Here is a 49,637-nt window from a genome sequence, read left to right as displayed (position 1 = left end):
CCTCGCCCCCTTCGGACCCGAGACAGGAGCACCACCCCATGAGCCGCATCCCCGACCGCGTCGCGTTCGCCTCGCTCGACACTCACCGCCTGATCGTCACCGTGCCGAACGAGGGACCGGCCGACGTGGCGTGCAACCTCCCCCGCCCCGTGGCCGCCGACATCCTGCGACAGCTCGCCAACTCCCTTGAGAGCCCCGCCGGCGCGTGCGACACCGCGTACGCGACCGGCGCGCCGTGCCCCCTTCATGACGCCCCTGTCCCGCCGCGCCCGACCGGCCTCGACGACCTGCTCGCCGCCGTCGCCGACCAGCTGCCCGACGACGCTCCCGACCTCGCCGCCGCCGGCCTCGCCGCCATGACCACGCCCGAGCAGCGCGACCAGGCGCAGCGCCCCACGACGGATTGGGTCGCCGACGTACGAAGCGCCCTCGCGTTCAACGCCGAGGCCAGTCACCCCGTCGTAATCACGCTGCGCGACGTGCTGCTCGACGACGCTCACCGCACGCCCGAGCAGGCCCTCGCCGCCGCCCTGGTCCTGCTCGCCGCCCACACGCGCGAGCTGTCCGACCTCGCCCGCCGCGACACCGACGAGTACCGCGACGAGCACGGCGTGAACCGCGGCACGCGCGGCCTGCTCACCGGTATGCAGCACACGCGGAAGCTGCTCGACCGCCACGCGATCGGCCTCGACGCCCAGGTCACCGAGTGAGCGGCACAGCATGGGCGATCGTCGTCGCCCTGGTCGTCGCGTCCGGCGCGCCCCTCGGTTGGTGGGCGTGCCGGCGCGACCCCGGCCCCCTCGCCCGCCCTCGCCCGCGCATGGTCCGCGGGCAGGGGTGGCGCTACTACGCCCACCGCGCCGGATTGCTGCTGTCCCCGAGCCTGCTCTATCTCGACGTGCCGTTCGGGACCGCTCGACAGCGCCGCCGCCGCGCCGACCGCGCCCTCGCCCGCCTCGCCCGCGAGGGCCGCGCCTGCCCCCAGAGCTGCACCACATGCCGAGCGCTCACCGAACGCGCCAAGGAGAACGACCGATGACCAGCACCGCGCCGCGCAGCCGCCGGCACTCCCGCACCAAGGGACGCGACCACGAGCGCAGCGACCGCCGCGCCGGCCTCGACATCCTGCTCGCCCGCCTCGACCGCGGAACCCTCTCCCGCACCGAGGCCGCCCTACTGCGCGAGTACGTCAACGAGGAGCAGCGCACCGCCGACGAGTCACGCAAGGCGAACGCCGGCTCGACGCGCGCCCTCGCCCGCAACCGTGCCGCCGCCGAGGCCGCCATCGTCGAGGCCGAGCAGCGCGCCCGGCAGGCCGAGGCCGAGCGCGACGAGTTGCACGCCGCCCTAGGACTGGCCCCCGGTCAGCTGCACAGTGCCGCGGTGAGCGCCATTCACGGCAGGGGCGCCAACATCCGGGAACTCGCGACCCGCGTCGAGCAGGCCGAGGAGATAGCGCGCGCCGCGCACCAGTGCAGCAACGAGGCCGAGCGCCACCGCGCCGCCGCCGAGCGCACCCTCGACCGCGTGCGCGACCTCGCGCACCGGATGCGCGCCGGTTCCCCCATGGGCGCCGCCGCCATCTACGCCGAGCGCATCGAGCAGGCCCTCGACGACGACGCCGACGCTCTCAACGCCGGACAGATCGCCATGCACGCAGCGTTCGCCGAGGCCGCCGAATCGACCGAGGTACGCCTCGCCGAGCAGCAGCGCGACCACGACATCGCCCTCGCCACGGCCGAGCAGCGCATACGCCGTCTGGAGAAGGACGCCCGCGACAACGGGGCCGACGCCCGAGCCGAGCACAAGCGCGCCAAGGCCGCCGAGCAGCGCCTCGACGCCGTCCGCGCCGCACTGCCCGACGAGCCTCGCCCGCGCCTAGGACTGCCAACCGACCTCGCGTACGCCAACGGACGCCACGACCTCGCCGAGCGCGTGCGGTACGTCATCGACCAGGCCGCGACGTGACCGAGGAGCAGCCGGCCACGCCGCCGGCCGTCGACCCCGAGCAGCTGCGCGAGGCCGTCGAGCAGCTGGGCACAGCACTGCGCGCATGGGTCGAGGCGATCACCCCCGCCGTGCGCGCCGCCGCCCAGGCCCTCGCCAAGGCCGCGGAGGCCGCCCGGAACGCCTGCCCGGACGACTACGCCCTCGCCCCGCCGCCGCACCGCCCGCGCGACCGCCCCGCGTGGCAGTCACCCCACGGCCCCGCCCGCCCCGCACACCGCAGATAGCCCAGGAGCAGCGCACATGACGACCGCCCTCGCCCCCACCGTTCCGCCGATGGCCCGCCGCGCCGCCGTCGACCTCGCCGCCGTACGCGAGCAGTGGGGCGACCTGCTCGCCGCCATCGGCCGCCGTCCGGCCGCGACGTGGCCGCCCCGCGAGTGCACAGGCTTTCTCGACCAGCTCGCCGCCGACGACCGCGGCGAGGACGACGAGCAGCCCGTCGAGGCCGTTGTCGGTCGTCTCCCGCTCACCATCCGCGAGCACCCCGCGCCGCTCAACCTCGACGCCCTCGACGCCGCCCTCGCCGTCGAGCGGGACCTATTCGACCTCGCCGACCAAGTCGCCGAGTACGTGCAGCGCCCCATACGGCCCGCCCGCGACAGCCGGGGCCGGTTCATCGCCGACCAGGCCGACGCCGCCGACCCCGCACGGTGGCACTACCAGGCGCAGACCTCGACCGGTTCGCGCGCGTTCGGTCTGCACTGGGCCGCCGTATGGCTTGAGGGGCGCGCCCTCGACGAGATGAGCGGCGACCTGTTCGAGCCGGTCCCCGCCCGCGTGCTCGACCACCTCGCGGCGACCGCCCGCACCGCGCGCCGCACCGTCGAGCGGGCCCTCGGCCGCGACGGACGTACGACCGCCCTCGACGTACCGTGCCCGTTCTGTGGCGGGCAGCTCGCCGGCCACACCCGCCCCGGCGGCGAGCCGGTCGTCACCTGCTCGACGGGCGAGGCGTGCGGGGCGCCGGTCCTGCTCGACGAGCGGCACCGCCGGGCGTGGCGGGGCGCCGACCTGGTCGGCTTGTGGGTTGCCCTCGACGCGCGCCGCCGGGACGCCGAGGAGTAACCGGGGGCACGGCCAACTAGCCACGGGGGTACCGGAGTTGGTCCGGTACCCCCTCTCTCACCCCCAGGCAGTGAACCTAGTACACGAATGCTTGTGTACTCAGTACGTCGTGCGCTATGTTGGCAATCCGCCGGACGCCACCCGGCGGCGCCGGACGCCACCCGGCGCACCGAATCGCCATAGGGAGCAACCCCCAATGAGCACCATCACCATTCCCGGCGCCCTCGCCGGCCACCTCACCACCCAGACCATTGCCGACGCCGACACCGTCGCCGCCCTCGACGGCGCGCGCCGCGGACGTGGCCGAACCCTGGTGATCGAGCCGACCAGCACGCGCGTTCTGCACGTCATCAGCGCGTACGCCGAGGCGCTTCTCGAAAACCGCAGCATGTACACCGTCGCCCAGGCGCGCGCCGCCCGCCTGTGGATTCAGCGCGCCGGCCACTCCGCCCCCGCGCCCGCCGCCGCCGAGCAGGCCCCGGCCCCCGTCCGCGACGAGCCGTCGGATTGGTGGACGATCATGGACCCGGTTACCGGCGAGGAGATCGCCCGCGTCCACGGCGAGACGTACCAGGAGATGACCCCGCGCGCCGAGGCACTGCCCGAGGTCCGCGCCGTCATCCGTCGGCACAAGGGATTCAGCCGCCGCCGCCTGTACGTGTCCGAACTGACGCCCGAGCAGCGCGCCCAGCAGGCCGAGGCCGCCGTCGAGCAGGCGGCGCCGGCGAACGCGTTCGAGCAGGGCGCCGCCGGCCTGCTCGCCGACCGCGTCGACCTCGCCGAAACCGTCATCTGCCCGACGTGCCACGTCGCCAAGGGCGCCCGTTGCCTCACCCGCGCCGGCAAGCCCGCCCGCGAGACGCACGGCCGCCGAGTCGAGGCGCTGGAGCAGGCCGCCGGTATCACGGCGCACCGCGCCACCGCCCGCCGTGAGGCACAGGCCCGCGGCTACACCTCGCACGGCCACAACCACAAGGCCGAGGCCGCCCTACTGGCCGCCTACGCCGCCCGAATCAGCAACCGCGCCACGCTCGACGACGACCAGGCCCTCGCCGCCGAGGCCCGCCTCGATCAGGTCGAGGCGGAGGCCGACGAGCAGTTCGGCCGCGCCGCCCGCGCCGCCGACGCCGTCGAGTACGCCGAGCAGGTCGAGCAGGTCGAGGCCCGCGTCGAGACCGTCGAGGACGCCGAAGCCCTGTACGCCGCCCAGCTAATCACCGAGGCCGACGCCACCGACGGAACATGGCGGGGCGCATGGATCGGCGAGCACCAGGCCGCCGACGCCCTGTTCATCGTTGACCAGGCCGAGGAACAAGGCGCCCTGTTCGACCGCGCCCAGTAGCCACCCGACCGGCCCGCCCTCGACCGAGGGCGGGCCCCGTCCCGACCGACAGGAGCAGCATGGACACCAACGAGCAGCCCGACGAGCAGGGCGACGAGCCCACCGTCGCGCACTACACCCGAGCGGACGCGAGCAAGTTCCCCACCACGCCGGCCGGCCAAGAGGCATCCATCGAGGGCATGGTCGCCGCCATGGGTGGCACCGAGGCGACCCGCATTCACAACCGCCGGATGCTCGCCCAGCAGCGCGCCCAGGAAGAGGCCGAGGGTACGGCTATGGGCAGGTTTCAGCGGCACCTACTCGCCGAGTTCGAGCGGTTCGAGGCGGAGCGCGAGGCCGAGCGGCGCCAGTACGAAGCCGCGCAGGGGACGGCCCTCGACATGCTCGCCGCAGCGTTCCGCCGGGCGAGGTCGACCGAGGAGCGCCACGACCTTGCCGAGCAGGTCGGTTCGTCCCTGCCGCTCGCCGAGGCCGGCGTCATCCGTCGCGTGGCGAAGGCCCTTGAAGCCGCCATGCCGGGTGTTGTGGTCGATGCCAGGGTCGACGGATGGACCGCGAAGGAGATCGCCGCGGAACTCGATCTCACGCCGTCCTACGTCTACCGGATGTTGCGCGAATACCCGTGGGAAGCTGCCTGGTCCCTGTACGTCATGCCGGACGGATGGACATCCGACGACGACGAACCGTGGGAGCGCGTGACCGGCGGGACCGAGGAGAGCGCCGGCGAGACGGCCGACGAGGTCGCCCGCCGCATTCTCGACGAACGCCTCGACCCGAAGCTCGCGACGAAGCGCGTGCGCGTGGCCGTGTGGCGCGCCGGCGACGGCGACGACCTGCTCGAAGCCCGCGGCGACGCCGAGCACGAGCCGACCGAGTAAGACCCGACAACCAACGCGGGCCCGCCGGCACGCCACATGCCGAACGGGCCCGACTCATCACGATGGGAGCAACCCCCACCATGACTACCGCCAAGCGTACGCAGCGCCGCGCCCAGCCGATCGCCGGCACCCGCCCTACGGTCCGCCTCGACGAGCAGTTCGCCCGAGACCTCGCCATCCTGATGCAGACAGGCGACGACCTGACGACCGCCATGCGGACCGCCGTCGGCATCGTTGCCGACATGTACCGGACCGCATGGCACCACGGGTCGACGCCCGTCGGCACCGCGCCGACGCTCAAGGCGTACAAGTTCGTCGAGGCGCCCCCCGTACCCGGACCGCCGACCCTCCCGACCGTCACGCACGACGGCCCCACGTGGACGCCGAGCAGCAGGCAGACCAGCGCTGATGACGCCCGTCGGCAGCAGTGGCCGAGCCGGCCGCCGCAGCAGCAGCCGGCCGGCCGCACGTTCGCCCGCCCGTAGCCGACGCGCGAGCAGCAGCACCGCGCCCCGCCCGCCGGATCGTCGGCAGGCGGGGCGCCGCCGTCAGCAGCCGCGCCGACCGGTCGCGCCGCCCCTCGCGCGCGCGTGATCGTTTCGACTTGCGCCGTTATGCGTTCGTGACCTAAAGTTGGCGCTGTCTTCGGCGTGCCCGGAAACGGACGCCCTTCCCGAACGCCCCGTCGCTCCCCACCAGCGGCGGGGCGTTCGCACGTCCAGGGGGGTGAGCCATGGGCCGCCCCATCGACGACGACGACCGCGAGCAGGTGCGCACCCTTCACGCGCAGGGCAAGAGTCGGAACCACATCGCGAAGGCGATCCGCCGGTCGCCCTCGACCGTTTCCAAGATCGCCAAGGACTTTGAGCCCCCTCTCGTGTTCGACCGCGCCGCCGAGGTCGCCGTCGCCACCGAGGTACGCCGGGCCGACCTCGCGTCGCGCCGTACCGCCCTCGCCGTCGCGCTACAAGACGACGCCGAGCAGCTGCGGGCGCAGCTGTGGGAGCCGTGCACCATCGGGGCGTTCGGCGGAAAAGAGAACGTCTGGAACGACACCAGACTCGACCGGCCCACCTTCCAGGATCAACGCGCCATCCTCGCGGCGACCGGCACGGCGATTGAGAAGTCGCTCAAGCTCGCGCCGGTCGAGGGCGGCGAGGGCGTCGAGCAGGTCAAAAGCATGTTGGGAGCCCTCGGCGACGCTCTCACGCGCGCAGCCGGCGACGACGACGCCGACGACGGGGGCGCCGACGGGGGGTGAGCGTGCTCGACCTCGACCGCCTGCCCCTCTCCCGCAAGCAGCTGCGCAGCATCGGACAGGCCACCCGCCGCATCAACATTTGGCACGGCAGCGTCAGGAGCGGGAAGACCATCGCGAGCCTGCTCGCGTTCGTGATCGCCGTCGCCACGGCGGGCCCGTCCGGCCTGATCATCATCTGTGGCCGGTCGCTCCAGACCATCGAACGGAACTGCCTCGAACCCCTACAGGACGCAGCGTTGTTCGGGCCCCTCGCCCGACACATCGTGCACACCCGCGGGGCGACAACAGCGACGATCCTCGGCCGCACCGTCCACCTGATCGGCGCCGCGGACGCCCGCGCCGAGGGCCGCCTACGTGGCCTGACGGCGCAGCTCGCGTACGTGGACGAGGGCACTCTCTTGCCCGAGGGGTTTTTCACGCAGCTGCTCGCGCGCCTCTCGGTGCCCGGCGCGCGCCTGTACCTGACCACGAACCCCGACAGCCCGCGCCACTGGCTCAAGACCGGCTATCTCGACCGCGCCGGCGAACTCAACCTCGCTCAGTGGCATTTCAAGCTGTCCGACAACCCGTCGCTGAGTGCCGAGTACGTCGCGAGCCTCGCCGCCGAGTACGTCGGCCTATGGCGCCGGCGGATGATCGACGGCGCATGGGTGGTCGCCGAGGGCGCCATCTATGACATGTGGGACGAGGGGCGCCACGTCGTCGCCCAGCTGCCGGACATGCGCCGGTATTGGCTTGGGTGCGACTACGGCACCACGAACCCGTTCTCGGCGATCCTGCTCGGCGAGGGCGTCGACAACCGGCTGTATGCCGCCGCCGAGTGGCGCCACGACTCCCGCGCCGCACACCGGTCCATGACCGACGCGCAGTACAGCGCCGCCGTCCGGACGTGGCTCGACGGCCTCGACATCACGCCCGAGTGGACGTTCATCGACCCGAGCGCCGCCTCTTTCTCAACGCAGATGTGGCAGGACGGACACCCCGGATTGGCCCGCGCCTCGAACGAGGTCGCCGACGGCATCCGCAGCGTGTCGAGCCTGCTCGCCGCCGACCGCCTGCTCGTACACGAGTCGTGCGAGGGGCTGCTCGCCGAGTTGCCCGGATACAGCTGGAACCCCAAGGCCACCGAGCGCGGAGAAGACGCCCCACTCAAGGTCGACGACCACTCAGCCGACGCACTGCGCTACGCCGTCCACTCGACGGCGCACGAGTGGCGGCATCTGCTCACCGCACCGAAGGAGGTCGCCGCCCCATGATCGGACCGTTCACCCTGCCCGTGCTGTTCACCGTCGGCGAGCACACCGTCGAGGTAGGCGAACTCACCCTCGCCCCCGGCGAGCAGCTGCGCCCCGCCCTCGCCGCCATGTTCCGCGAGGCCGCCGACGCGATCGAGGTCGGCGAGGAAGGGGGCGACGATGGCACTCCCTGACCAGGGCGCAGCGTGGCCGCCGCCGGCATGGGCCCCGCTGTACGACGCGATGCGCATCGACGACGCGTGGTACAGCGGCGACCGGCAGCGCCTCGCGCGGGTCTACACGAACCACAAGCGGCCGACCGAGCGCCGCCGGCTGTGGGGGCGGAAGTCGTTCGAGCACCGGGTCGACCGGCGCGACAACCGGCTACACGTCCCCCTCGCCGGCGACATCGCGAGCACCAGCGCCGACCTGCTGTTCGCCGACATGCCGACGATCAAAGTCGAGGACACGACCACACAGGACCGCCTCGACGTGCTGCTCGACGAGGGCCGCGCGCAACAGGTGTTCCTAGGCGCCGCCGAGCAGGCCGCCGCCCTGTCCGGGGTGTTCCTCCGGGTGGCATGGGACCGCGACCTAGCCGCGCGCCCGCTGCTCACCGTCATGCAGCCCGACGGCGCCGTACCCGAGTTCCGTTTCGGGATGCTGCGCGCGGTGAACTTCTGGCGCGAGCTGGACGGCTCGACCGAGTCGACCGTTTGGCGGCACTTCGAGCGCCACGAACCGGGCCGCATCGTGCACGCCTTGTACGAGGGGAGCGGCGACCGCGTCGGCCGCCGGGTGCCGCTCACCGAGCACCCCGACACGGCCGACCTGGTCAACTCGCTCGACCTCGACGGCGAGGGCGACAGCATCGCGACCGGCATCCGGGACCTGACCGCCGCGTACGTACCCAACATGTTGCCCAACAGGTTGCACCGCGGTTCCCCGATCGGCCGCAGCGACTACGCCGCGCCGATCTACGACATGTTCGACGGCCTCGACGAGGTGTGGACATCGTGGATGCGCGACATCCGCCTCGCCCGCGCGCGGCTGATCATCCCGGACGGGTACATGCGCAACGAGGGGGCCGGCCGCGGGGCGTCTTTCGACGACGACCGCGAGGTCTGGCACAGCCTCAAGATGCCGCCCAACGAGGGCGCCGGCATCACGCTGAATCAGTTCGATATCAGGGTCGAGGAGCACCGCGGGACCGCGGAGGCGATCATGCGACAGGCCGCCCAGGCCGCCGGCTACTCGCCCCAGTCGTTCGGCCTTGACGGCGAGGGACAGCCGGTCACCGCGACCGAGGTCGACAGCAAGACCCAACGGAGCATGGTCACCCGGCGGAAGAAGGCCGGTTACTGGAAACACGCCGTCGCCGACATGGCCCACGTCCTGTTGCAGCTCGACGCGAGCCTGTTCGGGAGCAAGATCAAGCCCGAGCGACCGCGTGTGGAGTTCGGCGACGGCGTCGCCGAGAGCGAGCAGGCGACCGCGACCACGCTCGACCTGCTCGCCCGCGCGGGCGCAGTGTCGACCGCAACCAAGGTGAAGATCCTCAATCCGACGTGGGACGACACCGCGGTCAAGGCCGAGGTAACGGCGATCCTCGCCGAGACCGGAGCAGCCGCGCCGGACCCCGTCGGCAACTTCCCCTTGGCCGCGTGACCGACGGGGGGTGAGTCGGTGCCCATCCATCCGGGCATGGTCGAACCCCTCGCCGAGCGCACCCGCGACCTGTACGCGGGGGCCGAGGAACGCCTACTCGGCATCGTCGCCCGGCAGCTCGCCGCCGGCCTCGACGCCCCAGGGTGGGCCGAGCGGAAGCTCGCCGCTATCCAGCAGCTACGCCGCGCCTCACAGGCCGTAGTCAATGAGCTGGGCAAGGCCGTGACCCTTGAGGTTTTCGACGCGGTCGCCGAGGCGTACAACGAGGGGCACCGCGCCGCGGTCGCCGAGATCGGCGCACTGTCCGACGACGCGCGGGCCCTGGTCGACGACGTGACCCCGAACGCGCAGTCGGTCGACCGGCTCGCACAGGAAACGGTCGACCTGGTCACCTCGACCCACCGCTCGATTCTGCGCGCCGTGGTCGACCGCTTCCGGGCGATCGTCGCCGAGGTCACCGCCACGCCCCTACTGGGCACCGGCACCCGCCGGCAGGCCGCACAGGACGCCATGCGCCGGTTTGCCGACGAGGGCATACGGTCATTCGTCGACCGCGCCGGCCGCCGATGGCAGCTCACCAGTTACGCGGAAATGGCCGTACGCACCAGCGTTGCCCGCGCCGCGACGGAAGCGCACATGCGGACCCTGTCCGACGCCGGTATCGACCTGGTGTACGTGTCCGACGCGCCGCGCGAGTGCCCGCTCTGCCGGCCGTGGGAGGGTCGCGTACTGGCCATCGACGGCCCGACCGGCGAGCGCACGGTCGAGGTCGAGCACGCCATCAACGACGGGCACATGATCCCCGTACGGGTCGCCGGAACGCTCGACGAGGCGCGCCTCGCGGGATTCCAGCACCCGAACTGTAGGCACTCCGTATCCGCCTACACCCCAGGTCTGACAACGATCGAGCAGGCCACCAGCGACCCCGGCGGATACGAAGCCGGGCAGCGACAGCGGGCGATCGAGCGGAACATCAGGAAGCACAAGAAGCGCGAGGCCGCCGCCCTCACGCCCGCGGAGCAGCGCGCCGCACGGCTCAAGGTCCGGCAGTGGCAAGGCGCCATGCGCGACCACCTCGCCGCCCACCCCGACCTACGGCGCAACCGCGCCCGCGAGCAGGAAGGCGCGAGCAACCTCCCGCCCGAGCAGCGCACCCGCAAGCCGGGAGCGCCCAAGCCGCCCGGCCCGCCCACGCCCGAGCAGGTCGAGGCCGCTCGCGTGTGGTCGGGCGATGACCAGGCCGTACGCGAGATGAGCGACGACCAGCTCGCCGCCGCCATGCGCTCGAACCTGCTCGACGACCGCGCCCGCGCGAGGATCGAGGCCGAGGCCGACCGCCGCGACCTCGACGACCTGCTCGGCCGCATAGCGCCAGGCGGCACCCTCGCCGACGACCTGACCGGATTCGGCGACCAGGAACTCGCCCGCGCCTTCCCCCACCTCGACGACGGCGACGCACTGCGCGTCATGGCCGAGATGGACCGGCGCGACCTCGCGGGTCGCCTGCCGGGGGTGTCCCCTGACCTGGTCGGCCTGTCCGACCACGACCTCGCCGCCCGCGCGCGGGGCGCCGATTCGGGCGCGCTCGCCCTGCTCGGCGCCGAGGCCGCCCGCCGGGACCTGCTCGCCCGCCTGTTCCCCGGCGGGCAGCTGCTCGGCGACCTGTCCGACGTGGGCGACGACGAACTCGCCTGGTGCATGTCGTACGCGACCAACGAGGAACTACTCAGGATCGCCGCGGAGATGGACCGGCGCGACGCCGTCGACATGCCGCAGCCGGCGGATACCGGCGACGCGGTCGAGGACCTGCTCGCCGACCGGAACGCGCTCGCCGACGCCCTCGCCCCCGCCCCGAACCCCGAGGGATGGGGCGCCCTCGCCGACGACGCCGTATGGGCCGCCGCCGTGGGCGATGACCAGGCCGGCACGGCGCCGGCCGAGGAGGACGGAGACGAGCCGCGGATCACCCGCCGGCAGGCGAGGGAGCTATACGACGAGTACGTATACCTCCAGTTCCTCAAGGCCGAAGAGGACTGCCGCGGCTACCTGCTCAACAAGAAGGGGCAGGCCGCCGGCTGGTCGCCGCAATCACTGTTCCGCGGGCCCGCGCGCATCGCCTACGCGAACGCGAGCGACGAACTCAAGGAGTGGTGGGCCGCCAACGGTCGCAAGACGCAAGCCGAGTTCGTCCAGGAGGCGACCGGCAAGCCGCAGCGATGGGCGACCGCCGCACGGTTCAATGAGTCCAAGGAGCAGCAGCGACGGTAGGGGGGCGGCATGGGCACGCGCGAGGAGATCGCCGAGGCGATCCTCAAGGGCCGGACGGCGGGCGAGAGCGACCAGGAGTCGCCGCCCTGTCCGTACCCGCGTGACTCGATCCTCCGCACGGCATGGGTCCAGGGCTACGCGCCCGCCCGCCGCGCGCGCGAGAGCGCCCGTACCGAGTAGCACACACCACCGACAGCACGACCGAGGGGCCCGCCTGGTGCGGGCCCCTTTTGCATGTCCGAACGCGCCCGCCAGGAGCGGGCCCGAACGCACCAGGAGTGCACCCCATGAGCAAGCGCACCCTTGCCCGCCCGCGCCTCGACGGCGCCGGCTGGTCCCACCCGTACGCCCGACACCCGTTCTCGCCGGTCCTGTACGCCGACGGCGGAGGCACGGGGGGCGGCGACGGCGGACAGGGCGCCGGCGGCACCGGAACCGGGGCCGGGGCCGGGGCCGGCCAGCAGGGCGAACCGGCAGGCGAGCCGGGCGGGCAGGTCCCGCCCCAGCAGAAGCCCGCCGCACCCCCGCAGCAGCCGGCCGAGGGCGACGAAACGACCCTTCCCCCGTGGGCACAGAAGGCACTCAGCGACGCCCGCGCCGAGGCCGGTAAGACGCGCGTGACGGCGAAGCAGAAGGCCGCCGACGACGCCCGGACCGAGATCGCCCAGCAGATCGGGAAGGCCCTCGGCCTGGTCCAGGACGACGGCCCGCCGGACCCGGCGAAGCTGACCGAGCAGGTCGCCGACCTCTCCGGACAGCTGCGCGCCGCCCGCTCGGAACTCGCCGCGTACCGCGCCGCCGGGACCGAGGGCGCCAACGCCTCGCGCCTGCTCAACTCCCGTTCCTTCGTGGAAAAGCTCGCCGCCCTCGACCCCACGGCCGACGGGTTCGCCGACCAGCTCAAGAAGGCGATTACCGACGAGGTCGCCACCGACCCCGACCTCTACCGCGCCGCGCCCGCCGGGCCCGCGCGAGGCGGCGCCGAGTTCCACGGCGCACCGGCAGGCGACCGCAAGCCCGCCACCCTCACCGACGCAATCGCCGCCCGTCTGGGCGGCTGAGACCCCAGGAGTAACCGCACATGGCCGTGACCCTCGCTCAGGCGAAGCTCAACACACAGGACGACCTCGACCTCATGGTCATCGACGAGTTCCGCAAGTCGTCGTGGCTGCTCGACAACATGATCTTCGAGGACGTGGTCAATCCGGCGGGGGGCGGCGCGACCCTCACCTACGGATACACCCGGCTGATCACTCAGCCGACCGCCGGTTTCCGCGCGATCAACAGCGAGTACGAGAAGACCGAGGTTACGCGCCAGCGGTACACCACGGATCTCAAGGTTCTGGGCGGCGCGTTCCAGATCGACCGCGTCCTCGCGAACATGGGCCCCGCCGCATCCGGTGAGGTCAGCCTCCAGATGGAGCAGAAGATCAAGGCGGCGAACGCCACCTTCAGTGACGCCGTGATCAACGGCGATTCGGCCGTCGACGAGGACTCGTTCGACGGCCTCGACAAGGCCCTCGCGGGATCGAGCACCGAACTGACCCTCGGCACCGCGACCGGCTACGACTGGTCGGCCGTCAACTCCCAGGTGACCGGCGTTGCCGCGCTCAAGCACCTGCGCCGGCTCTACGCCAAGCTCGACGGCGCCCCGACCGCTCTCCTGATGAACGAGGACGCCCTCGCGGCGCTGGAGACCATCGGCGACTTCGTGTCGCAGCTGGGCACCCTCGACGCGTTCGGCCGCACGATCACCACGTGGCGCGGCGTGCCGCTGGTCGACCTCGGCACCAAGGCGGGCAGCAACGACCCCGTGATCCCGACCGATGCCACCGCGGGAACCACGGACATCTACGCCGTCCGCATCGGCCGCGACGGATTCCACGGCATCAGCACCACGGGCGGCGCCCTGGTCCGTCAGTGGCTCCCGGATTTCTCCACGTCCGGTGCCGTCAAGACGGGCGAAGTCGAGATGGGCCCGGTGGGCGTCGCTCTCAAGGCGACCAAGGCCGCCGCCGTTCTGCGCGGCGTGAAGGTGGCGTGACCCATGGCGACCCTTCACAGCCCCGTTGAGGGGTTCACCGGCGACGGGCCCGCCGGTCTCCGGTTCCGCAACGGCAAGGCCACCACGGACGACCCGGCGGTCATCGCGTACGCGCGCCGCCGGGGGTACGGCGTGGACAAGTCCGCGCCCGAGCAGCCCGAGCCGGCCGAGCCGGCCGACCCGCGCGAGGTCGAGGTCGAGCAGGTCGGCACCGCGCTGCGCGATGCCGCGGTCGACCCGCGGCCGAGCGACACGGGCGCACCGTCCGGGGCGGGCGAGGTCAACCCGCACGGGCCCGAGTCCGTCGCCCCCGGCATCGCGACCGAGCCGGTCGAGGCACCGAAGCGCAAGCGCCCCGCACCGCGCCGCAAGGCCGAGCAGGGCACGACCGACGGGGGGTGACCGGTGGGCCGCGTCTACGCCACCCCCGAGCAGTTGGCCGCGTGGACCGGCACCCCGGCCCCGCCGGGCGCCGAGCGGATGCTCGCGCGGGCGTCCGAGGACATCGACGACGCCCTACTCACCAGCGTCTACGAGGTCGACGCCGGCGGTCTGCCGACCGATCCGGCCGTCGCGTCCGTCCTCGCCGACGCCGTCTGTGCCCAGGTCGAGTACCAGCTCGCCACGGGCGACGACGGCACCGGAGCCGGCGGGAAGTGGGGAAGCGTCTCCATCGGCCCTGTCTCGCTCGGCGACCGGCGAGACACCCCCCAGGCCGCGGGCGACGTGGACCTCGCGCCGCGCGCACACCGCGCACTCAACCGCGCTGGACTGCTGCCGGGGGTCATCTGGTGAACGTCCCCCGCTACCTGCTACGCCACCGGATCACCATCGAGCCGTATCTCGGCGACAGCGCGTACGGCCAGAAGTTCGGGCCGCCGGTCGAGGACGTGCCCGCCCTGGTCGCAGAAACGATCCGACTTGTCCGCGACCGCGAGGGCCGCGAGGTCACGAGCACCGCGCAGATCATCGCCGAGCCCGGCCTCGACTGCCCGGCCGAGTCACGGATCACCCTGCCCGACGGCCGGATCACCAAGGCGATAGCCGTCGCCCACCACACCGCGCCGGGCCTACCGGTGCCGCAGTGCACGGAGGTGAGCGCCGAATGACCCAGCGTTCCCGCCTCAGATGGAACGGGGCCGCCGCCATGCGCGGCACCCGTTCCGGGGCCGTACGAGGTCTGCGGATCGCCGCCGAGCACGTCCTCGCCGAGTCGCGGAAAGTCGTCCCGATCGAAGAGGCGACCCTCGAACGGTCCGGGGTCGCCACGGTCGACGAGACCCGCCTCACGGCCGCCGTTTCCTACGACACCCCGTACGCCGTCCGGCAGCACGAGGAGTTGGGTTACCGGCACGACGCGGGGCGTACGGCGAAGTACCTCGAACGCCCCCTCACAGAGCAGGTCGACACCGTCGCCGAGATCATCGCGACGCAGCTGCGGAGGTCGCTCCGTGGCTGACCTCGACCCGCTCGACGGCGTCGCCCAGCTGCTCGCCGCGCGCGGCCTGGTCGCCTACGACCCCGACGGCACGACCGGTGACCTGTTCATCGAGACGATGCCGCCCGCGCCCGATGCCGCAGTCGCCCTGTGGCTGTACGACGGCGAGGCCCCCGACACCCGCAACGCCTACGACCGGCCCCGGTTGCAGGTCCGCGTACGCGGCGGGCCCGACCCGCGCGTATCGCGCCGCCGCTGCTGGCGGATCTACAGCGCCTTGCACGGCCTCGCGGGCGTGGAACTACCCGACGGCACGTGGCTTGTCCTCGCCGCCGCACGAGCCACCCCGGCCCCGATGGGCCCCGATTCCTCCGGCCGGCATGAGCACGTCGTCAATTTCGACCTCGACGTGTCGGCCCCCACTGACCACCGCACCGAATAGGAGGCCCCCGTATGGGACGGCCCATCGACGCCCGAGGCTGGGAATTCGAGGTCGAGACGGCGACGCCGGACACCTTCGTACGTCTCGGCAAGCTGACTTCCTGGACCCACAACCCCGGCGAGAACGAAGAGACCGCCGACACGACCACGTTCGACAGCGAGGGCTATTACGAACAGGACGTGATGCAGCGCGGCGCGACCATCGAGGTCAGCGGCCTGTACGCGGCCCTGTCCGGCACCCCCGACGCCGGACAGGACTACATCGACAAGACGTGGGCGTTCCAGTTCGGCGAGGAGTCGCGCGGGACGCTGCGCTACCGGCACATATCGCAGACGGAATGGACCGTGTGGGAGTGCACCGTCACGCCCGGCGAGCAGGGCGGCGAGACGAACGCCAAGACCTCATGGGGCGCGACGTTCACCCGGTGCGGCGCACCGACTACCGCCGAGGTGGTGGCGACCCCGTGACCGAGCAGCCGATCGAGCCGGCCGAGGTCGAGGTCGCAGACTTTGACGCGTTCTTCGCCGAGCAGGCCGAGCCCGAGCCCAAGGGGCACCCGCTCAAGCTGTACGGGCGCACGTACACCCTGCCCCCGACCCTGCCCGCCCTGTTCACTCTCCAGCTGCACCGCGTGCAGCACTCCGCCCGGCCCGAGGACATCCGCCGGCTGCTCGGTTCGATGTTCGGCCCGGACGCGGTCGACCACTGGACAGAGGCCGGCATGTCCGACCGTCACCTCGGCATCGTCCTGCTGTGGGCGACCGCGAACGTCGCCGAGCCGGGCGTCGTGTCCATGGAGCGCGCCGCGCAGCTGTACGACGAGCGCGAGGCGACCAAGGGAAAAGCGGCGGCCCGAAAGCCCCCGGCCAAGCCCCGGACCAAGGCCAAGGGCAAGGCCAAGCAGGGGAGTTCTGGCAAGCGGTCCTGACCAACTGGGGCGCGGTCGAGTCTGACCTCGCCCAGACCTACGGCCTGTCGGCCGAGGACATCGCGCGCCTGTCCACGCGCGCGTTCCTGGTCCGCCTGTCGGGCCTGCCTTCCGAGTCCCGGTTCGCGCACGCGTGGCGCAACACGCCCCGCGTGGTGTCGGACCCCGACGAAATCGCCCGGCTCACCGGGCGGTGATCAGCACGACAACTGAATAGCGCGCGGCGCGCGCCGTGGTGGGGGGTGAACCTTGGCCCTCACCATCGGCGAACTTGTCGGTTACATCGACCTCGACGACTCCGGGGCACAGCAGGGAGTCGACCGGACCGAGGCCGCTCTCGCCGGTCTCCAGCGGGACGCGGACGGCCGGTTGCGCGACATGCGCGGCCGGTTCGTCGCGGCCGGCGCAGAGATGGGCGGCGCCCTCGGCGACGGGATCGGCGGGGGCGCCGAGGAAGCGGGGCGCGGCCTCGCCGGCATCGGTCCCCTGATCGGCGCAGCGGCGACCAGTACGAAGCTGCTCGCCGGCGGCGCCGTGGTTGCGGCGGGCGCACTCGCCGCCGTCCCGCTCGCCGTAATCGGTCTCGGCGCGAAGGTGCTCGCCGAAAACGAGCAGGTCAAGGGCGCGTTTTCGGACTTGTCCGAGCACGTCAAGGGCAAAATGCAGGAGCTCGCCGAGCCCCTGGTTAAGCCCTTCGTTGCCGCTGCTGACCAGCTGGGCGGCATCTTCGACGACCTCGCCCCGCAGATCGGCGCCCTGTTCGAGGGCGTCGCCCCGCTGGTCGAGCCGCTGGTCGCCGGCATCGGCGCACTGGCCAAGGGCGCGATGCCCGGCCTGGTCGCCGCCGTCGAGGCAGCCGGGCCCGTCATCGACGCGCTGTCGACCGGCCTCGGCGCGGTCGGCGACGGCCTCGGCGGATTCTTCGAGGGCGTCGCCGCCGGCGCGGGCGGCGCGGCCGAGGGACTGGGCGGCCTGCTCGGCGCGGTGGGCGAGATCCTGCCCGCGCTCGGCGGTCTGATCGGAGCCCTCGCAGAAGCGGGCGGCCCGGTCCTGTCCGCCCTCGCCGGCGCGCTCGGCCCCCTGGTCGAGTCGCTGGCCGGCGCGCTCGGCCCTGCGCTCGCGCGTCTCGGCCCACCGCTCGCGCGGCTGGTTACGGCGCTCGGCGAGGGTCTACAGCCGATCGTCGACGCGCTCGGCCCCGTACTCGCCGCCGCGGCCGACGCGTTCGGCGTACTGATCGACGCCCTGTCGCCGGTACTGCCGATCGTCGGGAAGCTGATCGCTTCCCTACTTCCCGCCCTTACGCCCCTTTTGACGGCGGTCGGGGATGTAATCGCCCAAGCTGCGCCGATCGTCCTCCTTTTGGCGGATGCGCTCGCCGGCGCGCTGCGCCCGATCCTCGCGCAACTGCCGGGCCTGGTCGCTCCGTTCGCGACTGTCCTCGGCGATCTTGCGGAAACGGTCCTGCCGATTCTGGCGCGGCTGATCGTCGCCCTGTCGCCTGCCCTCGCCACGATCGGCGAGGCGTTCGGCCAAATCCTGGTCGCCCTCGCCCCGCTGCTGCCGGCTATCGGCGAGCTGCTGATCGGCGCCCTCAACGCCTTGATGCCGATCATTGAGCCGTTGATCGGCCTGGTGGGGCAACTCGCCGCCATCTTCGCGAACGGCCTCGCCGCCGTGATCGAACAGGTGGTCGTGCCGATCATCACAGCCGTGGTCGCGCTGCTGACTGGTGACTTCGGCAAGGCGTGGGAGCTGGCCAAGACGGCCGTTTCCAACGCCGGGAAGCTGATCGGGCAGGCGGCGACCAAGATCGGCGAGTGGGTCGGCAAGGGTATATCCGCCGCCGTCGAGTGGATCAAGGGTCTACCCGGCCGAGCAGCCGCGGCCCTCGGCCCCCTCGCCGGACAGCTCGCGGAGCGCGCGCGCTCCGCCCTGTCCCGCTTCAAGGAAACGATCATCAGCAAGGCCGGCGAGGCCATCGCATGGGCGCGCGGCCTGCCCGGCCGCATCGGCTCGGCGATCGGGAACCTCGGCTCGCTGCTGGTCGACAAGGGGAAGGATGTTGTTCGCGGCCTGCTCAACGGCGTTCGCAGCATGGGCGGTTGGCTGAAATCGCAGCTGATCAGCTTCGCGAAGAACATGATTCCGGGCCCCATCGCAAAGGCGTTGGGCATCGCCTCGCCGTCCAAGGTCATGGCAAAGCAGGTCGGCCGGTGGATTCCCGCCGGCGTGGTCAAGGGCATTGAGGGCGGCGCGGGCGCGCTCGATCGCACCATGCGCAACCTGGTGACCCCGCCCGCCGTCCCCTCGCTCTCGCCCGCCATGGCGGGCGCGGGCGCGTTCGGCAACCCGTTCGCGGCTTCGGCATCCGGCGCGACCGTGCACGTCGAGCACTGGCACGCCGCCGAGAACGGCAGCCCCGATGACAACGCCCGCGCGCTCGCGTGGCTGGCCAAGGGGAGGGGGTGACAATGGCTGTCGGCGATCAGGTCACCCGGCCCGGACAGGTGCAGTACGGCGACCTCCTGCTCGGCGCGGGCACCGCGTACCGGTGGCGCGGCATCACGGGATGGGAAGACCTTCCCCCGCTGGATTCCGGGACCGTGCCGCGCAGCGACGCGCACGGCGCGTTCCCCGGTGGCCTGCTCGCGCAGGGCCGGACGATCGGCCTTGAGGGGTTGGTCATCCGGGCCCCGCGGGCGTCCGTCGGCGCGGTCGTCGCCGCCCTCAACCGGGGCACGGTGCCGGTCGAGGACGAACTACCTCTCGTCGCGTGGCTGGATGAGCGCGGACCCCTGCTCGCGTGGGCCCGCGCAACCCGCCGGGCGATACCGGCGACCCTCGGCTACCGGCTCGGCACGATCACGGGCGGCGCGGTCGAGTTCGTCGCGACCGACCCGCGCCGGTACGGCCTGGTCGAGCAGGTCGCACCCGCGACCCTGCCCGCCCCGGAAAGCGGTCTCGTCTGGAACACCGCACCCGAGCAGGCCCTCACCGCCGAGCAGGCCGCCGGCGTCGGCGAGCTGTGGCGCTGGTGGACCGACGGCGACCCCGTCCTCGCCGGCGACGGCGAGGGCACGGTGAGCGTGCATCCGCAGACGCCCGGCGGCGAACTGGTCTGGTCGGCCGAATCCAGCGACTACGGGTGGTCGGTGTCCGTCGGTGCCGAGGTCGCGTTCACGTCGGCCCTCGCCGCCGCGCAGGGGGCGACGATCATCCTCCGTTGGTGGGACGCGTCCGGCGCGTACCTCGCCGACTCGACCGGCGACGGCGGCGACGGCTCGTTCGCCGCGCCCGCACCTGCCGGCGCCGCATGGGTGCAGCCGGTCGTACTGCTCCCCGACGCTCTCGCCTCGCCCGTCCCGATCGGCACGTCGTCGCTGCTGATCGGCTCGCCGTCCGGCGGTCTGGCGTGGCCGCTCGACTTCGGCACACCCGGCAGCACCGGCACGTTGTCGGTCGTCAACGCCGGCGACGCCGCAACCCATCCGGTGATCGAGTTCCGAGGCCCGATGGAACGGCCCTCGATCACCAACGTGGACACGGGCGACGTACTCGAATACGACCTCCCGCTCGCCGCCGAGGACGTACTCGCCGTCGACACCGCGGCGGGCACGGTCACGCTCAACGCGACCGCCTCGCGGCTCTACACCGTCACCTCGCGCTCGGTGCCCGAGCAGACATGGACGCTTCCGCCCGGCCCCTCACAGCTGCACTTCCGCGCCGCATCCGGCGACCCCGCCGCGACCGCGACCGTGCGGTTTCGCCCGGCCTACTGGTAAGGAGACACCCCCCATGACCGTGCGTTCCGCATGGCTGCTGCCCACGGCGCAGACCCGCGAAGACACCCGCCTCGCCCCCGTTTCACCGGTCGTCCACGAGTCGCCGATCAGGGTCCGCGACGGCGTCCTCCCCGGCGGCGACCCGTTCGCCGCGACCGGCGTCGCCGCCATGCAACTCCAGATCGGCGCCGGCCGCGGGTACGTACAGGGCACCGACGCCCAGGGCGCGTACCCGATCGCCAACGACGGGCCGGTCACCCTCACGTTCACCGACGGCGACGCGCAGTTCGCCCGTATCGACACCGTCGCCGTGCGCGTGCTCGACGCCCTGTTCGACCTGGAAGGGCAGAACCTCGCCCGTATCGAGGTCGTCGAGGGCGACCCGGACGCGACCCCCACCGCGCCGACCCTGGAGCCGGCGAGTCTGCGCCTGTGGGACGTGGCCGTACCCGCGGGCACGTCCGCCGGCGTGGGCGGCATCAACTGGGGTACCGCCCTCGCCGACCGGCGGCGCTACACCACGGCCGCCGGCGGCATCATCCCGCGCGGATGGGGGCTCAACTTCGCCGGCTCGTACGACGGCCAGTACCGGGACAACGGCAGCGTGCTGGAACGCTGGAACGCGACCGCCGGCGAGTGGCAGGTGTACCGCGCACCGCGCCGAACCGAGTCGACCACGACCGGTTTCGCCATCGCGTCCACGTACACGCTGAGCAGCTTCGCCGCCCGCCGCAACCCGGACGCGGGCGTATGCGCGTTCGTCGCCGAGGTCAGCCGCAAGGGCGCGCAGCTGGACGTACCGGCCGCGGGCAACATCAACGACGAGACGATCGGCACCCTCCCGAGCGGGTGGCGCCCGAGCATCGACGCCGACATTTCCGTATCCGACGGGTACGGCGAGGGCAGCGCCCGCCTGTCCACGTCCGGAGTGATCACGCTGCGCACGTGGACCGGAAACGGTGCACTGCGCAGCGACCGGAACATCAGGGTTTCTCACACGTTCCTGTTGCCGTGACGGGGGGTGCCGTGCGCGACGCGCCCCCGTACCGGGTCCTGTTCTGTGACCTGCGATCCGACCAGCTGCTCGACGCCCTGCCCGTACAGGGCGTCACCCTCGACGACTTCATAGGCAAGACCGGCCGGTTCACCGGCACCGTGCCGATCCCCAACCGCGGCATAGCCGAGCGGGCCCGCCGGGCGATCCTGCCCGGCCGTACGGGGATATGGGTCGAGCGCGGGCGCGACCTGTGGTGGGGCGGAGTCCTGTGGACGCTCGCCCTCGCATCGGACAGCCGCGGTTTCCTCGGCGCCCAGATTCAGGCCGGCGGATGGGAAAGCTACCTGTACCACCGCCTGTTGTTCGACACCCAGATCGCCGAGCAGGTCGACCAGTTCGACATAGCGCGCGGCCTGGTCGACTACGCGCAGAACGCGACCGGCGGCGACATCGGCATCACGTACGACGCCGAGCCGTCCGGCATCGCGCGCGACCGCACGTTTCTGCGGTACGACCTGCCCCGCATCGGCGACCTGCTCGACGACCTCGCCGCCGTCGAGAACGGGTTCGAGTGGCGCATCGCGAGCTTCCGCGACAGCGACGGCCGCCGGATCAAGCGGTTGCAGCTGGGACACCCCACGATCCGTACGGGCGCGTCCGAGATCGTCCTCGACCATCCGGGGCCGGTCCTGTCCTACACGTGGCCGATCGACGCCACCCGCAAGGCGAACGCGTGGCAGACCCGCGGCGCGTCCATCAACACCAACCAGGCCGCCGACTCCTTCCCCCTCACCTCGCCCGTGCTGGTCGCCGACGACGACCTCGCCGCCGGGTGGCCGCGCCTCGACGGATCGAGCGACTACACGACCGTAGAGCGGCAATCCACCCTCGACGCGTACGCCCGCGCCGACCACACCGCCGCCCGCAACCCGGTGACCATCCCCGAAATCACGGTCCGGCTCGGCGGAGCGATCACGCCCGGCCTGGTCGGCTCGACCATCCGCCTACGCATCCGCGACCTCTGGCACCCGACCGCGCTCGACGCCCGGTACCGCGTGGTCGGCATCAGCGTGAGCCCGCCCGAGCGCGGGCGCCCCGAAACCGCGCAGCTCTACTTGGAGGCCCCGTAATGCCGTTCGTCCCCCAGGACGTACTAGACCGGATCGCCGCCCTCGAACGCGAGGTACGACAGCTGCGCGGGCGCGCGCAGATGCGCCCGGCCCTCAATCAGGTGTTGGCCGGCGACGTGGTGATCGGCGAGGGCGGGCAGCTGATCGCCCAGACCCCCGGCGGACAGCGGACGTTCATCGTCGGCCAGACCCCGCAGGGCGATTGGGGCGTCGGTCTCGGCCGCGAGAGCGGCACGGCCGCCCTGACCGTCGGCGACGACGTGAACAGCGCCGACGCGCAGATGATCCGCGTATGGTCGCGCGACGGCGAGGTCATCGTCATGGATGACGCCTACGCCGACGGATTCCTCGGCCGCCCCTCGATGCCCATCCCGATGCAGTCGACGGCCGGCCAGCAGACCGCGAACACCAACACCACAACCGCATGGACCGGCGCGACCAGGCTCATGAACAGCGTTCTGTACGCATCGTTCGAGACCTACACGCCCGCCGGGACCACGGCCAATGTCCAGTTCGAGGACAGCGACGGCGTGATCGAGTCGTGGGTCGCCAACACCTCGAACGGCTGGACGCTGCGACAGATCACGAAGCCGGTCCGACAGGGGTTCATGGACCACGTCAACTACCGGTTGAAGCACTCCGTACGGTCCGGCAACGGCCCGATACAGACGAACTGTCTCGGTGTCTACACCCGAAACGCGTTCACCGCAGCGGAGGCCCCGTGACCGCGCCCGCGCCCGATCCCGCCCCGGACGCCGCGAGCAGCGGCGTGATGCCCGATCCGGGCAACGACCCCCACCCCTACGCACCACCGACGATGGAGGACCCCACCGATGCCGCTCCCCGAGGGGATACCGACCGTCACGTTGACGGGACGGTTCCTTACCCCTGACGGCCGCCCCCTCGCGGGACAGGTCGTCTTGCGGGCCCCGTCCCTGGTCACGTTCGGCGAATACGACGTGATCCTCGGCGGGCCCGTTACCGCGCCGCTCGACTCCACGGGGGCGTTCGAGGTCGTCCTACCGGCGACCGACGCCCCCGGCATGAACCCGAGCGACTGGTCGTACCAGGTCGCCGAACAGCTCACGGGCGTACCGGCGAACAGGATCTATCAGATTCTCTTGCCGGTCGAGTCGCCCGAGGTCGACCTCGCCGACATCGCGCCGACCGACCCCTCGACGCCGTCCTACGTCGCTGTACGCGGCGACAGCGCGTACGAGGTCGCGGTCGAGCAGGGGTTCACCGGCAACGTGTCCCAGTGGCTCGCATCCCTGGTCGGCCCCCAGGGCGTCAAGGGCGACACGGGACCGGTCGGGAGCCGCATCCACACCGGCACCGCCGCGCCGACGGCCGCCCTCGGCCTCGACGGCGACCTGTACGTACAGCGCGAGTCGACGACGTTCCTCGCCGTCACGAGCGAGACCGTCACCGTGTGGCAGAAGACCGCCGGAACGTGGGCACAGCAGGCCCCGAACGTGCGCGGCGCCGCCTGGTACGTGAACACCGGCACCACGGCGAGCACCCTCACGAAGCCGGGCGACATGCTGCTCAGGGTCGACACTGGCGACGTGTGGCAACGCACGGCGTCCGGGTGGGGGACGGCCGTCGGCAACCTCAAGGGCCCCAAGGGCGACAAGGGCGACCAGGGAACGGCCGGCACCGCCGGCGCGCCCGGCGTCGTCCAGAGCGTCAACGGGCAGTCCGTCGCCGCGGTCGTCCTCGGCGCCGCCGACGTGGGCGCCGTACCGGCCACCGCGCCGGGCGCAGCGAACGGCGTCGCCCAGCTGGACGCGTCCGGGAAGGTACCCGCCGCGCAGCTCCCCGAGGGGACCGGCGGGGGCGCCGTCGACTCGGTCAACGGCGAGACAGGTGTCGTCGTCCTCGACGCGGCCGACGTAGGCGCGGCGACCGCCGCACACACGCACACCGCCGCCCAGGTGGGCGCCATTGCCACGACCGCGCGAGCAGCCGCGAACGGCGTCGCGTCCCTCGACGCTGGGAGCCGCCTCCCCATCGCGCAGATGCCGACGGCCGCACCCAAGAACATATGGACCCCGCAGAGTCTCGGCTTTCAGGCGTGGTCGGTCGACCCCGCCGGCGTCGCCAACCCGGCCCTGAAAGCCGCGGTCGTGGGCCGCATCTACCTGTCCGGAATCCACATCACGGAACCGACCCCGGTCAACCGAGTGGTGATCCACGCGCGCGGGTGGGGAGGCTCGGCACTCGTTCCGGCCGCACGGTTCTACGCCGGTATCTACAACGAGGCCGGATCACGCATCGCCACGTCCGGCCTGGTGTCCAGCCTCCCCGAGGCCGGCCAGATCACCGGTACCGCGCCGGGCGCCAAGAACAACCACATCGGCGCCGTGCCCGTGCCGCTCACCGCAACCGCGACCCTTCAACCGGGCCGGTACTGGGCAGCGTTCCTCATGTCCGCCGGCGGCGCGACGGATTTCTACTACATGCACATTCAGAACGAGTCGCCGTCCAACGCCGGAAACTTCTTCCTCGGCGCGACCGCCTTTCAGCGGCATTGGTGCATCCCGAGCGGACAGACCTCGCTACCGGCGACCGTCAACCAGTCGACCGGCGAGGTCGGCCTCGACCCCGCGATCATGGCCCTCGCCATGGTCTGACGCCCCCGCGCACCACCGCCCCACACCGCACGCCCGAGCGCACCGCGCCGGGCGTTTCCTCATGTCTGGAGACAACCCCATGTCCGTCAAGATCATCGGCCGCGCCGCGTGGGGCGCTAAGCCGTGGGACAACGACCCGCGCAGCGACGGCCCGGCGTACGTTCCCCTGTCCAGCCGGCGAGAGTTCTTCGTGCACTACGACGGAGCGCACCACGTCGGCCGCACCGGCTACGCCGTCCCCCGCGCCATCGAGGCGCAGCACCTCGCACAGGGCTGGTCCGGGGTGGGCTATCACTTCGTCGTTGACCAGGCCGGCAACATCTACGAGGGCCGAGGCTGGACCCGCACGGGCGCGCACTGCCCCGGCTTCAACGTGTCCGGCATCGGCGTACAGATCGCCGTTGGCGGCGACCAGGAGCCGAGCGAGGCCGCCCTCGCCGCGTGCCGCGCACTGTACGACGAGGCGTGCCAGCGTACCGGCCGCACCCTCGCCAAGCGCGGCCACCGCGACGGCATCGCGACCCTGTGCCCCGGCCCCCGCCTCTACGCATGGGTACAGGCCGGAATGCCCGCCAAGGGCTACCAGCCGCCCACGGGCGGCACCGCGCCGACGGGCGTCGCCCGCTACCAGGTGACCATCAACGGCCTGCCCTACGGCTACGGCGCCGAGGGCAGCCACGTGACCCGCGTCGGCGAGGCCCTGGTCGCCAAGGGGCACGGCGACGCGTACGAGGTCGGTCCCGGCCCCAAGTGGAGCGACGCCGATACGAAGAACTACGCGGCCTATCAGCGCAGTCTCGGTTTCAGCGGCGACGACGCCGACGGCGTACCGGGGGAATCCTCGCTCCGGTCCCTGCTCGGCACCCTCCCCGGCAAGACCACCACGGCCAAGCCGAAGCCCAAGCCGAAGCCGCCTGCCTTCCCCGGCCGTAGCGCGTTCGGCCCCGGCAAGCGCAACGCCAACGTGACGCGTCTCGGCGAGGCCCTGGTCGCCAAGGGATACGGCCGCTTCTACAAGGTCGGCCCCGGCCCGTCCTGGTCCAACGCCGACCGCAACGCCGTGCGCGCATTCCAGCGCGCGCAGGGGTGGACCGGCGCCGACGCCGACGGCTACCCCGGCCCCGAGACGTGGCGCCGGCTGGTCGCCTGATCGCTCGACCCCGCCCGGCACCGCGCCGGGCGGGCCCCCGCCCAACACCCCGAGAGGTCCCCTCATGAACCCGAAGAACACCCGCGCCGTCCGTACCGCGCTCCAGACGTTCGCCGCGGTCGTCGCGGTCGTGCCCGCCCTCGCCGCGGTCGTCGCCGATTCCGGCGACCTTGCCGCCGCGGCCCCGTGGCTGGTCGGCGCCGCCGCCACGGCCGCCGCCGTCGCCGGCGTCATCGCCCGCGCCATGGCCTCGCCTGTCGTCGAGGCCCTGCTCGACCGGTTCGGTCTCGGCCTGGTCGACGACCACAAGGAGACCACCGCGCCGTGACGACCCAACCCTCGCCGTCCGATCCGGCAGCGGTCGCACTGGAGTTGGAGCGCATCCGGCGGACGATCGAGGTCGGGTTCACCCGCACCGACGGCGCCCTCGCGTTGCTCGTTCAGCGCCACGACCAGACCGACGAGGCGATCCGGACGCACGCCCGACAGCTCGACGGCCACGACTCCCGCCTCGACGCCGTCGAGCGAGGCGAGACCGAGCGCCAGAAGCGCAACGACGCACGGCTCGACGCCCTCGAACGGGCCCGCTGGCCGCTCCCGTCCGTGGCCGCCCTGGTCGCCCTGGTCGGCCTTGCCCTGTCGCTGTGGACCTTTGCCACCCGCGTATGAGCAACGCCCCCCGTACGGCCGTCTATGGCTGTATGGGGGGCGTTTTCGTGTTCCCCCGACGACCGGCTCGCCGTAGGCTCGCCACCGGGGCCCGCACGCGGACGGCCCGCCCCCGGATGCAGCGGGGGCGGGCCGTCGTTGCGCGTGTGGCTCCCTACATCTGGCCGAACTGACCGGCCGCCGCAGCTGCGGCGAACGAGGACAGCGCGGCGCGGCCGAACAGCAGCGCGGGCCCGTGCGGGTCCTTGCTGTCCCTTACGGCCACGGTCTCGGCATCCACGATGCCGCACTCGACGCACTGCGTACCGCTGTCGCTGCGTGAGGACTTCCACCACGTGACGGGCAGGGTGGTGGAGTCGTCAACATGTGTCATGCGTTCTTCCTTATCTCTGTGATCAATTCCGCCGTAGCCTCGACGGAGAGCGCGGCGGAGGTCAGCCGTTGCCACGCGTCCCGGTGAGCGGCGATCTGCTCGCGTTCCTCGACGTACAGAGCCGAGGTCAACCCCTCCGTGTGCACCACGTCGAGGTCGGTATGGGGGCCGAATCCCAGGATGGTGAAGCTGCCCAGCTGACCGACGTGCAACGGCGCGTTGGCAGGCAACACCTGAACGTTCACGTTCGGTCGCTTCCCCATGGACAGCAACCGGCCCAGCTGTCCATGCATCACTTCGTCATCTTCGGACGTTGAGCGTAGGGCCTGCTCGGAGACGATCGCCCACAGGCTGAGCGGGTCCTCGCGGGTAAGTACGGCCTGCCGGGCGAGGCGCACCTCGACCAGGGCATCGACGCGAGCCTCGATCGCCTCAGACATGGCCATTGCTCGCATCAGCTCGCGGGCGTACTCGCCGGTCTGGAGCAGGCCAGGAATGACGCCCAGCTGCCACGACGAGACCGATTCGGCCTCAGCTTCAAGGCTGATCAGGTCCTCGTACACGGGCGTCAGGACGCCCCTGTACGAGTGCCACCAACCGCGCTGCGCGCCTTCCTTGGTGAGCGTGAGCAGCGCGGCGCGCAGTTCCTCGCTCACGTCCCGGCCCAACGTGACGTACAGGTCGAGCAGGGCGTCGATGTCTTTCGCCTTGGCCGGACTCTTCGCCGTCTCGATCCTCGACAGCTTCGAGTACACGAACAGGCCCTCGGACCTCTCGGCTACCTCTTCGAGGGTGAGTTCGGCGCGCAGCGCTCGCAGCTTCGCACCGAGGCGCCGACGGCGCACAGTAGGCGCACTCATTCCCTTCCCCTCCCCTTCGGCGGCTTGCTCGACAGTCTGCCCGGCCCCGTCATCGGCTGTCACCTGCGTACTTAACACACCGCGTCACTCTCCTACCGGCATATGCAAATTTCTATGAAGTGGCGTCAAGGGTTGCACTACGCAGAGTCGAGAGAGCAATCTGTCATGACGAAAGGTCAAAGCTGCCCGGAGCGTGCTACGAAATACATGCGCGCTCTGGCGCTCACCCGTGAGGGGACACGCATGATCGAACTATGGCGGGCCAATATGCCCGCCTGTTGCGCACTGCCCGTCGGCCCACCGCCGATTCTCTTACTTGACGGTGAAGCCCAATCAGCCTCAGCAGCACGGAAGTTCGTACGTGAGTTCGTCGCGTACCACGTTCCGGGCGCATCCGACGAACACCTCGACGCCGCCGTACTAGTCGCCTGCGAGCTGGTCACCAACTCAATCCGCTACGGCACCGAACCCGGCGACTCCCTGCGCGTCGTGCTCGACGCCGACGACAGCCGGACGCGAATCGAGGTACACGACCCCGTTCGCCGACAGCCCCGGCCCCGCCCCGAGTCCGAAGAACGCGACCGCGGCCGAGGGTTGATCATCCTCAACTACCTGTGCCCCGGCGCGTGGGGAGTCGACGAAATCCCCATGGGCAAGTCGGTGTGGGCGGAGGTGAAAGGGCCGTGACCACACCCGAGACAGTCGCCCCGCCCGGCCCCGGATTCGTCGCCGGCGTTCGGTTCGCAACCGGCGTACGGCGCATCGAGGCTTTCACCGTGGCGCAGCTGCTCGCCTACCACGTCCCGCCGCGGCTCCCACACGAAAGCGTCGAGCGCATCGGCGAGGGTATGCGGGCGCTCGCGGGCGCGATGAACCTCGGCGCGCACGACACCCCCGCCCCGTACGTCGGCCACCGCATCCGCATCCGGAATGGCTCTCCGTGGCTCGACTACGGCGACGACACGTACAAGGTGCGCGTTACGGCCTCGGCGGAATGGGTGCGCCTGGTCGCCGCCGGTACGCCGGTCCGCGTGTACGTCCTGTTCGACCCGCTCGCCGCCGGGGCCGGCCAAGAAGCGACCGCCGAGCACGCGGCCGACTGCTTCAACCGCGGCGCGATGCGCTGGGGCACGGTGTACCACGTATGACCGGCACGCAGATGGGCCGCCCCGGAGTAAGGAAGACTCCGGGCCGGCCCGCCTTCGCCGAGCGTACAAGGCACCACCCGGCACCCCCAAGGGGTTCAGCCACTCGCGGCGCGCGTCCATGGCGCGCGCCCGACGCCCCCCGCTACCGGACCCGGTGAGACGGTAGCGGGGAGGCCCGCCGTCGCTGTATCCCCCGAGCAGCGCGGCGGGCCGGAACGAAACGGCCCCGGCACCTCTTCAGGTGTCGGGGCCGTTCCATGCCCGCTGCCGCGTATTCGCAGATCAGACCGCGAGTGTTTTACCGCCACTGCTGCACATGAAGGTGGCCACGCGCTCGTCGCCGTCGACCCCGAGGTCCTCGCGCAGCGCGTGCGCCAGCTGGGCGGAGCGTTCACCGATCTCACGGAAGCTGCGGCGGTGCGGGTCCGCCTCGCCGGTCCAGGTGGTGACCTGTGACGACCCGTGCACGGTCGTCCCGTGCCGGAGGATGCGGGTGACGGTCAGTGGTACGTCCTGCATCGTGCTCAGCACGGCGTCCTCCCGGTGGGCGCGCGGCATTCATCCGGGGCGGCTCCCGAATGACCTACCTGGCAGTAGGGCTCGCCAGATTCTTGCCGCATACCGCACGGTATGTCACTAGGCCGGGAGAAGAAAGGTCAGCCACAGCTGCGCCGATCACCGGACCGGTGTGAGCTCCGGGTCCTCGCGCAGCTTGCCGAGCGCCCGCGAAACCGCGCTCTTGACGGTGCCGATGGACACCCCGAGCACCTCGGCGGTCTGCGCCTCGCTGAGATCCTCGTAGTACCTCAGGACGACCATCGCCCGCTGGCGCGCGGGCAGCTTCATGATCGCGCGCCACATCGCGTCCCTGAGCACCTGCTGCTCGGCCGGATCCGCGACCGGCGTCACCTCGGGCTCGGGAAGCTCGTCGCACGCGAACTCGTCGACCTTGCGCTTGCGCCACTGCGAGGTCCGGGTGTTCAGAAGGGCCCGGCGCACATAGCCGTCGAGCGCCCGGTGGTCCTGGATCCGGTCCCACGCGACGTAGGTCTTGGTCAGGGCGGTCTGCAACAGATCCTCGGCATCGCTCGGATTCGCGGTCAGCGAGCGGGCGGTGCGAAGCAACACGGGCTGTCGTGCCCGTACGTACGACGCGAACGACGGATACGCCGAAGGACTCGCTGTCCGCGTCGCGGCCCTCGATGCGCTGGTGCACATGGGCACCATGGATACGGTCATGGCTCCACGCTAGAAGCGCCCCCTACTTCAGCGGATCGGCCGCAGGTCCCTAAGCCGTGTCCGCCTCAGGTTGTACGCCGGGTGGTAGCTCCACCTCCTGAAGGTGGAGGAGGCGGAGCACACCCCCTGAGGGTTCATCCCCGAGAGGCCCGCGCCCCGCCCCGCTCTAGCCGATCCGGGCCACCGGCGCGTGCACGAGGTTCCGGTCGATCCGCAGCGTGCGCCCGCCGTGCTTCTCCTTCACGTTCCCCGCGTACTGGTGGATGCGCCGCTCGCGCCACGCGTTCTTGCTCAGTACGGGCTCGTTGTACAGGCTCGGGCGCTTGTGCCAGCGCGCGAACCACATCACCGACGGCAGGTCCCGCACCCCTGCCCGCCGCGCCGTCTCCATGTGCCGTACGCCGTAGTTCGAACTGCTGTAGAACCCCGGTACGTACCCGAACCTGCGCACCTCGCGGTTCCAGGCCCGCACAAAGGCGAGCGTGGCCTTGCCGCACTGCGCCTTCCGGTAGGAGTACGCCTCCATGTCCAGGTAGAGCGGGCTGCTCGTCTTCATCCCGAACGCCTTCGCCCTGCGTACCGCGTCACGGCCCTCCTGCGTCCCCTGCCGCACCGGGTAGCGCCCCATGCGAACGTGCTTCTTGTTCTTCGCGATGACACAGGGCGACTGCGAACCGACGTACACCGGAAGGACCTTCCACCCCATCCCCCGCACCGAACGCATCCACCCGTGGCTCAGGTGCGGCTGGCGCGCGCACGCCCGGCCGCGGCCCCCGAAGTACACGCCCACCGCTTGGTAGTCGGAGGACGTCCAGCGGCGCATCGTGTCCGCGGACGGAGCGAGGCAGGTGTCGAAGGCCCAGCCACGGAAGACCGAAACGGCTGCCGCCTTCCCGGCGGCGCGTTCTTCGGTTCCGGGTCTGCCCACGGCGCCGGTCGGTGGCGCGCCCAGGGCCAGCGTGGCCAGGGCGGTGGCCAGGACGAATCCCATCATCAGTTTTTGGCATCGCATACGCCGAGTGAACGGCCCGGCGCCGCCGACCCGGCCGGGACACGCTCCGCGTTCAGCCGTCCGCCGTCAGAATCAACCCTGATGTGGGGACACCCGTGCCCGCGGTGACGAGTGTGCGGGCCGCCCCGGGGATCTGGTTCACGGACGTGCCCCGCACCTGCCGGACCGCTTCCGCTATGCCGTTCATCCCGTGCAGATACGCCTCCCCGAGCTGCCCTCCGTGCGTGTTCAGCGGCAGCATCTCCCCGGCCACGAAGTCCGCGGCCTCGCCGGGGCCGCAGAAGCCGAACTCCTCCAGCTGCATGAGGACGAACGGGGTGAAGTGGTCGTAGAGGATGCCCACGTCGATGTCGCCGGGCGCGAGACCGGAACTCCGCCACAGCTGCCGGGCCACCACGCTCATCTCGGGAAGGCCGCTCAGGTCGTCGCGGTAGAAGCTGGTCATCTGCTCCTGCGCCCGGCCCGCCCCCTGCGCCGCCGCGGTGATGACCGCCGCCGGCTTCGGCAGATCGCGGGCCCGCTCCACGCTCGTCACGACGATCGCCTGGCCGCCGTCGGTCTCCTGGCAGCAGTCCAGGAGCCGCAGGGGTTCGACGATCCAGCGCGATGCGGCGTGATCGGCGAGCGTGATCGGCTTCCCGTGGAAGTAGGCCGCGGGGTTGGTCGCCGCGTACTTCCGGTCGGTGACCGCCACATGGCCGAAGACATCGGGGGTCAGGCCATAGGTGTGCAGATAGCGCTGGGCCGCCATGGCCACCCAGGACGCCGGGGTCAGCAGGCCGAACGGCAGGGACCAGCCGAGCGCGGCGCCCTCCGCCGACGGCTCCCGGTGCTGCACGCCCGAACCGAAGCGCCGGCCCGACCGTTCGTTGAACGCGCGGTAGCAGACGACGACCTCGGCCACGCCGGTCGCCACCGCGAGCGCCGCCTGCTGGACGGTCGCGCAGGCCGCGCCTCCGCCGTAGTGGACGCGCGAGAAGAAGGTGAGCTCTCCGATACCGGCCGCCTGCGCGACGGTGATCTCCGGGTTCGTGTCCATCGTGAACGTGACCATGCCGTCCACGTCGTCGGGTCCGAGCCCGGCGTCTTCGAGCGCGAGGCCCACCGCCTCCACGGCGAGCCTGAGTTCGCTGCGCCCCGAGTCCTTGGAGAACTCGGTGGCCCCTATCCCCACGACGGCGGCCTTGCCGCCGAGCCGGTCGCGCGTGCCTGCGCTCATGCCGCGCCTCCCGCCGACGCCCCGCCGGGGACGGTGATCGTGACCGTGCCGGTGACGTGCTTGCCGATGGCGTTGGCCCCGACCACGCGGACCGTGGCCGTATCGCCGTCGACCTGCTCCACCGAACCGGTCAACACCATCGTGTCCCCCGGATAGTTGGGCGCCCCCAGGCGGATCGCCACCTTGTGCAGGATCGTCCCGGAGCCGAAGTGGTCCGTGATGTACCGCCCGACCAGGCCGTTCGTGGTCAGGATGTTCATGAAGATGTCGGGGGATCCCTTCTCCTGCGAGGCCACCGGGTCGTGGTGCACGTCCTGGTAGTCCCGCGAGGCGATCGCGCCGGAGACGATCAGCGTCCGGGTGACGGGGATGGTGAGCTGCGGAAGCTCATCCCCGGCCCGCACACCGCCGCTACCACGCCCTGCCCCTTGACCACCTCCGCCGCCGTCCCTGCCGACGCCTCCGCCGTCCATGCCCCCGCCGCCGCCTCCGCCGTACCCGCCGCCGCCTGCGCCGCCCTTGCCCCCGCCGAGGTCACCGCCGACGCCCCCGCCGCCGTCGCCCCCGTTGAGGTCTCCGCCGACGCCGCCTCCGTCCCTGTCCCCGCCAACGTCTCCGCCGTACCTGCCTCCGCCGCCGCCTGCGCCGTTCCTGCCTCCGCCTCCGCCGCCGCCTCCGCCTGCGCCGTCCTTACCCCCGACGCCTCCGCCGCCACCCCCGCCGTCCTTGCCCCTGCCGCCGCCTCCGACCCTGCCCCCGCCAACGCCGACGCCCCCGCCGCCGTCTCCGGAGTCCCGTGCTCCCGTCACGTCCTCTGCCTCTCCGCCGGAATCCCGTATCCCCGTCATGCCGCCCCCTCCTGCGCGGCTCGCGCGCCCTGCGGCGCATCCTGCGCGGCTCGCGCGCCCTCCGCGCCCCCTGCGATCAAGTCGCCCAACTCCGCGAGGACTTCGCCCCCGCAGCCCAGGTACGCGTCCAGCTGCCGCCCCCACAGGAAATGCCGGTGCACGGGATGGTCGAGGTCGGCGCCCGTGCCGCCGTGCAGGTGCTGGCCCGCGTGCACGACCCGCCTGCCCGCCTCCGACGCCCACCACGCGGCGGTCAGCGCATGCGTGCCGTAGGCGAGCCCGGCGTCACGGCGCCAGGCCGCCTCGTACGCCGTGACCCGTATCGCCTCGGTGTCCATATGGGCGTCCGCCGCCCGGAGCTGGACCCCCTGTTTGGCCGCGAGGGGCCGCCCGAACTGCTCCCGTTCGTTCGTGTGGGCGACGGCTCGGGCCAGCGACCCCGCGCACACCCCGGCCTGCAACCCCGCGAACGCCGTCCGCGCGCTCGCCAGAACATCGTCGTACGCCCCGTACGCCCCCTCGCCGCCGAGCCGCTCCGCGGGCGTCCCGTCCAGGACAAGCCGCCCCGCAGCCCAGGGCGCCGTCAGCTCCACGGGCTCGGTCTCCGCGTCGGCCACCCGCACCCGCCAGAGGCTGTGGCCGCCCCGCGGTTCCGGGTCGCGCACCGCCACAAGGACCTCCGTGGCATCCCGCAGCCACGGCACCCACGGCACCTCCCCGGTCAGCGTCCCGGCCCGCGCCCCCTCCGCGGCGGCCACCACGCCGCCCCGCGCCGGAAACGCCCCGGTCGCGACGGCGGTGCCGTCCCGCAACCCCGGCAGCAGCCGCTCCCGCTGCTCGTCCGTGCCGTGCGCCGTCACCGCGAGCAGCCCGTAGACGCAGCTCGCAGCGAACGGCACCTGCGCCGTCACCCGCCCCTGCTCCTCAAGCAGCAGTACGAGCCCGAGCAGGCCGACATCCTCCACCGCACCCAAAAGCCCCGCCGCGCACAGCGCCTTCCACAGCCCGGCGTCCGACGCCGGGCCCGCAGCCGCGAGCCGCTCGGGCGTGGACAGGTCCCCGAAGATCTCTCTGGCCAGGTCCCGTGCAAAATCCTGCTCCTGCGCAGGCGTGAAGTCCATGTCAGACCCCGCCCCCCGCCATACCCTCGACGACCCGGAACACCGGCAGCTCCAACTCCCCGTCCACCTGCTGGAATTCGAGCCGCACCGGCTGCCCGATCCGCACCTTGTCGCTGGGGACGCCCACCACATTGCTGACCATGCGCACGCCCTCCGCAAGACCGACGAGCGCGACGGCGTACGGCGGATCGAATGCGGGGAAGGGCGGATGGTGCATGACGACGTACGAGTAGACCGTGCCTTCGCCGCTCGCCTCGACCGTGTCCCATTCGAGCGACCCGCAGGCGTTGCAGCCGGGCAGCCAGGGGAAGCGCAGTGCCCGGCAGCCGCCGCAGCGCTGGATCAGGAGCCGGTGGCGGGCCACGCCCTCCCAGAACCCGGCGTTGTCCCGGTTGATCACCGGGCGGGGCCTCTTGCCCCGCGGCTTCGCCCGCGCGGGCGCGTACTTGAGGATCCGGAAGCGGTGTATCCCCGCCGGTTCGCCGCCCGCTCTGACGTCCATCCGGGTCGTGACGAAATGCCCTGTGCCCAGCTTCGTCGTCTTGCGCTCCGACACCGACTCGATGACCGCGTCGAAGGTGATCTCGTCCCCCGGCCGCAGCACCCGCAGATACTCCTGCTCGCAGTCGGTCGCGACGACCGAGGTGTATCCCGCGCCGTCCAGGAGCGCGAACAGCTCGTCGTACGCGGGCGAGCGCCCCTGGTGCCCGGAGACGTGCCCGGAGAGTCCGCCCATCGTCCAGGCCTGGAGCATGGTCGGCGGCGCGATGGGGTCCGCTCCCGCGTAGTCCGGGTTGGTGTCCCCCATGGCCTCGCACCAGTGCCGGATCATCGGCTCGTTGACCGGGTCCTTGCCCGCGGCCGACGTGGCGGCCATCCGGCCTTCGAACGCCTTCAGCGTCTCGTACGAAAGATCGGTCACCGTCGCCCCCTCCGCATCCCGAGGCGCATCGTCGCCACGATCTCCCGCTGCACCTCGCTCACCCCGCCCCCGAACGTATTGATCTGTGCCGCCCTGTTCATCCGCTCCAGCTCCCCCTCACCGCCGCCGCCCGTGCCGAGCGCCAGGGAACCGGGTGATCCGGCCCGCACCAGGCCCGCCTCGCCCGTGACTTCCTGGCAGATCCGGTAGACCTCGACGGCCGATTCGGTTCCCGCGAACTTCACGCCGCTCGCGTCTCCCGGCGCCAGGACGCCCGCCCCGACATCGCCCACGAGCCGCCAGTTGAGCAGGCGCGTCGCCGCGAGGCGTGCCTGCGCTTCGGCCAGTTTCGACCGGACCCACGGGGCGTCGATCCGGCGCTCGCCCGTCACCGGGTCGGGGGTGCGGGCGAAGGCGAGGGCCGCTTCGTAGAAGTCCTCGGCCTGCATGCCGATCGCGGCGAGCGCCACCCGCTCGTGGTTGAGCTGGTTGGTGATGAGCCCCCAGCCGCCGTTCTCCTCGCCGACGAGGTTCGTGGCGGGCACCCGGACCCCGTCGTAGTACGTCGCCGTGGTCGTCAGGCCGCCCACGGTCTCGATCGGCGTCCAGGAGAAGCCGGGTGCGCCGGTCGGCACGAGGATGATCGAGATGCCCTGGTGCTTGGGTGCCTCGGGGTCGGTGCGGCAGGCCAGCCAGATCCAGTCGGCGTTCTGGGCGTTGGAGGTGAAGATCTTCTGCCCGTCGATGACCCACGTGCCGCCGCTCGCGCCGGGCCCCTCACGCTCCCCGGCCTCACTGGTCCCACCGGCCCCCTCGGCCTCACGTACCGCCCGTGTCCGCAGCGAGGCCAGGTCCGTCCCGGCCGACGGCTCGCTGTAGCCGATCGCGAAGACGAGGTCGCCGCTGAGGATGCGCGGCAGGAAGGCGGCCTTCTGCTCCTCGGTGCCGTACTTCATGAGGGTCGGCCCGACGGTGTTCAGGGTGACCATCGATACGGGCGCGCCCGCGCGGTAGGCCTCGTCGAAGAAGAGGAACTGCTCGTCGGGCCCGCGCCCCTGCCCGCCGTACTCGACGGGCCAGCCGAGGCCGAGCATGCCGTCGGCCCCGATGCGCCGCAGCAGCCGGCGCTGCCCTTCGAGATCGCCGCTTCCCGGTGGCCCGTCCGGCATCAGATCGCTGAAGTACGTGCGCAGTTCGGCGCGCAGCTGCTGTTGTCGTTCGGTGGGGGCGAGGTGCACGGCGGCGGGCCTCTCCTTCGCGTACGGGCGTCGCACCGACAAGGTTTTCTGACTGTCCGTCAGAAAACCTGCCGGTGTCAAGAGATCACCCTGGATACGAGGGGGTCGCCCGCCGCGCGGGGAGGAATGCCCCGGCTGCGGCGAGCCCCGGACGCGCCTGAGCGGCGGTGCACAAGCACCGCCGCTCAGGACGTCACACACCCCATCGAGCCGGCCCCGGGGGCTGTCCCGGAGGCCGCTCACTTCACCAGAGGTTGGTGAAGTTGACGGCGGTGGTCTCGTTCGACTGGTGGAGCGCGGTGAAGCCCGATCCGTTCACCTGGGCGGTGTTGTTCTGGTTCGAGGCGCCGGAGCCGACCGCCTGCTGCTGCGTCGTGGCGGAGTTGCCGCTGTTGTTGCCGCCCACGCCGCTGCCGTTGACGGACGCCACGCCCGCATTCGATCCGTCGTTCGCGAAGGAGCCGTTGTCGGCCGTCGCGACACCCGTGAAGAGCGCGGCGGCCAGGGGCAGGGCCGCGGCGGCAGCGATGACACGGGCGGTACGGATGCTTGCCATGTGATTCCTCCAGAACAGTGGGTGCGCACCGGCGTTGTGCCGGGAGCACCGCAAGAGCGTCTTGTTCCGGGTCAGTTGGCCGACCGGCCCGGGGGTTCTGCTCGACGTCGCGAGACCAGAGTTGCCCACCGAATCCCCGGCGAACCACCCCGGAAGCCCCAATTCCCCCGCAAGCGTGAGTACAAGTCGATAAACACTCCTTGTCGCTTATAGCTCCAGCTCAACCGCCAGAATCCGGCCCAAACCCAGGCGCCGCACGGGCTGAAGCGTTCCGCTACTCGTCGAAGATCGCGGGGCGCACCCGCGTTTCGCCCGCGCGCCGTGCCCGCCCCCCTTCCTTTCTTCGAACACTCGTACGAAAATGAAGTCATGGCCACCATCGACCGCCATGCCACAGCACTCGTGCTCGCTCACGCCCTGTCCGCCGCCGAGCGCGGCCTCGCCGTCATCCCGCTCTCCCGCACCAAACTGCCGGCGCTCCGCTCCCCTCACCACGACGAGCGGCCCGCACCGACCCCCTGCCACGGCGAATGCGGCCGCCCCGGCCACGGGGTGTACGACGCCTCGACCGATCCGCGCCGCATCCGCGCACTCTTCGCGGCCGCCCCCCGGGCCACCGGCTACGGCATCGCGTGCGGCCTGCCCCCACACCATCTGATCGGCATCGACCTGGACACCAAGTCCGGTACGGACGCTTCGGCGGCCCTGCGGGAACTGGCGCTGCGCCATCTGTTCACGATCCCGGCCACGGTCGTCGTGGCGACCCCCAGCGGTGGCCGCCACATCTGGCTGACGGGACCGCCCGACACCGTCATCCCCAACTCCGCGGGCCGCCTCGCTCCCGGCATCGACATCCGGGGCGCGGGCGGCTATCTCGTCGGCCCCGGCTCACGCACCGAGCACGGCGTCTACAGCACCCTGGCGGGCACCGCCCATCTCCCTCCCGCGAACTGCCCGCCCGCGCTGCTGCGGCTGCTCACGCCGCCGCCACGGGCCCACCAGACCGCGCTCCCGCGGATGCCGGCCCCGCGCGGCCACGGCCTCGTACAGTTCGTGCTCGCCGCGCACGAGGGGCAGCGCAACACCCGCCTGTTCTGGGCCGCTTGCCGCGCCTACGAGAACGGCATCGGCGAGTCCCTGGCCGAGGAACTCTGCGATGCCGCGCTCCAGATCGGCCTGACGGAACGCGAGGCCCTGTCCACGATCGCGTCGGCGGCACGCCTGACGGGGCATGCGTAGGCCTTGCGCATGCCCCGTCAGGCGTACGCGCGCCCCTAGCCGAGCAGCGAACGCACCGCAGCGCGGTCGATGTTCGTCAGGGCCCGGACCAGCTTCGGGGTCAGGAAGACGATGACGAGCCCGACCAGGGACGCCCCGGCGATCTGCACCGGCGACTCCAGGTAGAACGCGTGGTGCTCGCCGCCGGAGGTGTAGTCGAACAAGCGGTAGCCGGGCCAGTCGAGATAGCGCGGGAACACCCAGGAGTAGGCCGGAAGCAGCGCCACCACCCAGCCGGTGACCAGGAAGGTCACGCTGAGGACGAAGGACACCACCCGCGAAGGGAACATCACGAACTGGAAGAGCAGCGCCCGCCACCCGGCCCCGTCCGCGAGCCGCGCCCGCATCCCCGCCCACGCCCCCGCGTCCCGCGGCTTCTCCACGGCGGCGGGACCGGCGGCATCGAGCCCGAGCTGCGACCGCGCCCGCCCCCGCTCGGCGGCGCCGAACCCCCGCGCCCCGGCCAGCGCGGCGGCGAGCACCGGCAGTCCGAGCACGGTGACGAACAGGCTCACGCCGAGCGCGAACATCGTCACGGCGAAGGTGAAGCCCGCGATGGCGACGGGCAGCGAGGTCAGCGTGTAGCCGATCTCCCGGTACGTGGCGGCGGCGAACGGCGCCCGCCAGAAGCCGGGCGAGTCCTGCGAACCGGGCGAACCCGGCGAGCCCGCACGGCGCACGGAAGCGGAAGCGGGAGCGGCGGAAGCGGCTGCGTACGGCAGGGTGCTTGAGCTCATGACGGGCCTCGAATCTTCGCGGTGGGGACGTGCCGGGGAGTGCCGGGCAGCGCCGGGAAGCGCTGTGCTGACGTCCTCAACATTCGCGGATCACAACCGCCCGCGACATACGGTGACCCGGCCTCCCGGGGGTGTTGCTGGCACCACCCCCGGGGCGGAACACGAAAAGGGGCACCTCTGCCCGAGAGGCGCCCTTTTCGCGGACCGCGGCCTGTCCTGCTCACCGCGGAACACGGCTCACTTGCCGCTGGGATCGTCAGCCGTCGTAGCCGTCGAAGCCGGAGTTGAAGACCCCGTCGAGGGACGTGCCGTGGCTGTAGCCGCCCATCGAGGCACCGCCGTAGGTGATCCCGTAGGGACCGCCCATGTTGTAGGCGGCCTTGCCCGCGTAACCGCCCTGGGAGTGGGTGGTGCTCGGGCCGTCGTTGGCGACAGCGGTACCGGAAGCCAGGAACCCGGCGACGGTGGCCACGGCGAGGGCAGTTGCGATGCGCTTCAACACGAGTTTCTCCTCTGAGACGAATCCAGTGATCCCCCGCAGAGAACGAGACCTCACTCGGCACGCCCCGCCTTCCAGGCACGCCGGGCAGCGCCCACGTGGAGTACTACGTTCATCCATTCATCCAAGGCGACTTGCTCGCCGCCCGGGGGGCCACGCCCCGGGCCCGCGCCCCGCGGACAGACCGCCGCCGCCGGAGCGCCCCACAGCAAAGGCCCCTGACCATTACTGCTGGTCAGGGGCCTTGGGCCGACGCGGTGGGTGTGGGATTTGAACCCACGGAGGCTCGCACCTCGACGGTTTTCAAGACCGTTCCCTTAGGCCGCTCGGGCAACCCACCCCGCACCGCCGCTCAGGGCGGTGCGGGGACAAGAGTAGCGGGTCAGCTCTCGCCCTTGCGCTGGCCCAGGACCACGTCGACCTTGTGCTCCTTGCCGTCGCGCTTGAAGGTGATCTCCACGGAGTCGCCCGGCTTGTGCGTCCAGATCTGGCCGATCAGGGTCGGGCCGCTGTCGATCACCGTGTCGTCCAGCTTCGTGATGACGTCACCGGGCTTGAGGCCCGCCTTGGCCGCGGGGCCGTTCGGGGTGACCGGCTTCGACCCGCTCGCTCCCTCCGGGGAGATCGTGGCGCCGCCCGTGCTCTCCTCCAGGGAGACCGAGGCGCCGATCACGGGGTAGACCGCCTGGCCGTTCTTGATCAGCTGCTGTGCGACGTACTTGGCCTGGTTGACCGGGATCGCGAAGCCCAGGCCGATGGAGCCGGACTGGCCGCCTCCGCCGCCGAGGCCGCCGCCGCTCTCCGCGGGCTTGATCGCGGAGTTGATGCCGATGACCGCGCCGCCCGCGTCGAGCAGCGGACCGCCGGAGTTGCCGGGGTTGATGGAGGCGTCGGTCTGCAGGGCGCTCATGTACGAGCTCTTGCTGCTCGCGCCGTCGCTTGAGGTCACCGGGCGGTCCTTGGCGCTCACGATGCCCGTGGTGACCGTGTTCGAGAGGCCGAAGGGGGCGCCGATGGCGATCGTCGAGTCGCCGACGGCCACCTTGTCGGAGTTGCCGAGGGGGAGCGGCTTCAAATTCTCGGGCCGCTCCTTGAGCTTGATGACCGCCACGTCATAGCCCTCGGCGCGGCCGACCACCTCGGCGTCGTACTTCTTGCCGTCGGAGAACGTCGCCGCGAGCTTGCCGCCGTCGGCCGCGGACGCCACCACGTGGTTGTTCGTGAGGATGTGGCCCTCTTGGTCGTAGACGAAGCCGGTGCCCGTGCCGCCCTCTCCGTTGCCGCCCTGGGCCTCGATGGTGACGACGCTGGGCAGCGCCTTGCCCGCGATGTTGGCGACCGTGCCGCGCTCGCGCTTGAGGTCGGCCGGGGTGTTCGACGCGGAGACCGTCGTCGAGCCCGTGTTGTCGTCGTTCCGGTCGGCCGCCCAGAAGCCGATGCCGCCGCCGACACCACCGGCGATCAGCGCCGCCGCGAGCACCGCGGCGATCAGGCCGCCGCGCCGGCCGGAGGGCTTGGACCCTTCCGGGTGCTGCGCCGCGTACGAGGCGCCCCATCCGGAGCCGGAGCCGCCGTCCTGTGCGTACGAAGGAACGGCGGGCGGCGGCGGAGGCGGCCAGCCTCCGGCGCCGGAGGCGTGCGGGGGCGCGCCCGCGGTGGCACCGGCGTGCGCGGGAGCCTGCTGCGCCGCCGGGTCGTCGAATGCCGCGGCGGGCTGCGCCGCGGGCTCGGACGCCGGGGGGCGGGGCGCGGCGGCAGGGGGTGCGGGCTCGGCGGAAGCTGCGGGGGTCTCCACCGGCACAGGAGGCGCTGACGGGGCCGGGGGTACCTCGTTGCCCTCGTTCTCGGTGCTCACAGCTCTACTCCTCGGTCCACGCTGTCGTTCTCGGTCACGGCCTGGCTGTGCCCAACTGTGCATGTGTCTGCAGTCAGCTTTTCCCATGGGCTGTCAGGGCACCATAAGCCGATCCTGTGGATCCGGCGCTCTGTGCCAACCCTTGGGCAAGCCTTCGGGTACCCCGTGATGGCACCATGACGCGGTGACCCTCGCACCACAGCACCAGATCCAGGTGGTCGCCCACCGCGGAGCCTCCGAAGACGCCCCCGAGCACACGCTGGCCGCGTACAAGAGAGCGGTCGAGGACGGCGCCGACGCTCTTGAATGCGACGTACGCCTCACCGCGGACGGACATCTCGTCTGCGTCCACGACCGCCGTGTGAACCGTACGTCGAACGGCAGGGGAGCCGTATCGGCCCTGGAACTCTCCGACCTCGCCACCCTCGACTTCGGCTCCTGGAAGAACAACCACGGGGAGGCCGACGAGGGCCCCGACTGGGAGGACACCTCCGTCCTCACCTTGGAGCGGCTGCTCGAGCTGGTGGCCGAGAGCAACGCCTCGGGGCGCAACATCCAGCTGGCCATCGAGACCAAGCACCCCACCCGCTGGGCGGGCCAGGTCGAGGAAAGGCTGCTTCTTCTGCTGAAGCGCTTCGGTCTGGACTCCCCGCCCGCCGACGGCCCCTCTCCCGTCCGCGTCATGAGCTTCTCGGCGCGCTCCCTGCACCGGGTGCGGGCCGCGTCCCCCACTCTGCCGACGGTCTATCTGATGCAGTTCATCTCGCCGCGCCACCGCGACGGCCGCCTCCCCGAGGGCGTCAGGATCGCGGGACCGGGCATGCGCATCCTGCGGAACCACCCCGGCTACGTGGCCAAACTCAAGCGGGCGGGACACCAGGTGCACGTGTGGACCGTGAACGAACCCGGGGACGTCGAGCTGTGCGCCGAACTCGGCGTCGACGCCATCATCACCAATCGCCCCAAGCAGGTGCTGTCCCAGCTGGGCCGCCGCTAACCGCCACCTCGCCCATTACAGGGTGTGCACCGGCGCGTTCGTTCCGTATTCGATCGTTCCGAGTGCGTCACCGCACAAGGATTGGCCGGTTTCCGGTCCAGTCCATTGGGGCATTCACACCGTGGCGTGGGGCGAAGGAGGTCTCGGGGGTGGCGTTGGTGGTGGCACGGGAGGTGCCCGCGTCGTCGAGCATGGCCGTACCTCATGGCCCGGCGGGCGTGGGGGAAGCAAGGCACCGGATGCGCGATCAACTGCGTATGAACGGGATGCCGGAATCGGTCGTCGACGATGCCGTACTGGTCCTTTCGGAATTGCTCAGCAATGCCTGTCGGCACGGCAGGCCGCTGGGCGAAGGAATGGTGGGCGACGGCGATGTCCGGGCCGCATGGCACGTGGACACGACGGGCCGGCTCACGGTCGAGGTGACGGACGGCGGCGGCCCGACCCGCCCGGTCCCGGCCACCCCCTCGGTCACCGCGCACGGCGGTCGCGGGCTCAACATCATCACGGCCCTCGCCGATGCGTGGGGCGTGCGCGACGACACCCACGGCGAGGTCACCGTCTGGGTCGTCGTCCATGCCGGACACCGCCACGAGGACTTCGCTACGCGCGTCGCGGCTCCCTCGTCCGCCGCCGCGATGTCCGAGCTGGCGTACGCGGACCCCTTCGACGACCGCGACTGAAGGCTGAATCCCGACGCCCCCCGGGTGAGCGGCTAGGCTCGCGCCCGTACGCCCAAGACGTACGAAGAGCCACGCTGTAAAGCCGCATCCGGGAGACACCCAAGATGGCCAAGAAGCGCCCTCAGACCAAGGGCAAGCAGCCGCAGCTGACGGACGGGCAGGTTCCTGTCGTCGGCGCCCGCGAACCCTGCCCCTGCGGTTCGGGCCGCCGTTACAAGGCCTGTCACGGCCGCGCCGCCGCGCACGCGGTGACCGAGCTGGTCCAGCGCCCGTTCGAGGGCCTGCCCGGCGAGGGCGACTGGGTGGCGCTGCGGGAGCTCGTCCCCGCAGCCACGGTCGAACTGCCCCTCAAGGAAGGGCTGCCGGACGGCGTGCCCTCCGTCTCCCTGGCGACCGTCCTGCCGATGGCCTGGCCCGCGCTGCGCCGCGACGACGGCTCGGTCCTGCTCGGCCTCCAGAACGACACGGCGTCCGGCGACATCAGCCGCGACCTCGCCGACACCCTTCAGCGCGCCCTGGCCGCCGAGCCCGGCTCCCCGGTCCAGGCCCGCCGCGCCCCGGCCGACGGGCCGCGCCTCCAGGACATCCTGGACCCGGACGGCACATTCGAGCCGATCGTGCACGAGGGCTTCGAGTTCTGGGTGCCGGACTCGGAGAACGCGTCGCCGGAGGTCTCCGCGTCCCTGGAGCGGGCGAACGCCGCCGCGATCCCGACCGTGAAGCTCTCCGGAGTGGACAGCGCGTACTGGTGCGAGACCCCGGAGAAGAACCACCTGCGGTGGGTCATGCCGCACGCCGAGGAGAAGCTCCTGGACGCGCTCGCGCGGCTGCACGCGGCCGGCACGTCGAGCCTCGGAGAGGGCACCCGCCTGGTCGGTTCCTTCCGGGCGCACGGTCTGACCGTGCCGGTGTGGGACCTGCCCAGCGGAATGGGCGCCGAGGACATCGAGAAGCCCGCCGCCGAGTTCGCCGAGCGGCTCGCGACGGCGCTCGGCAGCGATGCCCCGCTCACGCCGGAGGAGCGCCGGGCGCGCGGCGGTCTCACCAACCGCCAGGTGACGCTTAGCTGACCCACCAGTCAGTCCGGGGAATGGGTGACTCCTGTCACAACTCCCCGTCGTCGCAGGTAAATCCCTGTCCGGATATCCGAGATCGAATTTGCCCAGAGCAGATCTCTTGTTACCGTTCAGGTAGCCCGGTTGCTGGTGCATCCCCCGTCGCCAGCAACCGGGCCCTTTCATGCCCGGCCGCGCTGCGGCCCCACCGACGCTCTCAACTGGCCTGCGGTCGCACGGAATTGCTTCCGGAGCGCAGCAGCAGCGGCCCGCCGCTCCCGTCGGCGAACTCCACCACCGCCGCGTACGCATCGCCGTCTCCCGCAGTAGGCTCCCGCGGCGTCTCGCACGCCCCCGGCTCGTCCGCCGCGCCCACCGCGCAGTGCGTCTGTACGGTGCGTCCGGCCGGGCCCATGACGGTCAGGACGGCGCTCAACTCGCCGCCGGTCGTGTTGCGGTAGTACGTGCGCCCCCAGGTGTCGCCGTCCCGGGTCAGCACGCAGGTCTGGGCTTCGATGCCTTTGGGGGAGGTGAGTTCGGGGCCGCAGCGGGCAGCGCGGAGCGAATCCGGCTGCTCCGTAGAGGGCTGCTCCGTAGAGGACTGTTTCTTAGTGAGCTGCTCCGTGGAGAGCTGTTTCGTGTCGGAGGGCTGCTTCGCGTCGGGATCCGGCGCCGCCTCCGGCGCCGCGTCCGCAGGCCGCCCGGACGGCTTGGCTTCGGCGTCACCGTCGCCCACGGGCCCCGCGGACGCGCCAGCGAGCGGCAGGAGAACCGTCATGGCCACGACGCCCATGAGCGCGATCAGGCGGGGGTTCATGGTCCCTGACATTAACGACGTCTGACGGGCGTCCGGCCCGCCGCACGCCCATTTCCCCTACAACTCGGGCGCGCTCACACCCGTACGAGTGAGGGCATCCACCACGGCGTCCACCACGGCCTCGACATCGGGCACCCACGGAGCCGCCGAGCCGGGCAGCGGTGCCCGCTCCCAGCGGACCGTTCCCTGGCCCGTCTCGGAGGGCGGGAGAGCGATGTACCCGCCCTCTCCGTGGAAGCGCAACGAACCCGGCACGTAGTCCTTGGCGTACAGCAGTTCGCCCAACTGCTCCATGGAGTACGGCGCGACGAGCAGGAAGAGGCGCGCCGGGGTCGCGACGACCGGGCCGAGCCTGATGCCCGTCTCGTCGAGCGCGGCCAGGGCGCGCGCGCCCGCGATCGCCGGCAGGCTGACGGCGCACGGGGCGCTGCCTCCGGTGGCGAGCACGATGGGCGCGTCCGGGCGGTTCGTCCACCACCAGCGCACCATGCGCTCGTCGGTCGTCGCGGTCAGCAGACCGGGGTCGAGAGGATGGGCTCCTGGCACTGTGCAGTCGGGGTCGGGGCAGGAGCAGCGGGTGCCGTCTCGCCGGTCGGTTCCGACGCCCGGCACCACGGACCACTTCCATGCCGTCGCAAAGGTCAGGGCCGCGCCGGTCAGACCGGGGCTCTGGTCGGACTTCCTGCCGGTGAGCCTGGACAGGAGCCTGCTTCGCCTTCCGAGGATCTCGCGCATGAGCGCTCGTTCCTTTCCGTTTACACGCCGAGGAACACGGCGGGCCACATCACACCATGTGTGGATCACTTCGCTGTGCGTAGAACTGGCGCATCACACCCCAGCCTGCGGCATGGGGAACCCCTGGGGGGCCGAGCGTTAGCGTGGCGTGGGGTGGCGGTGCCTGGCGTTTTGCTGTCCCGCGTACTTTTCGCCGCCTCCCCCACGGGAGGATGGGGCACGGTCGTCGTGAGTTAAGACGCCCGGTTCCGTCACCAGGTTCCGGGCGGATCTCAACTGCCCCTGGTCATCACCGAGTACGTACCCATCACGGCCGCTGTGACGCGCCTCCCGTGCCTGAGGGCTTGGGAGTACCCCGTTGTTGAACAATCCCAGTCGATCGCAATAGGCCCTTGCCCGAGTCGGTTTTGAGCCAAGTTACCAAGATCGTTTATAGACCACAGAATTCCCACGGACACCAGGAATCCCAGCTGGACAATGCTGGACATCCCCTAACCAGTGCGTGTAGATGTGGAGAACATTGCTAGCGGCGCAGAATGACATGGGGGTTTGCGATGCTATTGAGCAATACGCACCGGCCGGAAAGCCGTCAGCCATGAACCCTCCTCATCTTCCGAAAGTGGCCGGAATCGATTCAACTGTTCCGCCACCAGCCCACACTGCCCCGCCCGCCCCACAGGCGCAGAGCGCTCCGATGCTGATCCAGGACCGGCTCGCGGGCTGGATCTCCGATCTGACCACCCTCCAGGAGCTCACCGAGCGCATGGCCCGCACGGCCGCCCTCGACGAGGCCCTGCACGAGCTGCTGCGCGCCGGAGCCGCCCTCGTCGGCGCGCGCCGGGGCCTGCTCGTCCTGGAGCCCGCCGACGGGCTCGGCCCCGACACCACCGTCGGCCTCGGCCTCACCCGCGCCGACCTCGGCCACATCGAGACCGTGCCGCGCGGCGCCACCGCCTTCGGGCGGCTCCTCGACGCGCCGCCCGCGCCGCCGGGCGCGCGGAGCGAGACCGCCGAGATCGCCGAGATCGTCGACGCCGATCTGCTCGCCGACACCGGCCTCGACGCCCGTCACCGCGAGGTCGCCGTCCGCCTCGGATACGCCGCGAGCTACGCACTGCCCCTGTCCACCGAGACCGCGGGCCGCATCGGCGCCGCCGTCTGGCTGTACGACGAGCCGGCGGAGCCCGACGAGCGGCGGCGCCATCTCGTCGGCCTCTACGCCCGCCAGGCCGCCGAGCATCTGGCGCTCCTGACCGAGCTGGAGCGCGCCCGCAGGACGGAGGCCACCCTGCGCGAGGAGCTGCTGCCCTCGCGGCTGCCGCGGGTCGCCGGGGTGCAGCTCGCCGCCCGGCACCGCACCTGTGCGCGCGGGGGCGGCGACTGGTTCGACGCGCTGCCGCTGCCCGATGCCGCGCTCGGCCTCGCGGTCGGGTCCGTCACCGGGTCGGGACCGAGCGCGGTCGCCGCGATGGGGCGCCTGCGGGCCTCCCTGCGGGCGTACGCCGTGATGGAGGGCGAGGACCCCGTCGCCGTACTGTCCGATCTGGAGCTGCTCCTGCGGCTCACCGAGCCCGCGCGGTCCGCGACCGCCCTCTTCGCGTACTGCGAGCCGGCCCAGCGCAAGATCATCCTGGCCGGTGCCGGGCACAGCCCGCCCCTGGTGATCGGCGAGCGGCGCACGGAGTTCATGGAGACCTCGCTGTCCGCGCCCCTGGGGATGCTCGCCTGCTGGGAGGCGCCGAGCGTGGAGTTCAGGACCGAACCGGGAGAAACGGTGCTTCTCTACACGGACGGCCTGCTCCACCGCACCGGCGACCCGATGGACCGGGCCTTCGCCCGGCTGCACGCGGCGGCGGCGAGCGTGCCGAAATCGCTGCACGCCGACCCGGCCGCGCTCGCCGATCACGTCCTGCGCACGGTGCTGCCCGACGGGCTCGACACGGTCGACAGCGACGAGGACGTGGTTCTCCTCGCGGCCCGCTTCGAGTGACCCCCGCAATACGCCATGTAATGGGCCTTCCGGCTCTGGGACCCCTTCCGTACGCCCGTACGATGGAGGGGGTTCAGTGTCGTACATAGGAGGCAGATCGTGTCGGAGGAGCTCATCGGGGAGAACCCGGAGACCCCGGAAACCCTGGAGACCGAGTCCGAAGAAGAGCCGATCAAGCAGCGCAAGAACGGCCTGTACCCGGGCGTGTCCGACGAGCTCGCCGAGAACATGAAGTCCGGATGGGCCGACACCGAGCTGCACGACCTGCAGCCGATCGCCCAGGCCGCGCACACCGCCGCCCGCCGTGCCGCGCTCTCCGCGCGCTTCCCGGGCGAGCGTCTGGTGATCCCCGCGGGCAACCTCAAGACCCGCTCGAACGACACCGAGTACGCCTTCCGCTCCTCCGTCGAGTACGCGTACCTCACCGGCAACCAGACCGAGGACGGCGTCCTCGTCCTTGAGCCCTCGGACTACGCCGACGGCACCAGCGGCCACGAGGCCACCATCTACCTGCTGCCGCGCTCCGACCGCGAGAACGGCGAGTTCTGGCTGGACGGCCAGGGCGAGCTGTGGGTCGGCCGCAGGCACTCCCTCACCGAGGCGGAGACGCTGTACGGCATCCCCGCGTCCGACGTGCGCGAGCTGCCCGGGCAGCTGCGCGAGGCGACCGGTTCCGTCCGCGTCGTCCGTGGTTTCGACGCCGCGATCGAGGCCGCCCTGACCGACAAGGTCACCGCCGAGCGCGACGAGGAACTGCGCGTCTTCCTCTCCGAGGCCCGTCTCGTCAAGGACGAGTTCGAGATCGGCGAGCTCCAGAAGGCCTGCGACTCGACCGCCCGCGGCTTCGAGGACGTCGTGCGCGTCCTGGACAAGGCCGAGGCGACCAGCGAGCGCTACATCGAGGGCACGTTCTTCCTGCGCGCCCGCGTCGACGGCAACGACATCGGCTACGGCTCGATCTGCGCCGCAGGACCGCACGCCACGACGCTGCACTGGGTGCGCAACGACGGCGCCGTGCGCTCCGGGGAGCTGCTGCTGCTCGACGCGGGCGTGGAGACGCACACGTACTACACCGCCGACGTGACGCGGACGCTGCCGATCAACGGCCGCTACGACGCACTCCAGCGGAAGATCTACGACGCCGTGTACGAGGCCCAGGAGGCCGGCATCGCGGCCGTCAAGCCGGGCGCCAAGTACCGCGACTTCCACGACGCCGCCCAGCGCGTGCTCGCCGAGAAGCTCGTGGAGTGGGGGCTCGTCGAGGGCCCGGTCGAACGCGTCCTGGAGCTGGGCCTCCAGCGCCGCTGGACCCTGCACGGCACCGGTCACATGCTCGGCATGGACGTCCACGACTGCGCGGCCGCGCGCCGTGAGACGTACGCCGACGGTGTCCTGGAGCCCGGCATGTGCCTGACCGTCGAGCCCGGTCTGTACTTCCAGGCGGACGACCTGACCGTGCCGGAGGAGTACCGCGGCATCGGCGTGCGGATCGAGGACGACATCCTCGTG

At 71.7% G+C, this 49,637-nt stretch carries 55 protein-coding genes, 1 tRNA gene and 1 pseudogene (1 of these 57 running past the window's edge); 40 read left to right on the top strand and 17 right to left on the bottom strand.

The window, feature by feature from the left end; translation table 11 throughout:
- From ACQKIP_RS00610 to ACQKIP_RS00455, 32 genes are all read left to right on the top strand, one after another.
- Positions 1 to 710 (top strand): hypothetical protein (locus ACQKIP_RS00610; protein ID WP_427741794.1); only part of this gene is annotated, 710 nt, incomplete at its 5' end.
- Positions 707 to 1,039, top strand: coding sequence for a hypothetical protein (locus tag ACQKIP_RS00605; RefSeq protein ID WP_365861370.1), 333 nt, complete (start codon positions 707 to 709; stop codon positions 1,037 to 1,039). The genes ACQKIP_RS00610 and ACQKIP_RS00605, both read left to right, overlap by 4 nt.
- Positions 1,036 to 1,968 carry a hypothetical protein gene (locus ACQKIP_RS00600; RefSeq protein ID WP_365861368.1) on the top strand — a complete coding sequence of 311 codons (933 nt, stop codon included), beginning with the start codon at positions 1,036 to 1,038 and terminating at the stop codon, positions 1,966 to 1,968. Before ACQKIP_RS00605 ends, ACQKIP_RS00600 begins: the two co-directional genes overlap by 4 nt.
- Positions 1,965 to 2,234 (top strand): hypothetical protein, encoded by a 270-nt coding sequence (locus ACQKIP_RS00595; protein ID WP_365861367.1) that lies wholly within the window; start codon positions 1,965 to 1,967, stop codon positions 2,232 to 2,234. Before ACQKIP_RS00600 ends, ACQKIP_RS00595 begins: the two co-directional genes overlap by 4 nt.
- Positions 2,235 to 2,250: 16 nt before the next feature.
- A complete protein-coding gene (locus ACQKIP_RS00590) occupies positions 2,251 to 3,075 on the top strand; it encodes a hypothetical protein (protein WP_365861365.1) in 825 nt (274 codons plus the stop codon).
- A 196-nt stretch (positions 3,076 to 3,271) separates the two neighbouring features.
- Positions 3,272 to 4,417 (top strand): hypothetical protein, encoded by a 1,146-nt coding sequence (locus tag ACQKIP_RS00585; RefSeq protein ID WP_365861364.1) that lies wholly within the window; start codon positions 3,272 to 3,274, stop codon positions 4,415 to 4,417.
- A gap of 59 nt (positions 4,418 to 4,476) precedes the next feature.
- Positions 4,477 to 5,295 carry a hypothetical protein gene (locus ACQKIP_RS00580; RefSeq protein ID WP_365861362.1) on the top strand — a complete coding sequence of 273 codons (819 nt, stop codon included), beginning with the start codon at positions 4,477 to 4,479 and terminating at the stop codon, positions 5,293 to 5,295.
- 80 nt (positions 5,296 to 5,375) lie between these two features.
- The gene (locus ACQKIP_RS00575; protein ID WP_365861360.1) at positions 5,376 to 5,780 is read left to right on the top strand and encodes a hypothetical protein; all 405 of its coding nucleotides are present in this window, start codon (positions 5,376 to 5,378) and stop codon (positions 5,778 to 5,780) included.
- 248 nt (positions 5,781 to 6,028) lie between these two features.
- Positions 6,029 to 6,556, top strand: a complete 528-nt coding sequence (locus ACQKIP_RS00570) for a helix-turn-helix domain-containing protein (protein ID WP_365861359.1) — start codon at positions 6,029 to 6,031, stop codon at positions 6,554 to 6,556.
- Positions 6,557 to 6,558: 2 nt separating this feature from the next.
- Entirely contained in the window at positions 6,559 to 7,812 is a 1,254-nt protein-coding gene (locus tag ACQKIP_RS00565) for a PBSX family phage terminase large subunit (protein ID WP_365861358.1), read from the top strand.
- Positions 7,809 to 7,985 carry a hypothetical protein gene (locus tag ACQKIP_RS00560; protein ID WP_365861356.1) on the top strand — a complete coding sequence of 59 codons (177 nt, stop codon included), beginning with the start codon at positions 7,809 to 7,811 and terminating at the stop codon, positions 7,983 to 7,985. The genes ACQKIP_RS00565 and ACQKIP_RS00560 overlap by 4 nt, the downstream gene beginning before the upstream one ends.
- On the top strand, positions 7,972 to 9,459 hold the full coding sequence (locus tag ACQKIP_RS00555) for a phage portal protein (protein WP_365861354.1): 1,488 nt from the start codon (positions 7,972 to 7,974) through the stop codon (positions 9,457 to 9,459). Before ACQKIP_RS00560 ends, ACQKIP_RS00555 begins: the two co-directional genes overlap by 14 nt.
- Positions 9,460 to 9,495: 36 nt before the next feature.
- Positions 9,496 to 11,727: a phage minor capsid protein gene (locus ACQKIP_RS00550; RefSeq protein ID WP_427741789.1), complete on the top strand. Its 2,232-nt coding sequence runs from the start codon at positions 9,496 to 9,498 to the stop codon at positions 11,725 to 11,727.
- 9 nt (positions 11,728 to 11,736) lie between these two features.
- The gene (locus tag ACQKIP_RS00545; protein ID WP_199814157.1) at positions 11,737 to 11,907 is read left to right on the top strand and encodes an Rmf/CrpP fold protein; all 171 of its coding nucleotides are present in this window, start codon (positions 11,737 to 11,739) and stop codon (positions 11,905 to 11,907) included.
- A gap of 107 nt (positions 11,908 to 12,014) precedes the next feature.
- Positions 12,015 to 12,788: a hypothetical protein gene (locus tag ACQKIP_RS00540; protein ID WP_365861351.1), complete on the top strand. Its 774-nt coding sequence runs from the start codon at positions 12,015 to 12,017 to the stop codon at positions 12,786 to 12,788.
- A 20-nt stretch (positions 12,789 to 12,808) separates the two neighbouring features.
- Positions 12,809 to 13,771 (top strand): major capsid protein, encoded by a 963-nt coding sequence (locus ACQKIP_RS00535; protein WP_030579163.1) that lies wholly within the window; start codon positions 12,809 to 12,811, stop codon positions 13,769 to 13,771.
- Positions 13,772 to 13,774: 3 nt separating this feature from the next.
- A complete protein-coding gene (locus ACQKIP_RS00530) occupies positions 13,775 to 14,173 on the top strand; it encodes a hypothetical protein (protein WP_365861349.1) in 399 nt (132 codons plus the stop codon).
- A 3-nt stretch (positions 14,174 to 14,176) separates the two neighbouring features.
- Complete coding sequence (locus ACQKIP_RS00525) at positions 14,177 to 14,566, top strand: hypothetical protein (RefSeq protein WP_365861347.1); 390 nt, start codon at positions 14,177 to 14,179, stop codon at positions 14,564 to 14,566.
- On the top strand, positions 14,563 to 14,880 hold the full coding sequence (locus ACQKIP_RS00520) for a hypothetical protein (protein ID WP_030579172.1): 318 nt from the start codon (positions 14,563 to 14,565) through the stop codon (positions 14,878 to 14,880). Before ACQKIP_RS00525 ends, ACQKIP_RS00520 begins: the two co-directional genes overlap by 4 nt.
- Positions 14,877 to 15,230 (top strand): hypothetical protein, encoded by a 354-nt coding sequence (locus ACQKIP_RS00515; protein ID WP_365861345.1) that lies wholly within the window; start codon positions 14,877 to 14,879, stop codon positions 15,228 to 15,230. The genes ACQKIP_RS00520 and ACQKIP_RS00515 overlap by 4 nt, the downstream gene beginning before the upstream one ends.
- Complete coding sequence (locus ACQKIP_RS00510; RefSeq protein ID WP_365861343.1) at positions 15,223 to 15,651, top strand: minor capsid protein; 429 nt, start codon at positions 15,223 to 15,225, stop codon at positions 15,649 to 15,651. The genes ACQKIP_RS00515 and ACQKIP_RS00510 overlap by 8 nt, the downstream gene beginning before the upstream one ends.
- Before the next feature lie 11 nt (positions 15,652 to 15,662).
- The gene (locus ACQKIP_RS00505; RefSeq protein ID WP_030579181.1) at positions 15,663 to 16,118 is read left to right on the top strand and encodes a phage tail tube protein; all 456 of its coding nucleotides are present in this window, start codon (positions 15,663 to 15,665) and stop codon (positions 16,116 to 16,118) included.
- Complete coding sequence (locus ACQKIP_RS00500) at positions 16,115 to 16,579, top strand: hypothetical protein (protein ID WP_365861341.1); 465 nt, start codon at positions 16,115 to 16,117, stop codon at positions 16,577 to 16,579. Before ACQKIP_RS00505 ends, ACQKIP_RS00500 begins: the two co-directional genes overlap by 4 nt.
- 249 nt (positions 16,580 to 16,828) lie before the next feature.
- Complete coding sequence (locus tag ACQKIP_RS00495) at positions 16,829 to 19,051, top strand: phage tail protein (protein ID WP_365861339.1); 2,223 nt, start codon at positions 16,829 to 16,831, stop codon at positions 19,049 to 19,051.
- 2 nt (positions 19,052 to 19,053) lie between these two features.
- Complete coding sequence (locus tag ACQKIP_RS00490; RefSeq protein ID WP_365861337.1) at positions 19,054 to 20,364, top strand: phage distal tail protein; 1,311 nt, start codon at positions 19,054 to 19,056, stop codon at positions 20,362 to 20,364.
- Positions 20,365 to 20,377: 13 nt separating this feature from the next.
- Positions 20,378 to 21,379 carry a hypothetical protein gene (locus tag ACQKIP_RS00485; protein ID WP_365861335.1) on the top strand — a complete coding sequence of 334 codons (1,002 nt, stop codon included), beginning with the start codon at positions 20,378 to 20,380 and terminating at the stop codon, positions 21,377 to 21,379.
- A gap of 11 nt (positions 21,380 to 21,390) precedes the next feature.
- Positions 21,391 to 22,491, top strand: a complete 1,101-nt coding sequence (locus tag ACQKIP_RS00480; protein ID WP_365861333.1) for a hypothetical protein — start codon at positions 21,391 to 21,393, stop codon at positions 22,489 to 22,491.
- Positions 22,491 to 23,216 carry a hypothetical protein gene (locus ACQKIP_RS00475; RefSeq protein ID WP_365861331.1) on the top strand — a complete coding sequence of 242 codons (726 nt, stop codon included), beginning with the start codon at positions 22,491 to 22,493 and terminating at the stop codon, positions 23,214 to 23,216. Before ACQKIP_RS00480 ends, ACQKIP_RS00475 begins: the two co-directional genes overlap by 1 nt.
- Positions 23,217 to 23,324: 108 nt before the next feature.
- Positions 23,325 to 25,127, top strand: a complete 1,803-nt coding sequence (locus ACQKIP_RS00470) for a hypothetical protein (protein WP_365861330.1) — start codon at positions 23,325 to 23,327, stop codon at positions 25,125 to 25,127.
- Positions 25,128 to 25,206: 79 nt separating this feature from the next.
- On the top strand, positions 25,207 to 26,277 hold the full coding sequence (locus ACQKIP_RS00465; RefSeq protein ID WP_365861328.1) for a peptidoglycan-binding protein: 1,071 nt from the start codon (positions 25,207 to 25,209) through the stop codon (positions 26,275 to 26,277).
- Positions 26,278 to 26,341: 64 nt separating this feature from the next.
- Positions 26,342 to 26,605, top strand: a complete 264-nt coding sequence (locus ACQKIP_RS00460) for a hypothetical protein (protein WP_162602853.1) — start codon at positions 26,342 to 26,344, stop codon at positions 26,603 to 26,605.
- The gene (locus tag ACQKIP_RS00455) at positions 26,602 to 26,946 is read left to right on the top strand and encodes a hypothetical protein (RefSeq protein ID WP_365861327.1); all 345 of its coding nucleotides are present in this window, start codon (positions 26,602 to 26,604) and stop codon (positions 26,944 to 26,946) included. Before ACQKIP_RS00460 ends, ACQKIP_RS00455 begins: the two co-directional genes overlap by 4 nt.
- A gap of 154 nt (positions 26,947 to 27,100) precedes the next feature.
- Here the strand turns inward: ACQKIP_RS00455 and ACQKIP_RS00450 are convergent, their stop codons facing one another.
- Together ACQKIP_RS00450 and ACQKIP_RS00445 are read right to left on the bottom strand one after the other, a co-directional pair.
- Positions 27,101 to 27,319, bottom strand: a complete 219-nt coding sequence (locus ACQKIP_RS00450; RefSeq protein WP_365861326.1) for a DUF397 domain-containing protein — start codon at positions 27,317 to 27,319, stop codon at positions 27,101 to 27,103.
- Complete coding sequence (locus ACQKIP_RS00445) at positions 27,316 to 28,179, bottom strand: helix-turn-helix domain-containing protein (RefSeq protein WP_365861567.1); 864 nt, start codon at positions 28,177 to 28,179, stop codon at positions 27,316 to 27,318. Before ACQKIP_RS00445 ends, ACQKIP_RS00450 begins: the two co-directional genes overlap by 4 nt.
- A gap of 243 nt (positions 28,180 to 28,422) precedes the next feature.
- On the opposite strand from ACQKIP_RS00445, the gene ACQKIP_RS00440 reads away from it, so the two are divergent.
- Both ACQKIP_RS00440 and ACQKIP_RS00435 read left to right on the top strand, forming a co-directional pair.
- Complete coding sequence (locus tag ACQKIP_RS00440; protein WP_365861324.1) at positions 28,423 to 28,866, top strand: ATP-binding protein; 444 nt, start codon at positions 28,423 to 28,425, stop codon at positions 28,864 to 28,866.
- Positions 28,863 to 29,327 carry a hypothetical protein gene (locus ACQKIP_RS00435; protein ID WP_365861322.1) on the top strand — a complete coding sequence of 155 codons (465 nt, stop codon included), beginning with the start codon at positions 28,863 to 28,865 and terminating at the stop codon, positions 29,325 to 29,327. The genes ACQKIP_RS00440 and ACQKIP_RS00435 overlap by 4 nt, the downstream gene beginning before the upstream one ends.
- A 315-nt stretch (positions 29,328 to 29,642) precedes the next feature.
- Here ACQKIP_RS00435 and ACQKIP_RS00430 read toward each other — a convergent pair.
- From ACQKIP_RS00430 to ACQKIP_RS00390, 9 genes and pseudogenes are all read right to left on the bottom strand, one after another.
- Positions 29,643 to 29,858, bottom strand: a pseudogene (locus ACQKIP_RS00430) (fatty acid--CoA ligase); the annotation flags it as partial.
- Between the two features lie 144 nt (positions 29,859 to 30,002).
- Positions 30,003 to 30,566, bottom strand: a complete 564-nt coding sequence (locus ACQKIP_RS00425) for a SigE family RNA polymerase sigma factor (protein ID WP_365861321.1) — start codon at positions 30,564 to 30,566, stop codon at positions 30,003 to 30,005.
- A 166-nt stretch (positions 30,567 to 30,732) separates the two neighbouring features.
- Positions 30,733 to 31,578 (bottom strand): DUF1906 domain-containing protein, encoded by an 846-nt coding sequence (locus tag ACQKIP_RS00420; protein WP_365861319.1) that lies wholly within the window; start codon positions 31,576 to 31,578, stop codon positions 30,733 to 30,735.
- A 52-nt stretch (positions 31,579 to 31,630) separates the two neighbouring features.
- Complete coding sequence (locus ACQKIP_RS00415) at positions 31,631 to 32,797, bottom strand: lipid-transfer protein (protein ID WP_365861318.1); 1,167 nt, start codon at positions 32,795 to 32,797, stop codon at positions 31,631 to 31,633.
- Entirely contained in the window at positions 32,794 to 33,201 is a 408-nt protein-coding gene (locus ACQKIP_RS00410) for a MaoC family dehydratase (RefSeq protein WP_365861566.1), read from the bottom strand. The genes ACQKIP_RS00415 and ACQKIP_RS00410 overlap by 4 nt, the downstream gene beginning before the upstream one ends.
- 440 nt (positions 33,202 to 33,641) lie before the next feature.
- Positions 33,642 to 34,766, bottom strand: coding sequence for an acyl-CoA dehydrogenase family protein (locus ACQKIP_RS00405; RefSeq protein ID WP_365861317.1), 1,125 nt, complete (start codon positions 34,764 to 34,766; stop codon positions 33,642 to 33,644).
- Between the two features lies 1 nt (position 34,767).
- Positions 34,768 to 35,643 carry a bifunctional MaoC family dehydratase N-terminal/OB-fold nucleic acid binding domain-containing protein gene (locus ACQKIP_RS00400; RefSeq protein ID WP_365861565.1) on the bottom strand — a complete coding sequence of 292 codons (876 nt, stop codon included), beginning with the start codon at positions 35,641 to 35,643 and terminating at the stop codon, positions 34,768 to 34,770.
- 41 nt (positions 35,644 to 35,684) lie between these two features.
- Positions 35,685 to 36,926, bottom strand: coding sequence for an acyl-CoA dehydrogenase family protein (locus ACQKIP_RS00395; protein ID WP_365861564.1), 1,242 nt, complete (start codon positions 36,924 to 36,926; stop codon positions 35,685 to 35,687).
- Positions 36,927 to 37,170: 244 nt separating this feature from the next.
- Complete coding sequence (locus ACQKIP_RS00390) at positions 37,171 to 37,482, bottom strand: hypothetical protein (RefSeq protein WP_365861315.1); 312 nt, start codon at positions 37,480 to 37,482, stop codon at positions 37,171 to 37,173.
- A 369-nt stretch (positions 37,483 to 37,851) separates the two neighbouring features.
- Here ACQKIP_RS00390 and ACQKIP_RS00385 point away from each other — a divergent pair, with 369 nt between their 5' ends.
- A complete protein-coding gene (locus ACQKIP_RS00385) occupies positions 37,852 to 38,721 on the top strand; it encodes a bifunctional DNA primase/polymerase (RefSeq protein WP_365861313.1) in 870 nt (289 codons plus the stop codon).
- Between the two features lie 35 nt (positions 38,722 to 38,756).
- On the opposite strand, the gene ACQKIP_RS00380 is transcribed toward ACQKIP_RS00385, so the two are convergent.
- The 4 genes from ACQKIP_RS00380 to ACQKIP_RS00365 all read right to left on the bottom strand — a co-directional run bounded on the left by ACQKIP_RS00380 (position 38,757) and on the right by ACQKIP_RS00365 (position 41,851).
- Positions 38,757 to 39,497, bottom strand: coding sequence for a sensor domain-containing protein (locus tag ACQKIP_RS00380; protein WP_365861311.1), 741 nt, complete (start codon positions 39,495 to 39,497; stop codon positions 38,757 to 38,759).
- Positions 39,498 to 39,753: 256 nt separating this feature from the next.
- The gene (locus ACQKIP_RS00375; RefSeq protein ID WP_365861310.1) at positions 39,754 to 39,999 is read right to left on the bottom strand and encodes a hypothetical protein; all 246 of its coding nucleotides are present in this window, start codon (positions 39,997 to 39,999) and stop codon (positions 39,754 to 39,756) included.
- A gap of 252 nt (positions 40,000 to 40,251) precedes the next feature.
- Positions 40,252 to 40,336, bottom strand: a tRNA-Ser gene (locus ACQKIP_RS00370).
- Between the two features lie 42 nt (positions 40,337 to 40,378).
- Positions 40,379 to 41,851 (bottom strand): S1C family serine protease, encoded by a 1,473-nt coding sequence (locus ACQKIP_RS00365; protein WP_365861309.1) that lies wholly within the window; start codon positions 41,849 to 41,851, stop codon positions 40,379 to 40,381.
- Between the two features lie 184 nt (positions 41,852 to 42,035).
- Between ACQKIP_RS00365 and ACQKIP_RS00360 the strand changes: the two genes are divergently transcribed.
- From ACQKIP_RS00360 to ACQKIP_RS00350, 3 genes are all read left to right on the top strand, one after another.
- Entirely contained in the window at positions 42,036 to 42,848 is an 813-nt protein-coding gene (locus tag ACQKIP_RS00360; protein WP_365861308.1) for a glycerophosphodiester phosphodiesterase, read from the top strand.
- A gap of 62 nt (positions 42,849 to 42,910) precedes the next feature.
- Positions 42,911 to 43,531 carry an ATP-binding protein gene (locus ACQKIP_RS00355; protein ID WP_365861306.1) on the top strand — a complete coding sequence of 207 codons (621 nt, stop codon included), beginning with the start codon at positions 42,911 to 42,913 and terminating at the stop codon, positions 43,529 to 43,531.
- A gap of 104 nt (positions 43,532 to 43,635) precedes the next feature.
- Positions 43,636 to 44,601: a DUF5926 family protein gene (locus ACQKIP_RS00350; RefSeq protein WP_365861304.1), complete on the top strand. Its 966-nt coding sequence runs from the start codon at positions 43,636 to 43,638 to the stop codon at positions 44,599 to 44,601.
- A 202-nt stretch (positions 44,602 to 44,803) separates the two neighbouring features.
- On the opposite strand, the gene ACQKIP_RS00345 is transcribed toward ACQKIP_RS00350, so the two are convergent.
- Both ACQKIP_RS00345 and ACQKIP_RS00340 read right to left on the bottom strand, forming a co-directional pair.
- Entirely contained in the window at positions 44,804 to 45,403 is a 600-nt protein-coding gene (locus ACQKIP_RS00345; protein ID WP_365861302.1) for a hypothetical protein, read from the bottom strand.
- Between the two features lie 57 nt (positions 45,404 to 45,460).
- Positions 45,461 to 46,138: a bifunctional DNA primase/polymerase gene (locus ACQKIP_RS00340; protein WP_365861301.1), complete on the bottom strand. Its 678-nt coding sequence runs from the start codon at positions 46,136 to 46,138 to the stop codon at positions 45,461 to 45,463.
- Positions 46,139 to 46,679: 541 nt separating this feature from the next.
- Between ACQKIP_RS00340 and ACQKIP_RS00335 the strand changes: the two genes are divergently transcribed.
- Together ACQKIP_RS00335 and ACQKIP_RS00330 are read left to right on the top strand one after the other, a co-directional pair.
- Complete coding sequence (locus ACQKIP_RS00335) at positions 46,680 to 48,128, top strand: PP2C family protein-serine/threonine phosphatase (RefSeq protein ID WP_365861299.1); 1,449 nt, start codon at positions 46,680 to 46,682, stop codon at positions 48,126 to 48,128.
- A gap of 99 nt (positions 48,129 to 48,227) precedes the next feature.
- Positions 48,228 to 49,637 carry the 5' portion of an aminopeptidase P family protein gene (locus ACQKIP_RS00330; RefSeq protein WP_365861297.1) on the top strand. The gene runs 87 nt beyond the window's last position, so only the first 1,410 of its 1,497 coding nucleotides appear in the window; its start codon is at positions 48,228 to 48,230; the stop codon falls past the right edge of the window.

Origin of the sequence: Streptomyces sp. NPDC059900 (assembly GCF_050270335.1) — a bacterium.
Classification (GTDB): domain Bacteria; phylum Actinomycetota; class Actinomycetes; order Streptomycetales; family Streptomycetaceae; genus Streptomyces.
Note: the sequence above shows the minus strand (reverse complement) of the source record. Positions and strands in the feature narration are given on the sequence as shown.

Excerpts from the sequence above, each read along its gene's own strand:
- ACQKIP_RS00600 (WP_365861368.1), top strand. The coding sequence starts at position 1,036 with ATGACCAGCACCGCGCCGCGCAGCCGCCGGCACTCCCGCACCAAGGGA.
- ACQKIP_RS00590 (WP_365861365.1), top strand. The coding sequence starts at position 2,251 with ATGACGACCGCCCTCGCCCCCACCGTTCCGCCGATGGCCCGCCGCGCC.
- ACQKIP_RS00585 (WP_365861364.1), top strand. The coding sequence starts at position 3,272 with ATGAGCACCATCACCATTCCCGGCGCCCTCGCCGGCCACCTCACCACC.
- ACQKIP_RS00580 (WP_365861362.1), top strand. The coding sequence starts at position 4,477 with ATGGACACCAACGAGCAGCCCGACGAGCAGGGCGACGAGCCCACCGTC.
- ACQKIP_RS00575 (WP_365861360.1), top strand. The coding sequence starts at position 5,376 with ATGACTACCGCCAAGCGTACGCAGCGCCGCGCCCAGCCGATCGCCGGC.
- ACQKIP_RS00570 (WP_365861359.1), top strand. The coding sequence starts at position 6,029 with ATGGGCCGCCCCATCGACGACGACGACCGCGAGCAGGTGCGCACCCTT.
- ACQKIP_RS00560 (WP_365861356.1), top strand. The coding sequence starts at position 7,809 with ATGATCGGACCGTTCACCCTGCCCGTGCTGTTCACCGTCGGCGAGCAC.
- ACQKIP_RS00555 (WP_365861354.1), top strand. The coding sequence starts at position 7,972 with ATGGCACTCCCTGACCAGGGCGCAGCGTGGCCGCCGCCGGCATGGGCC.
- ACQKIP_RS00550 (WP_427741789.1), top strand. The coding sequence starts at position 9,496 with ATGGTCGAACCCCTCGCCGAGCGCACCCGCGACCTGTACGCGGGGGCC.
- ACQKIP_RS00545 (WP_199814157.1), top strand. The coding sequence starts at position 11,737 with ATGGGCACGCGCGAGGAGATCGCCGAGGCGATCCTCAAGGGCCGGACG.
- ACQKIP_RS00540 (WP_365861351.1), top strand. The coding sequence starts at position 12,015 with ATGAGCAAGCGCACCCTTGCCCGCCCGCGCCTCGACGGCGCCGGCTGG.
- ACQKIP_RS00535 (WP_030579163.1), top strand. The coding sequence starts at position 12,809 with ATGGCCGTGACCCTCGCTCAGGCGAAGCTCAACACACAGGACGACCTC.
- ACQKIP_RS00530 (WP_365861349.1), top strand. The coding sequence starts at position 13,775 with ATGGCGACCCTTCACAGCCCCGTTGAGGGGTTCACCGGCGACGGGCCC.
- ACQKIP_RS00515 (WP_365861345.1), top strand. The coding sequence starts at position 14,877 with ATGACCCAGCGTTCCCGCCTCAGATGGAACGGGGCCGCCGCCATGCGC.
- ACQKIP_RS00505 (WP_030579181.1), top strand. The coding sequence starts at position 15,663 with ATGGGACGGCCCATCGACGCCCGAGGCTGGGAATTCGAGGTCGAGACG.
- ACQKIP_RS00490 (WP_365861337.1), top strand. The coding sequence starts at position 19,054 with ATGGCTGTCGGCGATCAGGTCACCCGGCCCGGACAGGTGCAGTACGGC.
- ACQKIP_RS00485 (WP_365861335.1), top strand. The coding sequence starts at position 20,378 with ATGACCGTGCGTTCCGCATGGCTGCTGCCCACGGCGCAGACCCGCGAA.
- ACQKIP_RS00475 (WP_365861331.1), top strand. The coding sequence starts at position 22,491 with ATGCCGTTCGTCCCCCAGGACGTACTAGACCGGATCGCCGCCCTCGAA.
- ACQKIP_RS00470 (WP_365861330.1), top strand. The coding sequence starts at position 23,325 with ATGCCGCTCCCCGAGGGGATACCGACCGTCACGTTGACGGGACGGTTC.
- ACQKIP_RS00465 (WP_365861328.1), top strand. The coding sequence starts at position 25,207 with ATGTCCGTCAAGATCATCGGCCGCGCCGCGTGGGGCGCTAAGCCGTGG.
- ACQKIP_RS00460 (WP_162602853.1), top strand. The coding sequence starts at position 26,342 with ATGAACCCGAAGAACACCCGCGCCGTCCGTACCGCGCTCCAGACGTTC.
- ACQKIP_RS00450 (WP_365861326.1), bottom strand. The coding sequence starts at position 27,319 with ATGACACATGTTGACGACTCCACCACCCTGCCCGTCACGTGGTGGAAG.
- ACQKIP_RS00445 (WP_365861567.1), bottom strand. The coding sequence starts at position 28,179 with ATGAGTGCGCCTACTGTGCGCCGTCGGCGCCTCGGTGCGAAGCTGCGA.
- ACQKIP_RS00440 (WP_365861324.1), top strand. The coding sequence starts at position 28,423 with ATGATCGAACTATGGCGGGCCAATATGCCCGCCTGTTGCGCACTGCCC.
- ACQKIP_RS00425 (WP_365861321.1), bottom strand. The coding sequence starts at position 30,566 with ATGACCGTATCCATGGTGCCCATGTGCACCAGCGCATCGAGGGCCGCG.
- ACQKIP_RS00420 (WP_365861319.1), bottom strand. The coding sequence starts at position 31,578 with ATGCGATGCCAAAAACTGATGATGGGATTCGTCCTGGCCACCGCCCTG.
- ACQKIP_RS00415 (WP_365861318.1), bottom strand. The coding sequence starts at position 32,797 with ATGAGCGCAGGCACGCGCGACCGGCTCGGCGGCAAGGCCGCCGTCGTG.
- ACQKIP_RS00405 (WP_365861317.1), bottom strand. The coding sequence starts at position 34,766 with ATGGACTTCACGCCTGCGCAGGAGCAGGATTTTGCACGGGACCTGGCC.
- ACQKIP_RS00400 (WP_365861565.1), bottom strand. The coding sequence starts at position 35,643 with ATGGCCGCCACGTCGGCCGCGGGCAAGGACCCGGTCAACGAGCCGATG.
- ACQKIP_RS00390 (WP_365861315.1), bottom strand. The coding sequence starts at position 37,482 with ATGGCAAGCATCCGTACCGCCCGTGTCATCGCTGCCGCCGCGGCCCTG.
- ACQKIP_RS00385 (WP_365861313.1), top strand. The coding sequence starts at position 37,852 with ATGGCCACCATCGACCGCCATGCCACAGCACTCGTGCTCGCTCACGCC.
- ACQKIP_RS00380 (WP_365861311.1), bottom strand. The coding sequence starts at position 39,497 with ATGAGCTCAAGCACCCTGCCGTACGCAGCCGCTTCCGCCGCTCCCGCT.
- ACQKIP_RS00350 (WP_365861304.1), top strand. The coding sequence starts at position 43,636 with ATGGCCAAGAAGCGCCCTCAGACCAAGGGCAAGCAGCCGCAGCTGACG.
- ACQKIP_RS00345 (WP_365861302.1), bottom strand. The coding sequence starts at position 45,403 with ATGAACCCCCGCCTGATCGCGCTCATGGGCGTCGTGGCCATGACGGTT.
- ACQKIP_RS00340 (WP_365861301.1), bottom strand. The coding sequence starts at position 46,138 with ATGCGCGAGATCCTCGGAAGGCGAAGCAGGCTCCTGTCCAGGCTCACC.
- ACQKIP_RS00335 (WP_365861299.1), top strand. The coding sequence starts at position 46,680 with ATGGGGGTTTGCGATGCTATTGAGCAATACGCACCGGCCGGAAAGCCG.